The sequence below is a fragment of the Proteus sp. MB838 genome (assembly GCF_054767435.1).
This window is the reverse complement of the sequence record NZ_BAABMO010000022.1, coordinates 1-57,671: the sequence shown is the minus strand read 5'-3', so window position 1 is coordinate 57,671 and position 57,671 is coordinate 1. Positions and strand designations below refer to the sequence as shown.

60 protein-coding genes, 1 pseudogene and 1 other annotated feature (1 of these 62 running past the window's edge) are annotated in these 57,671 nt (G+C 37.3%); of the genes and pseudogenes, 20 read left to right on the top strand and 41 right to left on the bottom strand.

Going from position 1 to position 57,671, the window contains the following annotated elements; genetic code table 11:
• On the top strand, window positions 1-265 hold the 3' portion of the coding sequence (locus ACYUCW_RS11105) for a helix-turn-helix domain-containing protein (RefSeq protein WP_004242629.1). Its footprint begins 104 nt before the window's first position; only the last 265 of its 369 coding nucleotides appear in the window; the start codon falls outside the window, past its left edge; its stop codon occupies window positions 263-265.
• A gap of 116 nt (window positions 266-381) precedes the next feature.
• Here ACYUCW_RS11105 and ACYUCW_RS11100 read toward each other — a convergent pair whose 3' ends face one another.
• From ACYUCW_RS11100 to ACYUCW_RS10995, 22 genes are all read right to left on the bottom strand, one after another.
• Window positions 382-1,401 (bottom strand): lipoate--protein ligase A, encoded by a 1,020-nt coding sequence (locus ACYUCW_RS11100; RefSeq protein WP_017827232.1) that lies wholly within the window; start codon window positions 1,399-1,401, stop codon window positions 382-384.
• Window positions 1,402-1,478: 77 nt separating this feature from the next.
• Complete coding sequence (locus ACYUCW_RS11095; RefSeq protein WP_017628170.1) at window positions 1,479-1,970, bottom strand: NlpC/P60 family protein; 492 nt, start codon at window positions 1,968-1,970, stop codon at window positions 1,479-1,481.
• Window positions 1,971-2,117: 147 nt separating this feature from the next.
• Window positions 2,118-2,519, bottom strand: a complete 402-nt coding sequence (gene arnF, locus ACYUCW_RS11090; RefSeq protein ID WP_017628171.1) for a 4-amino-4-deoxy-L-arabinose-phosphoundecaprenol flippase subunit ArnF — start codon at window positions 2,517-2,519, stop codon at window positions 2,118-2,120.
• Window positions 2,516-2,857: a 4-amino-4-deoxy-L-arabinose-phosphoundecaprenol flippase subunit ArnE gene (gene arnE, locus ACYUCW_RS11085; RefSeq protein ID WP_004247948.1), complete on the bottom strand. Its 342-nt coding sequence runs from the start codon at window positions 2,855-2,857 to the stop codon at window positions 2,516-2,518. The genes arnF and arnE overlap by 4 nt, the downstream gene beginning before the upstream one ends.
• Entirely contained in the window at window positions 2,857-4,518 is a 1,662-nt protein-coding gene (gene arnT / locus ACYUCW_RS11080) for a lipid IV(A) 4-amino-4-deoxy-L-arabinosyltransferase (RefSeq protein ID WP_004247947.1), read from the bottom strand. Before arnT ends, arnE begins: the two co-directional genes overlap by 1 nt.
• A 7-nt stretch (window positions 4,519-4,525) precedes the next feature.
• Entirely contained in the window at window positions 4,526-5,419 is an 894-nt protein-coding gene (arnD, locus tag ACYUCW_RS11075; protein WP_004242622.1) for a 4-deoxy-4-formamido-L-arabinose-phosphoundecaprenol deformylase, read from the bottom strand.
• Window positions 5,419-7,401: a bifunctional UDP-4-amino-4-deoxy-L-arabinose formyltransferase/UDP-glucuronic acid oxidase ArnA gene (gene arnA, locus ACYUCW_RS11070; RefSeq protein WP_004242621.1), complete on the bottom strand. Its 1,983-nt coding sequence runs from the start codon at window positions 7,399-7,401 to the stop codon at window positions 5,419-5,421. Before arnA ends, arnD begins: the two co-directional genes overlap by 1 nt.
• Window positions 7,401-8,381 carry an undecaprenyl-phosphate 4-deoxy-4-formamido-L-arabinose transferase gene (gene arnC / locus ACYUCW_RS11065; protein WP_004242618.1) on the bottom strand — a complete coding sequence of 327 codons (981 nt, stop codon included), beginning with the start codon at window positions 8,379-8,381 and terminating at the stop codon, window positions 7,401-7,403. The genes arnA and arnC overlap by 1 nt, the downstream gene beginning before the upstream one ends.
• Complete coding sequence (arnB, locus tag ACYUCW_RS11060) at window positions 8,381-9,526, bottom strand: UDP-4-amino-4-deoxy-L-arabinose aminotransferase (protein WP_460408596.1); 1,146 nt, start codon at window positions 9,524-9,526, stop codon at window positions 8,381-8,383. Before arnB ends, arnC begins: the two co-directional genes overlap by 1 nt.
• A 134-nt stretch (window positions 9,527-9,660) precedes the next feature.
• Entirely contained in the window at window positions 9,661-10,410 is a 750-nt protein-coding gene (locus tag ACYUCW_RS11055) for a vitamin B12 ABC transporter ATP-binding protein BtuD (protein WP_004242614.1), read from the bottom strand.
• Window position 10,411: 1 nt separating this feature from the next.
• Window positions 10,412-11,446, bottom strand: a complete 1,035-nt coding sequence (gene btuC / locus ACYUCW_RS11050) for a vitamin B12 ABC transporter permease BtuC (protein ID WP_004242613.1) — start codon at window positions 11,444-11,446, stop codon at window positions 10,412-10,414.
• Window positions 11,447-11,728: 282 nt separating this feature from the next.
• Window positions 11,729-12,025 (bottom strand): integration host factor subunit alpha, encoded by a 297-nt coding sequence (ihfA, locus tag ACYUCW_RS11045; RefSeq protein ID WP_004242612.1) that lies wholly within the window; start codon window positions 12,023-12,025, stop codon window positions 11,729-11,731.
• Between the two features lie 4 nt (window positions 12,026-12,029).
• On the bottom strand, window positions 12,030-14,417 hold the full coding sequence (gene pheT / locus ACYUCW_RS11040) for a phenylalanine--tRNA ligase subunit beta (protein ID WP_163748528.1): 2,388 nt from the start codon (window positions 14,415-14,417) through the stop codon (window positions 12,030-12,032).
• A gap of 14 nt (window positions 14,418-14,431) precedes the next feature.
• A complete protein-coding gene (pheS, locus tag ACYUCW_RS11035; protein ID WP_460408593.1) occupies window positions 14,432-15,415 on the bottom strand; it encodes a phenylalanine--tRNA ligase subunit alpha in 984 nt (327 codons plus the stop codon).
• Between the two features lie 102 nt (window positions 15,416-15,517).
• Window positions 15,518-15,640 (bottom strand) — a sequence feature (Phe leader region).
• Window positions 15,592-15,639 carry a pheST operon leader peptide PheM gene (gene pheM, locus ACYUCW_RS11030; RefSeq protein ID WP_120655563.1) on the bottom strand — a complete coding sequence of 16 codons (48 nt, stop codon included), beginning with the start codon at window positions 15,637-15,639 and terminating at the stop codon, window positions 15,592-15,594. (Overlaps the previous feature by 48 nt.)
• A gap of 99 nt (window positions 15,641-15,739) precedes the next feature.
• Window positions 15,740-16,096 carry a 50S ribosomal protein L20 gene (gene rplT / locus ACYUCW_RS11025; RefSeq protein WP_004242609.1) on the bottom strand — a complete coding sequence of 119 codons (357 nt, stop codon included), beginning with the start codon at window positions 16,094-16,096 and terminating at the stop codon, window positions 15,740-15,742.
• Between the two features lie 43 nt (window positions 16,097-16,139).
• Window positions 16,140-16,337 carry a 50S ribosomal protein L35 gene (rpmI, locus tag ACYUCW_RS11020; protein WP_004242608.1) on the bottom strand — a complete coding sequence of 66 codons (198 nt, stop codon included), beginning with the start codon at window positions 16,335-16,337 and terminating at the stop codon, window positions 16,140-16,142.
• A 94-nt stretch (window positions 16,338-16,431) separates the two neighbouring features.
• Window positions 16,432-16,971 (bottom strand): translation initiation factor IF-3, encoded by a 540-nt coding sequence (infC, locus tag ACYUCW_RS11015; protein ID WP_012367833.1) that lies wholly within the window; start codon window positions 16,969-16,971, stop codon window positions 16,432-16,434.
• A 3-nt stretch (window positions 16,972-16,974) separates the two neighbouring features.
• Window positions 16,975-18,903 carry a threonine--tRNA ligase gene (thrS, locus tag ACYUCW_RS11010; protein WP_004242605.1) on the bottom strand — a complete coding sequence of 643 codons (1,929 nt, stop codon included), beginning with the start codon at window positions 18,901-18,903 and terminating at the stop codon, window positions 16,975-16,977.
• A 281-nt stretch (window positions 18,904-19,184) separates the two neighbouring features.
• A complete protein-coding gene (locus ACYUCW_RS11005) occupies window positions 19,185-20,096 on the bottom strand; it encodes a fimbrial protein (RefSeq protein WP_004251460.1) in 912 nt (303 codons plus the stop codon).
• 225 nt (window positions 20,097-20,321) lie between these two features.
• A complete protein-coding gene (locus ACYUCW_RS11000; RefSeq protein ID WP_012367831.1) occupies window positions 20,322-21,008 on the bottom strand; it encodes a helix-turn-helix transcriptional regulator in 687 nt (228 codons plus the stop codon).
• Between the two features lie 91 nt (window positions 21,009-21,099).
• Complete coding sequence (locus ACYUCW_RS10995) at window positions 21,100-21,447, bottom strand: tRNA-binding protein (RefSeq protein ID WP_004242601.1); 348 nt, start codon at window positions 21,445-21,447, stop codon at window positions 21,100-21,102.
• A 266-nt stretch (window positions 21,448-21,713) separates the two neighbouring features.
• On the opposite strand from ACYUCW_RS10995, the gene ACYUCW_RS10990 reads away from it, so the two are divergent.
• Window positions 21,714-22,310: a GNAT family N-acetyltransferase gene (locus tag ACYUCW_RS10990; protein ID WP_036971621.1), complete on the top strand. Its 597-nt coding sequence runs from the start codon at window positions 21,714-21,716 to the stop codon at window positions 22,308-22,310.
• Window positions 22,311-22,416: 106 nt separating this feature from the next.
• Window positions 22,417-23,151, top strand: coding sequence for a MarC family NAAT transporter (locus ACYUCW_RS10985; protein WP_460408589.1), 735 nt, complete (start codon window positions 22,417-22,419; stop codon window positions 23,149-23,151).
• Here ACYUCW_RS10985 and ACYUCW_RS10980 read toward each other — a convergent pair.
• A complete protein-coding gene (locus tag ACYUCW_RS10980; RefSeq protein ID WP_004242595.1) occupies window positions 23,103-23,804 on the bottom strand; it encodes a transglycosylase SLT domain-containing protein in 702 nt (233 codons plus the stop codon). The genes ACYUCW_RS10985 and ACYUCW_RS10980 overlap by 49 nt on opposite strands.
• Window positions 23,805-24,194: 390 nt before the next feature.
• On the opposite strand from ACYUCW_RS10980, the gene ACYUCW_RS10975 reads away from it, so the two are divergent.
• From ACYUCW_RS10975 to ACYUCW_RS10955, 5 genes are all read left to right on the top strand, one after another.
• Entirely contained in the window at window positions 24,195-25,103 is a 909-nt protein-coding gene (locus tag ACYUCW_RS10975) for a metal ABC transporter substrate-binding protein (protein WP_004242594.1), read from the top strand.
• On the top strand, window positions 25,100-25,987 hold the full coding sequence (locus ACYUCW_RS10970; protein WP_004251467.1) for a manganese/iron ABC transporter ATP-binding protein: 888 nt from the start codon (window positions 25,100-25,102) through the stop codon (window positions 25,985-25,987). Before ACYUCW_RS10975 ends, ACYUCW_RS10970 begins: the two co-directional genes overlap by 4 nt.
• Before the next feature lie 2 nt (window positions 25,988-25,989).
• Complete coding sequence (locus ACYUCW_RS10965; protein ID WP_004242585.1) at window positions 25,990-26,901, top strand: metal ABC transporter permease; 912 nt, start codon at window positions 25,990-25,992, stop codon at window positions 26,899-26,901.
• Entirely contained in the window at window positions 26,898-27,755 is an 858-nt protein-coding gene (locus ACYUCW_RS10960) for a metal ABC transporter permease (protein WP_004242584.1), read from the top strand. The genes ACYUCW_RS10965 and ACYUCW_RS10960 overlap by 4 nt, the downstream gene beginning before the upstream one ends.
• A 150-nt stretch (window positions 27,756-27,905) precedes the next feature.
• The gene (locus ACYUCW_RS10955; RefSeq protein ID WP_163748529.1) at window positions 27,906-28,778 is read left to right on the top strand and encodes a fructosamine kinase family protein; all 873 of its coding nucleotides are present in this window, start codon (window positions 27,906-27,908) and stop codon (window positions 28,776-28,778) included.
• Between the two features lie 93 nt (window positions 28,779-28,871).
• Here ACYUCW_RS10955 and ACYUCW_RS10950 read toward each other — a convergent pair whose 3' ends face one another.
• Entirely contained in the window at window positions 28,872-29,411 is a 540-nt protein-coding gene (locus tag ACYUCW_RS10950; RefSeq protein WP_460408586.1) for a YniB family protein, read from the bottom strand.
• Between the two features lie 200 nt (window positions 29,412-29,611).
• Here ACYUCW_RS10950 and hxpB point away from each other — a divergent pair, with 200 nt between their 5' ends.
• From hxpB to ACYUCW_RS10930, 4 genes are all read left to right on the top strand, one after another.
• The gene (gene hxpB / locus ACYUCW_RS10945; protein WP_004242581.1) at window positions 29,612-30,280 is read left to right on the top strand and encodes a hexitol phosphatase HxpB; all 669 of its coding nucleotides are present in this window, start codon (window positions 29,612-29,614) and stop codon (window positions 30,278-30,280) included.
• A 257-nt stretch (window positions 30,281-30,537) separates the two neighbouring features.
• Window positions 30,538-31,104, top strand: a complete 567-nt coding sequence (locus ACYUCW_RS10940; RefSeq protein WP_004242580.1) for a metal-dependent hydrolase — start codon at window positions 30,538-30,540, stop codon at window positions 31,102-31,104.
• 241 nt (window positions 31,105-31,345) lie between these two features.
• On the top strand, window positions 31,346-32,737 hold the full coding sequence (locus ACYUCW_RS10935) for an L-cystine transporter (protein ID WP_004242579.1): 1,392 nt from the start codon (window positions 31,346-31,348) through the stop codon (window positions 32,735-32,737).
• Window positions 32,738-33,012: 275 nt separating this feature from the next.
• Window positions 33,013-33,936, top strand: coding sequence for a hypothetical protein (locus ACYUCW_RS10930; protein ID WP_036918224.1), 924 nt, complete (start codon window positions 33,013-33,015; stop codon window positions 33,934-33,936).
• 102 nt (window positions 33,937-34,038) lie between these two features.
• Here the strand turns inward: ACYUCW_RS10930 and htpX are convergent, their stop codons facing one another.
• The 5 genes from htpX to ACYUCW_RS10905 all read right to left on the bottom strand — a co-directional run bounded on the left by htpX (window position 34,039) and on the right by ACYUCW_RS10905 (window position 40,919).
• A complete protein-coding gene (gene htpX, locus ACYUCW_RS10925) occupies window positions 34,039-34,917 on the bottom strand; it encodes a protease HtpX (RefSeq protein WP_004242578.1) in 879 nt (292 codons plus the stop codon).
• A 379-nt stretch (window positions 34,918-35,296) separates the two neighbouring features.
• The gene (locus ACYUCW_RS10920) at window positions 35,297-36,649 is read right to left on the bottom strand and encodes an OprD family outer membrane porin (protein WP_004242576.1); all 1,353 of its coding nucleotides are present in this window, start codon (window positions 36,647-36,649) and stop codon (window positions 35,297-35,299) included.
• Between the two features lie 904 nt (window positions 36,650-37,553).
• Window positions 37,554-39,614, bottom strand: coding sequence for a carboxy terminal-processing peptidase (gene prc, locus ACYUCW_RS10915; protein ID WP_004242574.1), 2,061 nt, complete (start codon window positions 39,612-39,614; stop codon window positions 37,554-37,556).
• 19 nt (window positions 39,615-39,633) lie between these two features.
• Window positions 39,634-40,326: an RNA chaperone ProQ gene (gene proQ / locus ACYUCW_RS10910; RefSeq protein WP_004242572.1), complete on the bottom strand. Its 693-nt coding sequence runs from the start codon at window positions 40,324-40,326 to the stop codon at window positions 39,634-39,636.
• Between the two features lie 95 nt (window positions 40,327-40,421).
• Window positions 40,422-40,919, bottom strand: coding sequence for a GAF domain-containing protein (locus tag ACYUCW_RS10905; RefSeq protein ID WP_004242571.1), 498 nt, complete (start codon window positions 40,917-40,919; stop codon window positions 40,422-40,424).
• A gap of 277 nt (window positions 40,920-41,196) precedes the next feature.
• Between ACYUCW_RS10905 and ACYUCW_RS10900 the strand changes: the two genes are divergently transcribed.
• The 3 genes and pseudogenes from ACYUCW_RS10900 to ACYUCW_RS10890 all read left to right on the top strand — a co-directional run bounded on the left by ACYUCW_RS10900 (window position 41,197) and on the right by ACYUCW_RS10890 (window position 45,168).
• Entirely contained in the window at window positions 41,197-42,453 is a 1,257-nt protein-coding gene (locus ACYUCW_RS10900) for a membrane integrity lipid transport subunit YebS (protein ID WP_004242569.1), read from the top strand.
• On the top strand, window positions 42,395-44,713 hold the full coding sequence (locus tag ACYUCW_RS10895; RefSeq protein WP_004242568.1) for a PqiB family protein: 2,319 nt from the start codon (window positions 42,395-42,397) through the stop codon (window positions 44,711-44,713). Before ACYUCW_RS10900 ends, ACYUCW_RS10895 begins: the two co-directional genes overlap by 59 nt.
• 212 nt (window positions 44,714-44,925) lie before the next feature.
• A pseudogene (locus ACYUCW_RS10890) lies at window positions 44,926-45,168 on the top strand (DUF1480 family protein).
• 300 nt (window positions 45,169-45,468) lie between these two features.
• On the opposite strand, the gene ACYUCW_RS10885 reads toward ACYUCW_RS10890, so the two are convergent.
• From ACYUCW_RS10885 to ftnA, 4 genes are all read right to left on the bottom strand, one after another.
• Complete coding sequence (locus ACYUCW_RS10885; protein ID WP_004242565.1) at window positions 45,469-45,810, bottom strand: YebY family protein; 342 nt, start codon at window positions 45,808-45,810, stop codon at window positions 45,469-45,471.
• Between the two features lie 47 nt (window positions 45,811-45,857).
• Window positions 45,858-46,757: a copper homeostasis membrane protein CopD gene (copD, locus tag ACYUCW_RS10880; protein WP_004251471.1), complete on the bottom strand. Its 900-nt coding sequence runs from the start codon at window positions 46,755-46,757 to the stop codon at window positions 45,858-45,860.
• Window positions 46,757-47,149: a copper homeostasis periplasmic binding protein CopC gene (copC, locus tag ACYUCW_RS10875; protein ID WP_004242563.1), complete on the bottom strand. Its 393-nt coding sequence runs from the start codon at window positions 47,147-47,149 to the stop codon at window positions 46,757-46,759. Before copC ends, copD begins: the two co-directional genes overlap by 1 nt.
• Before the next feature lie 532 nt (window positions 47,150-47,681).
• Complete coding sequence (ftnA, locus tag ACYUCW_RS10870) at window positions 47,682-48,185, bottom strand: non-heme ferritin (RefSeq protein WP_004242561.1); 504 nt, start codon at window positions 48,183-48,185, stop codon at window positions 47,682-47,684.
• A 638-nt stretch (window positions 48,186-48,823) separates the two neighbouring features.
• Between ftnA and ACYUCW_RS10865 the strand changes: the two genes are divergently transcribed.
• The 3 genes from ACYUCW_RS10865 (at window position 48,824) to cyaB (ending at window position 50,963) form a co-directional block, all read left to right on the top strand.
• A complete protein-coding gene (locus ACYUCW_RS10865; RefSeq protein ID WP_004242557.1) occupies window positions 48,824-49,258 on the top strand; it encodes a universal stress protein in 435 nt (144 codons plus the stop codon).
• Between the two features lie 309 nt (window positions 49,259-49,567).
• Complete coding sequence (locus ACYUCW_RS10860; protein ID WP_004242555.1) at window positions 49,568-49,963, top strand: DUF2628 domain-containing protein; 396 nt, start codon at window positions 49,568-49,570, stop codon at window positions 49,961-49,963.
• Between the two features lie 451 nt (window positions 49,964-50,414).
• Window positions 50,415-50,963 carry a class IV adenylate cyclase gene (cyaB, locus tag ACYUCW_RS10855; RefSeq protein ID WP_163748771.1) on the top strand — a complete coding sequence of 183 codons (549 nt, stop codon included), beginning with the start codon at window positions 50,415-50,417 and terminating at the stop codon, window positions 50,961-50,963.
• Between the two features lie 86 nt (window positions 50,964-51,049).
• Here cyaB and ACYUCW_RS10850 read toward each other — a convergent pair whose 3' ends face one another.
• Window positions 51,050-51,787: a phosphatase gene (locus tag ACYUCW_RS10850; RefSeq protein ID WP_004242553.1), complete on the bottom strand. Its 738-nt coding sequence runs from the start codon at window positions 51,785-51,787 to the stop codon at window positions 51,050-51,052.
• Between the two features lie 172 nt (window positions 51,788-51,959).
• Between ACYUCW_RS10850 and ACYUCW_RS10845 the strand changes: the two genes are divergently transcribed.
• The gene (locus tag ACYUCW_RS10845; protein ID WP_004247923.1) at window positions 51,960-52,391 is read left to right on the top strand and encodes a type II toxin-antitoxin system HicB family antitoxin; all 432 of its coding nucleotides are present in this window, start codon (window positions 51,960-51,962) and stop codon (window positions 52,389-52,391) included.
• Between the two features lie 125 nt (window positions 52,392-52,516).
• Here ACYUCW_RS10845 and ACYUCW_RS10840 read toward each other — a convergent pair whose 3' ends face one another.
• The 4 genes from ACYUCW_RS10840 to ACYUCW_RS10825 form a co-directional block, all read right to left on the bottom strand.
• The gene (locus ACYUCW_RS10840) at window positions 52,517-53,380 is read right to left on the bottom strand and encodes a lipase family alpha/beta hydrolase (protein WP_004247922.1); all 864 of its coding nucleotides are present in this window, start codon (window positions 53,378-53,380) and stop codon (window positions 52,517-52,519) included.
• A gap of 142 nt (window positions 53,381-53,522) precedes the next feature.
• The gene (locus ACYUCW_RS10835) at window positions 53,523-53,906 is read right to left on the bottom strand and encodes an antiterminator Q family protein (protein ID WP_004242548.1); all 384 of its coding nucleotides are present in this window, start codon (window positions 53,904-53,906) and stop codon (window positions 53,523-53,525) included.
• 233 nt (window positions 53,907-54,139) lie between these two features.
• On the bottom strand, window positions 54,140-54,916 hold the full coding sequence (gene map / locus ACYUCW_RS10830) for a type I methionyl aminopeptidase (RefSeq protein ID WP_004242544.1): 777 nt from the start codon (window positions 54,914-54,916) through the stop codon (window positions 54,140-54,142).
• 17 nt (window positions 54,917-54,933) lie between these two features.
• On the bottom strand, window positions 54,934-55,131 hold the full coding sequence (locus ACYUCW_RS10825) for a ParD-like family protein (RefSeq protein ID WP_004242542.1): 198 nt from the start codon (window positions 55,129-55,131) through the stop codon (window positions 54,934-54,936).
• A 375-nt stretch (window positions 55,132-55,506) separates the two neighbouring features.
• On the opposite strand from ACYUCW_RS10825, the gene ACYUCW_RS10820 reads away from it, so the two are divergent.
• Window positions 55,507-56,067: an AAA family ATPase gene (locus ACYUCW_RS10820; protein WP_004242541.1), complete on the top strand. Its 561-nt coding sequence runs from the start codon at window positions 55,507-55,509 to the stop codon at window positions 56,065-56,067.
• A 62-nt stretch (window positions 56,068-56,129) separates the two neighbouring features.
• On the opposite strand, the gene ACYUCW_RS10815 is transcribed toward ACYUCW_RS10820, so the two are convergent.
• From ACYUCW_RS10815 to ACYUCW_RS10805, 3 genes are all read right to left on the bottom strand, one after another.
• Complete coding sequence (locus ACYUCW_RS10815; RefSeq protein WP_004251481.1) at window positions 56,130-56,372, bottom strand: hypothetical protein; 243 nt, start codon at window positions 56,370-56,372, stop codon at window positions 56,130-56,132.
• A gap of 27 nt (window positions 56,373-56,399) precedes the next feature.
• The gene (locus tag ACYUCW_RS10810; RefSeq protein WP_004242537.1) at window positions 56,400-56,813 is read right to left on the bottom strand and encodes a hypothetical protein; all 414 of its coding nucleotides are present in this window, start codon (window positions 56,811-56,813) and stop codon (window positions 56,400-56,402) included.
• Between the two features lie 367 nt (window positions 56,814-57,180).
• Window positions 57,181-57,567 (bottom strand): DUF5339 domain-containing protein, encoded by a 387-nt coding sequence (locus ACYUCW_RS10805; protein WP_460408579.1) that lies wholly within the window; start codon window positions 57,565-57,567, stop codon window positions 57,181-57,183.
• Window positions 57,568-57,671: the final 104 nt, after the last annotated feature.

Sequence of the window (57,671 nt, the reverse complement as noted above, 5' to 3'; positions counted from 1 at the left end):
CAAGTGGCATTTGCAACGTATTTTTAAAGATTTTAAAGGTTGCACATTAGGCGAATATGTACGTAAACGTCGCTTATTGGAAGCAGCAAAGTCTTTACAAGAAAAAGACATGTCCATTTTAGATATTGCTTTGATGTATGGCTTTAGTTCCCAAGCAACATTTACTCGTATCTTTAAAAAACACTTCAACACTACACCAGCTAAATTTAGAGAACATGGTGAGTTACCAGATACACGTCGTTTTATGTCATGTGAAAATAGCTAATATAGCCAGAAGTATTGACTGACAAAACAAAGCGGGAAAACATCATGTTTTCCCGCTTTGTTTATTATATCAAACCATTTTATTGTCAGTCGTTTTCTTAAATAGATAATAATCAATTAAGAAAGCGCATGAACAAGCCACTGTTGCAGCTCTTCAAGCTCTGATTGGTTATTTGGGTACTGCTCTATTAATTGCGCTAATAGTCTTTTCATCGAACTAGAAGCATAACGCTGTCCAACTAACATCTGCGATAGCTTTTCTAATGGTGCGGGATCTAAACTGTCGGTATAAATTTGGCTTCTAATAATCGTACCGCGTTCAATATCAAAGTGCAGCTCAACACCACCCCATTTAAAGCGATTATCTAATAGATGTGAAAAAGCAGGCGCTTGACCAAAATTCCACTCCCAACTACTTTGTTTTGCAAATGTTTCTGCAAAACCCGGTAAATCAGGTAATTTTTGTGGTGAAATAATTTCAGCTTCAACACGCTCACCATAATAGTCAAAAAAACTGTCAGTAATCGCTTGGCATAACTTTTCATGAGTTATATCGGGTTTTAATTCCACTAAATTAGTGACACGAGAGCGCACCGAAGTGATCCCTTTCGCCTGTAGTTTTTTTGGATCTGGGTTTAAATAGTTAGCTAAACGAGATAAATCAGCATTAATTAATAAAGTACCATGATGAAAACCACGATCTTTTGTCTCTTTATAGGCTGAGCCAGAAATTTTTCTTTCACCATCAGCCAATGGTACGACTAAATCATTTCGTCCTGATGCCGTTGCTTGTATGCCGGCTTTCGATAACCCATCTAAAATAATTTGCGTCGAAATGGTTTTATTATATTCGGGTTTGCCTGCCATAAAGGTAAAACAGGTATTACCTAGATCATGAAATACTGCACCGCCACCACTTGAGCGACGCGCCAATTTCACACCATCTTCTTCCATTTTTCGGGTATTGCACTCTTTCCATGGGTTTTGTGCTCGACCAATCACCACAGTATTATCATTACGCCATAAAAAAAGGACTCGTTGATCAGCTGGCATCTGTTTAAAAATGCACTCTTCAACCGCGAGGTTAAACCATGGATCATAAGACTCAGAAAGAAGTAGACGCAATTTGCCTGACATAAGATATCCCTATATGAAAAAAGTTAGCTATAAGATAGCATAACACTCAGTAGGTTAGCGCCTTCAATGGCACAAAATTACAATCGACGAGCCTGCCAGAAAGTTTTTTTCCAATACGCATTATCTAATGATGAACGAATAACGCCTTTACTGGTAGAAGCATGAATAAAGGTATTGTCAGTATCATAAATACCAACATGAAGCCCGTTATCCCCTCCTCCGGTTTTGAAAAATACTAAATCACCAGGCATCAAATCACTTTTACTAATTTGTGTACCATATTTAGTTTGGTCGATAGTCATTCTTGGCAGTTGTATATCAAAACGATCACTATAAGTCCTATACACAAACCCTGAGCAATCAATACCGGATGGGCTCATGCCACCATAGCGATAAGGCGTACCATACCATTGCTCTAGCTGAGATTTTAATTGCACAATGACCATAATAGGATCAGAAAGTTGCGTTTTTAACGGGGGCGCGGGTGGGAAACGCTTAGAGGGACTCGATGAGCATCCAGCTAGCAGAATAATACAGAGTAAGAAAGAATAAAAAGTAGGCTTTCTCATTGCATCCACCCAATTATTGACAATAGATTTAAAATCTATCTGCTTTTTTACGTAAAAACAAGTGATTGAAGGTGAATACACAAGCATTGATAGTGTCAATCGCACAATAGCTCACTTTAAAGAGAGAATAACACTCTCTAAGTTAAGCTAATGCGATGTTGTTTGCTCCGTTTTTTGGCTTATTAACCAAACACCTAGCATAATAAAAATGATACCTATTGTTTTAGACCACGACAGCGTTTCTTGAAACCAAGGTAAAACCACCGCGAGAATATAAACAAAGACATAGCTAAGGCTGATGAGTGGATAAGCTTTGTTTAGGGGGATTGTACGTAAAGTCAATAACCAACAAACCATTGACAGTACGTAGCCAATCAGTCCCACGAAAACAACGCTGATAGGTATTATGTTTGCCCATAACCAATGAAGATCAAACCACTGTTTTTCTAATTGCAGATCAGGTAATTCTGACATACCTAGTTTTAACAGTAGTTGTGCAACTGTGACTAATAATGCGCTGGCGATAGCCCATAAGTAACCGGTTTTCATGACTGCATACTCATCAACACAATACCTAACATAATCGAGGCAATACCAATCCAATGTTTCACATTAACCGTCTCTTTATAGATAAATTGGCCTATCAAAGTGACGACAATAAAGTTAATACTCAACATCGGATAAGCAATACTAAGTGGGAGGATTTGCAGTAAACGTAACCAAAATAACATGCCAAAGCCTAGCATAGCGATGGCAGTAATAAGCCAGAAAATCGTCTTTCTGGCTTTAGTGGTTGAATTATTTTGCCAACTCACCACTGCTTGTTTCTGACAAACTTGGCCAATACAGGTTAGCAAACTAACAATAAGTAATAAAAAAAAGGCCATTACTTACGTTTCTCATAGGTCAAAATAGCCATACGACGATTCGTCACTAACTCTTCAGGTCGTGGCATCTGTGCCAGTTTCTTCGGATCTTTATAAGTGATCACCACAGAGACATTACCTTCTTTTCTGGCATTTTCTAACCATTGCTCAAAACTTTCAGGTTTTAGTAATCTATGTTGAGAATCTGGATATTCAATTCCATAGGTTAATTCCCCTGTTCTCTCATAAAGGTAGATATCGCTACGTTGCAATTCCCAAGCTAATCCAGCCCCCACACCAACGCTGTTACTGACTATATATTTGCTCGCATTGAGGGTATCGATATTTTGGCGAATAAACTCTTGCGGTAATTTGCCATCAATAGAGCTATTGGGAATGGCTTGCCCAATACATAAGCTTACCCCTAAAGAGCAAGAGGCTGCCCATAGCCAATGTTTACCATTTAATGTAGAGCAGAGATAACCAATGATGCCCCATAATGAGAAAGCGACAATCGCTAATACCCATTTGGACCATTCATAAGGCATATAGATAGGTTTAGAAGAAACCAATTGAATAATTAATATCGCAACAACAGCAGCAACACCAATAAAAATATTAATATAGCCATTAATGCGCAGTGCTTTCATTTTAAATTTTCTAGCACAGTCTACACCGTATTTGGCCATTAGCATCGCCAACGGTCCCATAAATGGCAACATGTAAGTAGGTAATTTACCTTTCGCGATACTAAAAAATAGGAAAGGTACTACAAACCAACATAGTAAGAAAAAGAGTTCAGGACGCTTACGGCGCTTCTTCCATGCACTAGTTAGTGCCCCTGGTAATAATCCAAGCCAAGGAATAACACCCAGTAAAATTATAGGGATGTAATACCAGAAAGGGGAACTATGCTGAGCATCATCACCAGAAAAACGCTGGATATGCTCAACCCAAAAGAAATAATGCCAATAATCAGGCTCAGCCTTCGCCACCGCTAAAACCCATGGCAAGCTAATTAACGCCGCACTTAAAACAGCAAGCACACCATAGAGTAACATCCGAGTGAACTGTTTTTGGTAAAGGGTTACAGGGATCATCACAATAACAGGGATAGCTAATGCCAAAAAGCCTTTGGTCATAAAGGCCATACCACAAGCTAAACCTAGCGTTATCCATGCCAATATACGCGTTTTTACCGTGGTTGCTTTCAACGCCCAAAAACAACACACCATACTTGCAGTAACCCAAAGCGCTAACATCGGATCAAGTACGCTATAAGTTCCGACGCTAAACACCAAAAACATGGATAAATAAATTAAGCTAGCCACAAAAGCGACTTGGCGATTACGCCACATCATTCGTGCTAATAAATAAATAAGTAACGCACTTAATAGGATAGAAATAACTGAACCAAAGCGTACGGCAAAATTAGTGTGGCCAAATATTAACTGGCTAATATTATTAATCCAGTAACCTGCTACTGGTTTTTCAAAATAGCGGATATCAAGCATATGGGGAACAATCCAGTTCCCGCTCACCACCATTTCACGGCTAATTTCCGCATAACGTGTTTCATCAGGTTGCCATAATAACCGGCTGTTCAATGGAAATAAGTAGGTAAGAACAAAAAAAAGAGCCAAGAGGATGGCCCCGATTTTACTCGCCCGGTTATTCAACATAGTTTTGTTAGACCTCTTGTTGGCACCCTAACCAGCCTTCTCGACCTGGAAAGTCAGATCGGACAACTTTACCCATCGGAAGCATGTCTATATCTTGTGGTAGTAGATGGCTTAATGGACAGAATTCGATGCCTTCGTTTGCAATCATTGCCAATAACTGCTCAAATTGAGCCGCTTTTGACATTCCCTCAACTTCGGTATGAATAGTATAAACAGGTATACCCTGATCTTTTTTGATTTCATCAATAATAAATTGATTAAAATCTTCGTCCTTTACCTTAGTACCGACCACTTCATCATAAGTTGGTAATGTTACTGGAATTTGCACTGTACCGATAGAACCATTTTCTAGAACTGGCCTAAATGGATGCGTTCCCCGACAATCACTATTGTAGTCAAATTGGAAAGCTTCTTTAACCATTAGAACACGTTCATCAGCACGCCACCCAGCAACCGCAGAACATTTTACAGGTTTTTCAAGTGCTTTTTCCAGTGCTTCTACACCTAAACGAACCTGTTGCATTAATTCTTCTGTTGACCAACGGCCTACTTTAGCTTGCCAACCTTGATGATCCCATGAGTGTAATCCGACTTCATGCCCCGCATCTTGGGTTTGTTTCATCAAATAGCCTAAATTTTTGGCAATTTTTTTACCCGGCCACGCCGTACCGGCTAATAGAATATCCAGTCCATATAATGAAGCGGCATTCGACCTTAGCATTTTCCACAGAAATTTCGGTTTTAAAAGGCGCCATAAATGGCGCCCCATATTATCTGGACCGACACTGAAGAAAAAGCTGGCCTGAATGTTATGCTTGTTAAAGACATCCAGCAATTGTGGAATACCTTCTTTTGTACCCCGATAAGTATCCACATCGACTCTCAAGCCAACTTTCTTCATTACTTATTACCTAACTCTTCAACTGCACCACGTAAGAAGAAGTCTAATGTCTCTTCTACCGTTTGGCGTGTTTCGATAGTTGGTTTCCAATCTAATAGACGCTCAGCATTTTTGATGCTTGGTTTGCGGTGTTCAACATCTTGATAGCCTTTACCGTAGTAACTGCTACTTTCGATTTTCTTGAAGCCAGCAAATGGAGGGAAGTGACCGCGTAACTCATGTTTTTCAAAGCAATCTAACAGCATTTCTGCTAGCTCACGAATACTTGCTTCGTTAGTTGGGTTACCGATATTGATGATCTGACCATCACATTTGTTATCACGATTTTCAATAATGCGGAATAATGCTTCAATACCATCATTAATATCAGTGAAACAACGTTTTTGCTCACCACCATCAACCAGTTTAATCGGTGAACCTTCCACTAGGTTCAAAATTAACTGAGTAATTGCACGAGAGCTACCAATACGCGCTGAATTTAAGTTATCAAGACGTGGCCCCATCCAGTTAAATGGACGGAATAAAGTGAATTTCAGCCCTTCTTTAGCACCATAAGCCCAAATAACTCGGTCTAATAACTGTTTAGAAACAGAGTAAATCCAACGTTGTTTATTAATAGGACCGACGATTAAGCGTGAATTATCTTCATCGAACTCTTTATCATCACACATACCGTATACTTCTGATGTGGATGGGAAAATAATACGTTTATTGTATTTAACACAATAACGAACAATTTTTAAGTTCTCTTCAAAATCTAATTCAAATACACGTAATGGATTACGGGTATATTCAATCGGTGTTGCAATCGCTACTAATGGCAAGATCACATCACATTTCTTGATGTGATATTCAATCCATTCTGTATGAATGCTGACATCACCTTCAATAAAGTGGAAACGAGGGTTACCAATAAAGCGTTCAATTGCTGATGAACCGATATCCATACCGTAGATATCATAGTTACCATCTTTTAATAAACGCTCGGTTAGGTGGTTACCAATAAAGCCATTGACACCTAAAATCAGTACACGTTGACGACGTTTCACTTGTGCTGTTGCTTTTGGTCCAACGCGTACATCTGTCACGATCCCCATTTCAGTGGCTAAACGGCTGCCTTGAACATAAAGACCATTTTCACTTTGACCTGTGATAACTTCAATTGCACCTTTCGCACATGCGATAACTAAAGGCTCAGTTGAAATAACAGTACCCGGACGTTTACCTTGGTTATCTGCCACTGGACGTGCACGCCAGATAATCATTTTGCGCTCACCTAAGAAAGTGAAAGCACCTGGGTATGGTTCAGTAACGGCGCGAACTAAATTATGAACCGTTTTAGCATCTGCATTCCAGTCAATTAAACCGTCATCAGCACAACGACGACCATAATAAGTTGCTTGGCTTTCATCTTGCGCTGTTGTTGAATAGTTACCTGAGGCGATATGCGGTAACGTATGAGCCATTAATTTCGCCGCAGCTTCTCTGACTTTTTCATGTAAAATTAATGAAGTATCAGTATCTTCAATCGTTACTTTTTCTTGTGCAACGATATCACCAGCATCTGCTTTAGCCGTCATTTTATGTAAAGTGACACCAGTTTCAGTTTCACCATTGACAATGGCCCAATTGATAGGTGCACGACCGCGATATTTAGGTAATAAAGAGCCATGTAAATTAAATGCACCTTTAGGTGCTAAATTCAGGATCTCATCGCTTAGCATATGGCGATAATAGAAAGAGAAAATGACATCTGGCTTCATCTCACGAATACGCTCAATCCATAATGGATGATTAACGTTTTCTGGAGCAAACACAGTTAATCCCATTTCTGCGCTAACACGCGCTACGGATGAGAAGAAATGATTTTCGTTAGGATCGTCAGTATGGGTAAATACAGCTTGAATATCGAAACCCGCTTTTTCAAGTGCTTTTAAACCAACACAGCCAATATCATGATAGGCAAATACTATTGCTTTCATTAGTCTTCTTCCTGATTTTTGTTGGGTTTTTTAACGCCAACCACTTTTTGGATAAAATACCGAGGACGCGCTCTTACATCATTATAAATTCGGCCTATATATTCACCTAATAGACCCATTGCAACGAACTGCGCACCGATAAACATGAATAAGATAGCAAAGAGTGTAAACACTCCGTCTGCCGCCCAAATTGCACCGAAAATAAGTCGTAGTACAATCAATAATACGGCAAGTAAAAAGCCGGCAACAGCAATCACACTACCTACGACACTTAATAAACGTAATGGTGCAGTTGTCAGACAGGTTAATAAGTCGTACATCAAATTGATGAGTTTTAAGAAACTGTATTTTGAATCACCATATTCACGCTCAGCGTGAGCAACTTCAATTTCAATCGTACGACGAGCGAAGGTATTCGCTAAAATTGGGATAAAAGTACTACGCTCATGGCATTGCAACATCGCATCAATAATATGACGACGATATGCTCTTAACATACAACCATAATCGCCCATTGAACGACCTGTTGCCTTGGTTATCATGGCATTAATCATTTTAGAGGCCGTTTTACGAAACCACGAATCTTGACGGTTACGGCGTCGAGTTCCGACAACATCATACCCCTCTTCTGCGGTTGCCACTAAACGGGGGATCTCCTCTGGTGGGTTTTGTAAATCAGCATCTAAGGTAATGACTAAATCCCCGTCAGCTTGGTTAAAACCCGCCATAATAGCGGAGTGTTGACCATAGTTGCGATTTAAAATAATCGCAATAACATGGTTATCTTCAATGTTGGCAGCTTCTTCTAGCATTTTTGCTGAATTATCGCTACTTCCGTCATCAACAAGGATCAGCTCATACTCTTGTTCTAACTGTTTACAGCTTTTGATTGTTCGCTCTAAAAGCTGTGGGAGACTCTCTTCCTCGTTATAAACGGGAATAACGACTGATACTTTATTGATTTTTTCAAATGTTGACACTAGATATGCTCCGAAAGAATTTCATTGATCGCATCGACAACGCGAATAACATCTTTATTGCTCATATCAGGAAACAGCGGCAGCGAGCATAACGTTGCAGAGTTCCATTCTGATTGAGGAAGGGATAACGAAGGGTAGCGCTCACGATAATATTTTTGTGTATGCGCAGCACGGAAATGAAGCCCTGTACCAATCTCTTTTTGTTTGAGTTTTTCCATAAATGTATCACGATCGATACCACAGGCATTTTTATCAACTCTGACCATAAAGAGATGGTTAGCATGTAAGTGTGGATATTCCGGCACACTTAACATTTCCAATGGTGAATCTTGAAGTTTTTCACGATAAAGGGCAACTAACTCAGCACGTTTAGCATTCATTTCTTCTAAGCGACTTAATTGCACTACCGCGATAGCAGCATGAATATCCGAGAGATTATATTTATAACCAGGCTCAACGACTTCCGCTTGAGGTTTACGTCCTTGGACTTGACGATCAAAAGCATCAACACCCAAACCATGAAATTTTAAGCAACGGACTCGATTGGCTAATTCATCATCGTCCGTAACAACTAATCCACCTTCGGCACAAGTGACATTTTTAATGGCATGAAAAGAAAAAATAGAAGTTCCCTTCTCACCTATCCATTCATCTTTATATCGAGTACCTATCGCATGTGCTGCATCTTCAATTAGAGGAATGCCCGCTTCATCAGCAACCGCTCTGAGTGCATCAAGATCACAAGGCGCTCCGGCATAATGCACAGGGATAATTGCTTTGGTTCTTGGGGTAATCGCTTTTTTTACCGATTCAGCGCTAACCATTAATGTGTCACGATCAATATCGACCATTACTGGCTCTGCGCCTAATAACGTAATGATATTGATAGTTGATACCCAAGTTTGGGAAGGTGTAATAACTTCATCACCAGGCCCTATTCCCATCGCCATCAAAACAACATGCATACCCGCTGTTGCAGAACAAACCGCAATAGCATGTTTGCTACCAAATTTTTCACAAAAATCTTGTTCTAGCTGATGATTTTGGGGACCTGTTGCGATCCAGCCGGAGCGTAAAACGCTTTCAACTGCTTTAATCTCTTCATCCCCGATAGCAGGACGGGAGAATGGAAGAAAGTGACTCATAAAGATGTAGCCTAATTAATGAATGAATAAAAACTAATTATATACAATTTGCTGTTTCACAGCACCCGTTGTTATTAAGAAAGCCTTAAAGAAGGCTTAATAATTTCCGATGCGCAGACTCTGACTCAATAACATCACTCTATTACTTGCCAAATTACACTATTTGCTGATCTATTACATCTAATCTTAGTATTAAATGTAGTAGATAATAAATTTTCATCCAACAAAAGTGCTGAGTCACCTGAGTTGATTATTTTTCCCTCTAACATAAACCATAACTTATCTGCTTTTAGATAAGAATGATTCAAATCATGAGTGCTCATAATAATACTGCCACCTTGTAGACAAAATTTATCTAGCCATTTATCCAATAAAGTAAGTTGTACAATATCTAAATTATTTGTCGGCTCATCAAGCATCATTAATTTTCCTGTTAAATCATCGCTTGACCATAATTGTATAAAAGTGGCAACAATCCGAACACGTTGCCATTCCCCACCAGATAAATGATGAATATTTTTTGACAATAATTTATTGATTTGAAAATCGCTTAATAGTGCATTCAATTCTTGAATATCCATTTTTGATAACTGATAGGATAAAGAAAGATAATGAAACACTGGCATAAATGGCAAAGCTAACGATTGTTGTCTAACAACGCTTTGTATTCTAGAAAGTTCGGCAATTTTATAATCTCTCATTGAAGTTTCGTTTAAAAATATATTTCCAACGTATGAAACTTCACCAGCAATGGCCATTAACAACGTACTTTTACCCGCCCCATTCGCACCAATTAAATGAATGCGTTCGCCATCATTAACTTGTTCAGTAATACCATATAGTCTTTTATTGACAGCTAATTTATATAGTTTTAATTGTGCCATATTATAAGCGCTCCATCTGTTTAGTGGCTAATAACCAAATAAAAAGAGGTGCGCCTAAGGTGGCAGTTATCACGCCAATAGGGACTTCTGCGCCATTTAACATCAGCCTTGATATTAAATCAGCGAATATCAGTAAACTCGCTCCCGTTAAAGCACAGCCCGGTAACAAGGTTTTATAATGTGTGATACCAGACAATCGTAATAAATGCGGTACAATCAACCCGACAAAACTAATTGCGCCGGCTAGAGCAACGCTAAAACCAATTAATAAACCAACGGTTAAAATAAACCAATTACGCCATATAATCACAGAAATGCCGAGTTTTTTGGCTTCAAAACTCCCCAGAGAAAGGTAATTTAAAATATCGGCTTGCCAAATAAGAAGTGTGATGATTGGAAGTAATGCCCAAAATAATATTTGGTGACGCCAGTCAATGCCACTAAAGCTCCCCATAAGCCAGTACATTAATTGTCTTAAATCTAACGCAGAGCTAAAATAGACCAGCCAAGTCATAACAGCACTTGCTAATACCCCTAATGCTACGCCTATTAATAATAATTGAGCATTAGATAGTTTTTTTATTTGTGAGAAAAACATTAATAAGCAGGTGATCCCCAAAGCCCCTAATATCGCGGCACTGCTTATTAACCAGTATGCAGTTCCTAATTGGAAAACAATCAGTAACACAACACAAACACCCGCACCACTACTTACACCTAAAAGTCCCGGCTCTGCTAACGGATTTTCAAAGATTGCCTGCATAATGGCACCAGCAATCGCTAAGCTTGCGCCAACCATCATCACAGCCAATATTCTTGGAAGCCTAATTTGCCAAATAAATAAACTAGCTTCTTCAGTGAGCCATTTATTGGGGAATAACCAAATTTCACCGGCTGAAAGTGAGATAACAATAAGAACAAATAAAACTAACACCAGCAAAGTGAGTTTTAGCTTATCACTAATTTGCTGTTTGTGTCGTAATTGATTAAGCGGATCATCATATTGATTATTCATATTGTTTAGTAAATAGCCCATAAATTACGCTATTTTTATAAATATATTGCTAATAAATGTAGGGCAACATAACACAGTCCCTTTCAATGAAGAAAATATAATTTTCTATCCTAAGGAAATAAACCTTCCAGTATGATTAATTTTAAACCAATGATTATTCCCCTCAAGCACATCTTATTTAAACAATAAAATGACTATTAGGCGCTTATCACAGATAAGCAAAAGAAAAATAGAAGGAGTAAATCGTAGAAGTAAGTCGAAAAAAAACGGCTTTCAATAGAAAGCCGTTTTGGTGTTTAAGTATTACTCTTTTGGTGTCGCATTTTCAACCCGGCTTTTTAACTTTTGTCCCGGGCGGAAAGTTACAACACGGCGGGCTGTAATAGGAATATCTTCCCCTGTTTTCGGGTTACGACCTGGGCGCTGATTTTTATCACGTAGGTCAAAGTTTCCGAATCCAGACAGCTTCACCTGTTCTCCATTTTCCAGAGAACGACGCACTTCCTCAAAAAAGGCTTCTACAAGGTCTTTTGCATCGCGTTTGCTAACGCCAAGTTTTTCAAACAGATTTTCTGCCATTTCAGCTTTTGTAAGCGCCATAGGTCTAGTCCCTCAAGGATGCTTGGAATCGCTGTTTCAATGCTGCAACACAGGTATTGACTGTGGCAGCAATCTCATCTTCTTCCAGAGTATGCTCGATATCCTGCAAGATTAAGCTAATAGCGAGGCTCTTATAACCCTCCGCTACTCCCTTACCACAATACACGTCAAATAAGTTTATGCCAACTATTTGATTTCCGCCAACTTTCTTACATTCAGCTAAAATATCTTCTGCAGCCACATCATTTGGAACAACTACAGCGATATCTCTACGATTCGAAGGGAAACGTGAAACAGCTTTCGCTTGCGGTAAATTGCGGTTTGCGATTGCGTCCCAACGTATTTCGAATACTACCGTACGGCCGTTTAAATCAAGTTTACGTTCAAGCTCTGGGTGAACAACACCAATACAGCCAATATATTCATTTCTCAGATAAATCTCAGCACTTTGTCCCGGATGGAGCGCTGAATGATTGGCTGGTTTAAATGTAATTTCATCTAACTGGCCTGTCAATTCCAGAATTGATTCAATATTACCTTTCAAATCAAAGAAATCAACAGTTTGCTTCTCTAAAGTCCAATGTTCTTCATAACGGTTGCCCGCGATCACACCAGCTAGCATAAGTTCCTGACGTATTCCATATTCTGCTTGATTATCAGGAACAAAACGCAGACCTGCTTCAAATAACCTAACTCTAGCCTGTTGACGGTTCTGATTGTAAACCACTGTGGTTAATAATCCGGTCAACAATGACAAACGCATGGCTGACATATCGGCAGAAATTGGGTTAGGTAAGATCAACGCTTCTTCATTAGGATGTAGTAAGCTTTGGATCTTCGGATCAACAAAGCTATAAGTGATAGCTTCTTGGAATCCATTATCAACCAGCATAGTTTTCACACGTTTTAATGGCAGATCCGCTTCACGGTGGTCTGTCATAATCAGATCGGCACGTAAAGGTACATCTGGAATATTGTTATACCCGTAAATACGTGCAACTTCTTCAATTAAGTCTTCTTCAATTTCAACATCAAAACGCCATGAAGGCACAGTGGCTAACCACCCGTCATTTTCAACGGTGACGCCAAAACCTAAACGTGTTAACGAATCAACAACTTGTTCATCATCAATAACATGACCTAATAAACGGTCTAATTTTGCACGTGTTAATTTGATAGGAGCGACATGGGGTAAATAGCTGTCATTGGTGACATCAATAATTTCACCCACTTCACCACCACAAATTTCGAGTAATAATTTCGTTGCTCGCTCAATGGCCTGATATTGCAGCGCTGAATCAACACCACGCTCAAAACGATGAGATGCATCGGTATGTAAACCATAACGACGTGCACGGCCGGTGATCGCTAATGGAGAGAAGAATGCGCACTCTAAAAATACGTTTTTAGTTTCTTCATTAACACCAGAAGATTCACCACCGAAAATACCTGCCATTCCTAATGCTTGTTTTTCATCAGCAATAACCAGTACATCATCTTTTAAGGTGATTTCATTACCATCAAGTAAAGTTAGTTTTTCACCCTCTTTGCCCATACGAACAACCACAGCCCCATCGACATGGTCAAGATCAAACGCATGTAATGGTTGTCCCATTTCAAGTAAGACAAAGTTAGTGATATCAACGATTGGATCGATAGAGCGAATACCACCACGACGTAATTTTTCTTGCATCCATAATGGTGTGTTCGCTTTCACATTCACATTAGTGAAAACACGACCTAAATAGCGAGGACAAGCTTGTGGTGCTTCAACTCGCACAGGAAATGTCGCTGAAGAAGTGGCTGCAATTGGTGACATATCAGGGATTTGGCATGTCATTTTATTAATGACCGCGATATCGCGAGCAACCCCCATAATACCTAAGCAATCTGCTCGGTTTGGTGTAATGCTGATTTCAATCGCATTATCATTTAATTTTAAGTATTCGCGAATATCGGTACCGATAGGTGCATCAGCAGGTAATTCGATAATGCCTTCATGGTTTTCTGAGATAGCTAATTCAGAAAAAGAGCACAGCATACCTTCTGAAGGCTCACCACGTAGTTTGGCTGCTTTAATTTTAAAGTTACCCGGTAATACCGCCCCAACCGTTGCTACAGCAACTTTTAAGCCTTGGCGACAATTTGGCGCACCACACACGATGTCCAATAAACGCTCACCACCGACATTGACTTTTGTCACTCGTAGTTTATCTGCATTTGGGTGTGGTCCACATTCAACCACTTCACCCACAACAACACCGTGAAAATCACCGGCAACAGGCTCTACACCATCAACTTCAAGGCCAGCCATGGTTAGCTGTTCAGAAAGCTCTTCGCTACTAATTGCTGGGTTTACCCACTCACGTAACCAAAGTTCACTGAATTTCATGAGATAATCCCACCTTATTTAAACTGTTTGAGGAAACGAAGATCATTTTCGAAGAATGAACGTAAATCGGTGACACCGTAACGTAACATAGTTAAGCGTTCCATACCCATCCCGAAAGCAAAACCAGAATAAACTTCGGGATCGATACCTACATTACGCAACACATTTGGATGCACCATACCGCAGCCCAAGACTTCTAACCATTTGCCATTTTTACCCATTACATCAACTTCGGCTGAAGGCTCTGTAAATGGAAAATAGGATGGGCGGAAGCGAATTTCCATATCTTCTTCAAAGAAGTTTTTCAGAAAATCGTGCAGTGTTCCTTTTAAATTAGTGAAGCTAATGTCTTTATCAACAATTAAGCCTTCAGCTTGATGGAACATTGGAGTATGTGTTTGGTCATAGTCATTACGATAAACACGGCCAGGTGCAATAATGCGGATCGGTGGCTGTTTATTTTGCATAGTGCGAATTTGTACACCAGAGGTTTGAGTACGCAATAAACGTTTAGCATCAAACCAGAAAGTGTCATGATCAGCTCTTGCAGGGTGATGAGCAGGAATATTTAACGCATCAAAGTTATGATAGTCATCTTCAATTTCAGGGCCTGATTCCACAGAGAACCCTAATTCGCCAAAGAAAGTTTCAATACGTTCAATTGTGCGAGTAACAGGGTGCAGACCACCATTTTCAATACGACGTCCAGGCAAAGAGACATCAATTTTCTCAGCCGCTAAACGTTCGTTTAATAGTGCTGATTCCATTTGTTCTTTACGAGCGTTCAGTGCTTGCTGAACCTCTTGTTTTGCCTGATTAATGACCGCTCCAGCAGCTGGACGCTCTTCAGCGGGTAAGTCGCGCAGCGTGGACATCTGGAGCGTTAAATGACCTTTTTTCCCCAAGTATTCAACACGAACCGAATCCAGCGCAGCAACATCCTGTGCCTCTTCGATAGCTGCTTTAGCTTGAGCAACGAGTTCAGCGAGATGTGGCATCGTTTCCTCTTCCTTTGACCTGATGAGGTCTATTAGTTGTTATCAATGATGACGATTAAAAAATTGCCCTTTTGATTTCTGAACTCAAGTTTGAGTACTGAAAACAAAAAAGCCTCCAAAATGGAGGCTCCGGCGCTACTTTTCGTTTCTTTTCTTACGCGCAAAAGCCCCCAAAATTAGGCGCTAAAGTAAAAAAAGAAGCGGAAAAAAGCGATATTTAACATTGAGACATTCTCATTATGTGTAACTTATTGAATTTTACCATTAAGCCACAAATTTAGACAAAATAAAAGAGGGAGTTAACTCCCTCTTCCATTGACTTAATTAAGCCAGAGCACCTTTCGCTTTTTCAACTAAAGCAGCAAATGCAGCTTTGTCGAATACAGCGATATCCGCCAGGATCTTACGGTCGATTTCAATAGATGCTTTTCTTAATCCATTGATGAAACGGCTGTAAGACATGCCGTTCTGACGAGCTGCTGCGTTGATACGCGCAATCCACAGCTGACGGAACTGACGTTTTTTCTGACGACGGTCACGGTACGCATATTGACCAGCTTTGATAACAGCCTGGAAAGCTACACGATATACACGAGAACGTGCACCGTAATAACCTTTAGCTTGCTTTAAAATTTTCTTGTGACGAGCACGGGCGATAACACCACGTTTAGCGCGAGCCATATAACACTCCTAATGTCTATAATTCTGTTAAAAAAACTGATACTTATGCGTATGGTAGGCAAGCTACGACCAGGCCTAAATCTCCTTTAGAGATCATACCTTTTGGACGTAAATGACGTTTACGCTTAGTTGATTTTTTAGTCAGAATGTGACGGAGGTTAGCGTGCTTACGCTTAAAACCACCACCTGCAGTCTTTTTAAAGCGTTTAGCTGCACCGCGTACTGTTTTAATCTTTGGCATTTCTATAATCCACTTCGCATTGTTAATAACATAAAATAATAAGGCGAATAGCAGTCAGTCAATAAAGACTGACGCTATTACTTGAATTGCCTAACTATTTCTTCTTCGGCGCTAGCACCATGATCATCTGACGACCTTCAATCTTATTAGGGAAAGATTCAACAGAAGCCAGTTCATCCAAATCTTCACGGATGCGATTAAGCATTTCCATACCGATTTGTTGGTGTGCCATTTCACGACCACGAAAACGTAGTGTGACTTTGGCTTTATCGCCATCTTCAAGAAAACGAATCAGGTTGCGTAGTTTGACCTGATAGTCGCCTTCATCTGTACCAGGACGGAATTTAACTTCCTTGACCTGAATAACCTTTTGTTTCTTTTTCTGTTCTTTGAGAGTCTTACTTTTCTCATAGAGGAATTTGCCGTAGTCCATAATACGACAAACTGGCGGCTCGGCATTAGGACTGATTTCAACTAAATCAGCACCTGCTTCCTCGGCTTTCTCAAGAGCCTCTTTCAGACTAACAACTCCAATCTGTTCGCCGTCTAAACCTGTTAAACGAACTTCATGAGCGCGAATCTCACCATTGATACGATTCTGACGCGTTGATTGAATTCTTTTTCCGCCTTTAATACCTTATTCCTCCAACTGATGAAGACTTCTGCTTCTGATTTCTTGCAGAAGTTTTTCTTTAAAATCGTTAACGTCGATACTGCCAAGGTCTTTACCTCGACGAGTACGAACCGCTACTTTGCCTGATTCGACTTCTTTATCACCGCAAACAAGCATGTACGGAACACGACGTAAAGTATGTTCACGAATTTTAAAGCCAATCTTCTCATTTCTCAAGTCTGCTTTTGCACGAATTCCGGCATCTTGCAATTCTTTGACGAGTTTTTGTACATAATCAGCCTGTCCATCCGTGATATTCATCACGACAACCTGCTGTGGTGCTAACCAAGTCGGGAAGAATCCTGCGTATTCTTCAGTTAGAATACCGATAAAACGTTCTAATGATCCTAACACCGCTCGGTGAAGCATAACAGGTACTTTACGCTCATTATTTTCAGCAACATAAGAAGCGCCTAATCGACCTGGCAATGAGAAGTCCAGCTGTACTGTACCACACTGCCATGCACGATCTAAACAGTCGTAAAGTGTAAATTCAATTTTAGGGCCATAAAACGCCCCTTCACCCGGCTGATATTCAAATTCAATATTGTTATCAGTCAAGGCTTTTGCTAAGTCTGTTTCTGCAATATCCCATAACGCATCTTCACCGATGCGTTTTTCTGGACGAGTAGACAGCTTAACAACGATTTTTTCAAATCCGAAAGTAGAATATACATCATAAATCAATTTGATGCAGTTATTTACTTCACTTAAAATTTGTTCTTCTGTACAGAAGATATGTGCGTCATCTTGTGTAAAGCCACGAACACGCATTAAACCGTGTAATGCACCAGAGGGTTCATTACGATGACAGCTACCAAATTCAGCCATACGTAATGGTAAATCACGGTAAGAACGTAGACCTTGTTTAAAAATCTGCACGTGGCCTGGGCAGTTCATGGGTTTGATACAATATTCACGGTTTTCCGAAGAAGTAGTGAACATATTCTCTTTGTAGTTTTCCCAGTGACCTGTTTTTTCCCAAAGAACACGATCCATCATAAATGGACCTTTTACTTCCTGATAATCATATTCTTTTAATTTGCAACGTACAAATGTTTCTAACTCACGGAAAATAGTCCAACCATCATTATGCCAAAAAGCCATACCCGGCGCTTCTTCTTGCATATGATATAAATCAAGTTGTTTACCTATTTTACGGTGATCACGTTTAGCGGCTTCTTCTAAACGTTCTAAATAAGCTTTTAACTGTTTCTTATCAGCCCAAGCGGTACCGTAAATGCGTTGTAGCATTTTGTTATCGCTATTACCGCGCCAGTATGCACCTGCGATTTTCTGTAATTTAAAGTGATGGCAGAAACGCATGTTTGGCACATGGGGGCCACGGCACATATCAATATATTCTTGGTGATGATAAAGTGCTGGGTGTGCATCTTGACTGATATTTTCATCAAGGATAGCGACTTTATAATCTTCACCACGAGCAACAAAAGTTTCCCGTGCTTGTGCCCAAGTTACGCGTTTTTTAATGACATCGTAATCTGTTTTCGCCAACTCTAGCATACGTTTTTCTAACGTTTCTAAATCTTCCTGCGTCAGAGAATGATCTAAATCCACATCATAGTAGAAACCATTTTCGATAACAGGACCAATCGCCATTTTGGTTTGTGGCCATAACTGTTTAATTGCGTGTCCTAATAAGTGGGCACAAGAGTGACGAATAATTTCAAGACCTTCATCGTCTTTTGCGGTAATAATCGCCAGTTGTGAATCTTGCTCGATTAATTCGCAAGCGTCCACCAGCTCACCATTAACGCGCCCTGCAATGCAGGCTTTGGCAAGTCCAGGACCGATATCTGCAGCGACATCCATGACAGAGACTGCATTTTCAAATTGACGTTGGCTCCCGTCAGGAAGAGTAATAATTGGCATTTAAAATCCTTAGTTACAGTGGTGACCCATACGCAAGATCACATGCATTCTTAATTTTACTTTAAAATTTAATACGTTATTAGCAGTTACTTGCTTCACTCTGCAAGTTATGTACACCAAAGTGTTTAGGATAATAAAAGTGCTTTGGCATACTGCTATAACTCAAGCGTGATATTATCATAGCAACAACAAATTATATATGCTTTTAATTGCGCGAGTATATCTGTCTCCATTTGCTATTTACGCTAATTAAAATCATAGATATTAAATTAATAAATAATTCACTCATATATAAAGTTAACATCTATAATTGATTTTACTTTTCCAGCAGTTACACGCTCGCCAGTCATACCATACCTCGCCTTTAAACCTAATGAAGTCGACGAATTAACTCTACCTAAAGATATTGCTTTATTAGCAGGGATTACATATCCATTACGCATTAATTGAACCCCCATACCTTTAGAGACTTCCCCTGCAGAGCCTGCTAAATTAATAAAGGTTGTATCATCATCAGTGGTTTGTCCGGAAAGATAAAATGATATATTTTGTGGTTGCGCGCAGTGAATATTTAAATTGACCGGTGCTTCGCCTGGGTAAGGAGGTAAATTAACATTGACATTTCGGCTACTAACGTCGCATCCACTAATTGGCATTGTAACATCATATTTAGACACTATTTCCCACGTAAAATATTTAGGATTACCACCATCCCAATCCGCTATTTTATACATATTAATAGTTGCAATAGTTTCACCCGATCTAATGAGTACTCCTCCTGCTGGTGAGTTATTTATAGGCGTTAAATACAACATCATCGGCATCGGCATAGGGGTAAGATCACCGATATGTAAAACTTTAGTCGCACTATTTAAAGGTAATGAATATGTATTTCCATACCAATATACTGAACCACTAAAATTAAATAGTGGCCCAGATAAGCCCGTCCCTGGTTCTAAATTGATATGGTCAACATCTTGCCATCCACCATAACTATTCCAACATTTTAAATGCCTAGAGAGATCAACAATTAAATTCTGATAAGGTTGCACCTCAGCCTCTAATTGCACATAAATATTATAATTACCAGACTCAATATCATATCCATTATCAACACTGCACCCAAAAGATAATGCATATGCTGAAAAGAAAACAAAAAAAGGATAAAGAAGCCCCTTTATTATTAAATTCATTTACATATCCAATTTAAAAATATTAGTTAATATTATTTTAGCAATACATATAGATTTTGACAAAAAATATTAATAATCAATGAAATACATTCAAAAAAAGACTATACAAATAATATAACCTTGTTATTCTCTATTTATCCACAATAAATAGAGAATAAAAAATAAATTAATAAAATTAATTAATAAATCACATATCAAAAGTCAGCATTTTTATCAGTAAGTCGTTTACTGTCGATATTCACTGGGGGTTTTATGAAAGTATTGACGAAAAGCTTGGCTAAAAGCCGAATGTGAATCATACCCTACCGCTAAAGCAATATTTTCAATCGTTAATGATGTGTATTTGAGCAACTCTGCGGATTTAGCGAGTCGCTTTTGCATCACATACTGCATAATAGATATGCCTAATTCCGCTTTTACTTTGCGCTGTAGCGTACTGATTGATATGTTTAATGCACCAGCAATATCAGAAGCTGTTAATGGCATATGCAGTTTATCTTCTAGCCAGAGATCTAATTTATCCCCCCAGCTTGGTTGTACTTTCATTTGGGCTAATAGCAGACGTGCGAGAGTGGAATGATGTTCTGGCGCTTGAGGGTATTGATGTACCCACGCTAATAATCCTATTGCTGCGGGTGATAAGGCAAACATTCCCCCTCTTTCATTCAGTCGCCACTGTGATGTGACAGGAAGTTCTAAAATAAGATTTTTATTATTGAGATGACCAGCAAAAGCATGATCGATGGTAGGTGGGATAATTAAATAGTTTTGTTGAGAAATAAGAAAATCTTGCCGATTGAAATTAACTTCCATCGTTCCGGTTAAGCCAAAGATGATCTGCCAGATATTCTCATGCTGATGTGATACCGTATCTTGTGTATAACATCGCAAATGTAATTCAGGTAATAACAAAACATCCCCTTACACATTAACGCTCACAGTGAAATAAATACTACAACAAAATCGCTGTGAGCGTTAAAAGAAAAGGACAATTAGCTATAGATCATGCTAAACGAGCCCCATCAGGCACAGGTAAATTAAATTCTGCGAGAACGATAGCACCGTTTTCATCAGCAGCCCCGGTAATCAACACCTCAGACTTGATCCCTGCAATCCGCTTAATAGGAAAATTGCAAACACATAAAACTCGGCGACCAATTAGTTCTTCAGGGGTATAATTCACGGTAATTTGCGCACTAGAGCGTTTAGTCCCTAGCTCTCCCAAGCTGACTTCCATTACATAAGCGGGTTTCTTAGCTTTTTTATTTATTTCAGCACTTATAATTGTGCCAACCCGCATTTCTACCCGTAAAAAGTCATCCCATTCGATGGTGTTGGTGGTGTCTGTCATATTGCTACCTATTATTTTATTGCTATATCTTCATTAAGATTATCGAATAAGTATAGATTAGCATGACATCGGTATCCTGCCCTGTTGCTAAGCTGTCATTCTCTGTTGTTAAACACTCATGACGTTATTTTTCTCTTTATACAAAAACAAATTCTTAAGCTATTTTTAATCACCGTTAAAATAAGCGTACCAATTAATAAATTTGTTATGTATAAAAAGTATTCTTGCCTTGAAACTATTTAATACACCGACTTAGAGAATCGCCTATGAGAAAGATAACAGACTGGACTACCTTAGAAGGTAATTTAGTACGTTTAGTACCATTAAGCATGGAGCATGCATCACCATTACGTGAACTGATTGCTAAAGATAGGCCTGATGAACTTTGGTTTACCACAGTTCCTTCTGTCACTACATTAAAACAAGATATTGAGCATAAAAGACAATTACAAAAACAAGGAGTAATGCTTCCTTTTGCCGTTATTGATAAACGCCGTGAGCGTGTGGTGGGAGTGACGACCTATATGAACGTAGATAACCATACACCTCGAGTAGAGATTGGTTCAACATGGTATGCAAAAGAGGTACAAAGAACGGGTATTAATACCGAGGCGAAATATCTATTACTTAAATATGCATTAGAAGATCTGCAATGTATTGCTGTTGAATTCCGCACTCATATCTTAAATCAAACCAGTCGTAGAGCAATTGAGCGTTTAGGTGCAAAACTCGATGGCATATTACGTAATCATCGTTTAACCACCAACGGTCAACGCAGAGATACCTGTGTCTATAGTATTACCGATTATGATTGGCAAGCGGTGAAAACACATCTTGAGTGGTTAATGAAAAAATACCTATAACCTTCTTATAAATATAAAAATATTTCTTGATATCAACACTATTATTACTATTTATTTGCTATGATCGGTAGCCTTAATTACCTGTTGTTAGGAGCCTTTACACTCTATGTACTCTGTTTACCAGTTTTTTCAGGCTATCGGTCTTGGTCTTATTTTACTTCTACCGCTAACTAACCCACTCACCACGGTCGCGCTTTGGCTTGGTCTGTCGGGGAATATGACCAAGGAACAGCGTAATCAACAATCCTTTATGGCATGTGTCTATATTTTTATTATTATGACCATCGCTTTTTATGCGGGTCGTGTAATAATGACGACCTTTGGTATCTCTATTCCAGGCCCTCGTATTGCTGGGGGGATGATCGTTGCTTTTATTGGTTTTAGTATGTTATTTCCCCATACTCCCAATGTGGACGATCCGCTTTCAGAAGAAAAAAATCCGCATCGAAATCCTCAGGCGCCCAATATTGCTTTTGTGCCCTTAGCCATGCCAAGTACCGCAGGGCCGGGGACAATTGCGATGATCATCAGTACAGCAGCATCAATTCCTTCACGTACAGATATTGCGCAATGGGTATTGTACGTTGCACCTATTACCACTTTCTTTTTAATTAGCCTGATTGTTTGGCTTTCACTGCGCGGTTCAACCGGTATTATGCGCTATCTCGGTCACAGTGGTATTGATGCCATTTCTCGTGTTATGGGATTTTTATTAATTTGCATGGGAGTTCAGTTTATGATTAATGGTGTACTTGAAATCATTGCTGATCTCCCCGCTTTATTACAACAAGCTCAATCAGCGGCTGCTGCCAGCTTATCAGAAAAGTTATCCGCTAAATGATAAGCTGCTTTGACCTTCGCTAAATAGCGTGGTGCTTGAGATGCTGGATGATTTTTTTCAACGTAACGATAAAAATCATCCGCGCTCATGGCATTAATTTTGGCAATCGCCGCATCTCTATTTTTATCAAAAGTTCTGAGTAATGCACCCGCCCCATTCACATAAGCCAAAATAGTCGCGTAATAGAGTGTTTCAGGATTGGAGATCCCAGATAAATGGCGCTCTCTTAATAATTGAATATAAGCAGTACCTAAATCAATATTAGTAGCCGGATCTTTTAGCTGAGCGGTGGTTGGTTGCCCTGCTTTTCCTCTATTTTGATAAATATCTCTCCCCGCTGTGGATGCCTTTATTTGCATTAATCCAACCGCATTCGATTTACTTATCACTTCTGGCCTAAAATTAGATTCTACCTGAATAATGGCTTTAATTAAGGTTTCATCAACACCATAACGGGCTGAAGCTTGTTTAATATGCTCATCAAAAGGGGTGTTTTTCCATTGAGCAGTAGAAATTGAGGCATTATTAACTCTGTGCTCTACAGGCTGGCTATTTAAAAATCGCGGTGTCTCTTTTTTCGCCGTTTGGTGATTGGGATCTGCACACCCTGCCAGCAGTAAAATTGCCAAAGGAAATATTATGTTGGTCTTCACACGTTATCCTCATTATTTCGCCCTATGCTTTATAGGAGATTATTAAAAAACACAAACCTAACGCTGTCCATTAAAAAAATGGACTAAGGATAAGCTTCTCTCATAAAAACAGATACCTTAACCAGCAGTAAGCCATGATTTGGCTGTAAATTTCATCAATTGTGAGTATTAAACAACCTTTCACACCAATAGTTACCATCGATTGTTAATTTTTATAAAGAAAGACGACAATTTACTTAACATTTATTGAAATACATGCTGTTATCTTAGTATCAGCTGTTATCAAATAGCTATTTTCACTTTCACACAGAGATAACTTGACTTTTTTGAAACGATATTGATAATCATTATCAGTTAGAGAATTCCACGAAAATTATAAGGCTATATAATATGGATATGTTCCGCTCTGTAAATAAAATTTCGCTTACGGCATTATGCTTAGTTGCCTCAATCTTCTTTATAACCCCTGCACAGGCAAAAGATAAGCTAAAAGTTGTCACGACTTTTACTATTATCCAAGATATCGCACAAAATGTTGCTGGCGATGCTGCCGTTGTTGAATCTATCACCAAACCCGGTGCAGAAATTCATGATTATCAACCAACACCAAAAGATATTGTCAAAGCGCAAAAAGCTGATCTTATTTTATGGAATGGGTTAAACCTTGAGCGTTGGTTTGAACGTTTTTTCAATGAATTACGTAATGTGCCTGCGGTCGTTGTCACTGAAGGTATTACCCCTATGCCTATTCGTGAAGGGGCTTATAAAAACAACCCAAACCCACATGCATGGATGTCGCCTAATAATGCATTAATTTATATCGAAAATATTCGTAAAGCGCTCGTTGAACACGATCCAGATAATGCCGCAATTTATAACCAAAATGCCGCGCGTTACGCTGAACAAATTAAACAACTTGATGCGCCATTAAGAGCAAGATTAGCGCGTATTCCTGAAGAAAAACGCTGGTTAGTAACGAGTGAAGGTGCCTTTAGCTATTTAACCAATGATTATGGTTTTAAAGAAGTGTATTTATGGCCAATTAATGCAGAAGAGCAAGGCACCCCACAACAAGTAAAATACGTGATTGATACCGTAAGAGAACATCATATTCCTGTCGTGTTTAGCGAAAGTACGATTTCCGATAAACCTGCTAAACAAGTGAGTAAAGAGACTGGTGCAAAATATGGTGGCGTTCTTTATGTAGACTCACTTTCTGCCCCAGGTGGAGAAGTCCCTACTTATATTGATCTACTTAATATTACTGTCGATACCATTGCGAAAGGATTTGGACAATGAATGATAAAAAAATAAATCCTACTCTTACTGTTGATAATGCAACGGTAACCTATAACAACGGTCACACTGCTATTTATGATGCAAGTTTCTCTATCACTGGTGGCACAATTTGTGCCCTAGTGGGCATCAACGGTAGTGGTAAATCCACACTTTTTAAAACCATTATGGGATTAGTCAAACCCTCAAAAGGTACCGTAACATTAAATAATCAACCTATTCAGCAAGCACTTAAACAGAATATGATTGCTTATGTGCCACAAACAGAGGAAGTTGACTGGAACTTTCCTGTACTGGTTTCTGATGTGGTGATGATGGGACGTTATGGAAAAATGGGTTTTTTTCGTATTCCATCGAAACAAGATCATGAAGTGGTTGAAGCTTGTTTAGAGCGTGTCGGTTTATCAGGCCTTGGACATCGCCAAATTGGTGAGCTATCTGGTGGGCAGAAAAAACGGGTATTCTTAGCACGAGCAATGGCACAAGAAGGCACCGTACTGCTATTAGATGAACCTTTTACTGGCGTGGACGTAAAAACAGAAAATGCCATTATTGAATTATTACGTAACTTGCGTAAAGAAGGTCACCTAGTATTAGTATCAACTCATAACTTAGGTAGTGTACCCGAATTTTGTGATCACGTTATTTTAATTAATAGAACAGTGCTTGATAGCGGGCCAACAGAAACCACCTTTACCCAAAAGAATTTAGAGCATGCTTTTGGTGGCGTATTGCGTCATATCAGCTTATCAGGCCCTGATCTTCACGACGACGACGATCCACGTTCACTTACCGTTATTACCGATGATGAACGCGCTGCCGTTTTCTATGGTCACCATGAACAACATACTCCCGCTCATCAAAGTAAGCGTAAACAAGGAGATTAGCGATGCTAGAATTACTCCTACAACCTTTTGAGTATAACTATATGGTAAAGGCTATCTGGGTAAGTGCCTTAGTTGGTGCTGTCTGTGCCTTTTTATCTTCTTACCTTATTCTTAAAGGTTGGTCATTAATGGGAGATGCCCTCTCCCACTCCGTCGTTCCCGGCGTTGCCGGTGCTTATATTTTAGGGTTGCCATACGCAGTGGGTGCTTTTTTTACGGGTCTACTTGCTGCTTTATCAATGACTTTTATTCGTCACATCACACGATTACGTGAAGATGCGGTGATTGGCTTTATTTTTTCTACTTTTTTTGCTTTTGGTCTGTTGCTGGTTTCATTAAACCCTACTGCCGTCAACGTTCAGACCATTATTTTAGGGAATATTCTCGGCATTGCTGATGAAGATGTCTGGCAAGTCGTTATCATTACTGGTGTCTCTTTTCTTATTCTATTTTGTATGTGGAAAGATTTATTAGTTGTATTTTTTGATGAAGTACATGCTCGCTCTATTGGTTTATCCCCTTTAAAACTAAAAATCATCTTCTTTACCTTGCTCAGTGCATGTACCGTTGCTGCGCTACAAACGGTCGGCGCTATCTTAGTTATTGCTATGGTAGTTACGCCTGGCGCTACCGCTTATTTACTCACTGACCAATTTAAACGACTCGCTATTATCGCTATTTGTATTGGTACAGTAACCAGTGCTGTTGGTGCTTATCTAAGTTATTTCTTTAATGGTGCTACGGGGGGCGTTATCGTCACAATGCAAACCGCCCTTTTCTTATTAGCCTTCTTATTTGCGCCTAAACATGGCATGTTGGCAGCCCGTCGCCGCGCACGTCAAAGTTCACAAGCACTTATTTCACAATCCCAGCATCCAAAAGACGTTACTCAACAAGAAGAGGTGCAACTATGAATGAATTAATGGAATTTTTCATTGAACCTTTTCAATATCCTTTTATGCAACGTGCAATTATTGCCGCGGTTATCATTGGTATCGCCTGCGCTATTTTATCTTGCTATATGGTGTTAAAAGGTTGGTCACTAATGGGAGATGCTATTTCTCACGCTGTTTTACCTGGCGTGGTATTAGCTTATGTCACTGCAATTCCTTTAACGATAGGGGCTTTTCTTTCGGGCCTATTTTGCTCATTTGCAACAGGTTATTTAAAAGAGCATAGCCGAATAAAAGAAGATACGGTAATGGGAATTGTCTTTTCTGGTATGTTTGCTGTTGGTTTGGTGATCTTCGCTAGTGTAGATACTGACCAACATTTAATGCATATATTATTTGGTAATATCTTAGGTATCACCCCAGATGTGCTTATACAGATTAGTGCTATTTGTTTAATTACTATTACTATTATGCTGGTTAAACAAAAAGACTTTATGTTGTATTGTTTCGATCCTAATCAAGCAAGAATTGTCGGTCTCCCGGTCGCTTTATTACATTATGGCTTACTCTCTATTTTGGCGTTAACGATTGTCGCCTCGATGCAAGCCGTTGGGATTATTTTAGTGGTCGCCATGCTGATTTCTCCGGGGATCACCGCTTATCTATTAACGCGAAGCTTCTCTCGAATGATCACACTCGCTATCCTTTTTTCTGTTATATCGAGTGTTATTGGTACATTTATCAGTTTTCATATTGACGGTGCCACAGGCCCTTCTATTGTACTCACGCAAGCGGTGTTCTTTATTATTGCATTACTCTGTAATCAGATTAAATTGGCAAAAATAAAACGGCAAACTAAACCCGCCAATGCCTAATGAAAATCTTTATTACTATAAAAACGGGATAATCATCCCGTTTTTTAGTTTTATACTGTATTGATTTAATTAAAGTGTTATTGTCATAGTATAAACATCGCTCGTTACTATTTGGGTCTACTAAGTAAACAACTTTGCGAGGTGTAATCTATGTGGCAGAATATTGGTCGTTTGCTTGAATCAAATTTAGGATTTTCAGCAAAGATCAGCGAAAAACACCACCTTTCAAGCGGTGATATACACCACACTTGGAAAATTCACTATGGTGAGATCCCTGTCTTTGTAAAATCTAACCTACGGGAATTTTTGCCCACCTTTAAAAATGAAGCAGAACAGCTTGAAATGTTGGCAAAAAGCCAAACGATCCGTATTCCTCGCGTATTAGGCATTGGCAATAGTAAAGATACTAGCTTCTTACTGTTAGAATTTCTGCCTGTGCAACCTTTTACACCTCACAGCGCGTATTGTTTTGGTCAACAGTTAGCTAAATTGCATCAATGGGAAGAACAACCCCGTTATGGTTTTGATTTCGATACCCATATAGATACCACTCCTCAAGCAAATGGTTGGGAGAAGCGCTGGAATTACTTCTATTCGGAAAAGCGTATCGGTATCCAGTTGCAACTCGCTTCAGAGAAAGGGATGGTTTTCGGTGATATAGAAGAAATCATTCAAATCATTAATCACCGTTTAGCCGATCATCATCCACAACCCTCGCTATTACATGGCAACTTATGGCCTAAAAATTGTGCTGCTATAGGTCAATCTGAAGGAACGATGTTCGATCCTGCTTGTTATTGGGGTGATCGCGAATGTGATATTGCCATGTTACCGCTATGCTCTTCTGTGCCGGCCAATATTTTTGATGGTTACCAAAGCATCTGGCCTTTATCTGAAAAATTCCTATCACGCCAGCCTATCTACCAACTCTACTATTTCCTTAATCGCTGTCATTTATTCGGTGAAGAAAAAGATTACCTAGCAGCCAGAAAAATCATTGATGATTTGCTCGGCACACACTAAAACAATCTGATTTTATTTACCCATAGATAAAAATAAACCTCGCAAAATGTTACCCAGCGAGGTTTATTTTAATTAAGTCAATGTGATAGATAACTACCAGCCTAAAAATTTCAGCAGAAAATAACCAATTGCGATCACAATAATAGGTGAAATATACAGCACCATGACTTGAGTAAATAGTGTATGTCTTGGCAATTTTATATTCTGCTCTAGCTCTTGCGCTGTAATACCACTTTTTAGTGCTCGTTCAATAATTAGTTGATCTTGAATATTTTCTTTTAAATATTTCACTTGGCGATACATTCTTAACCCTGATGCACTCAGTGCTAAGCCAATAAACATTAAAAAGAAGATCACAAAGAAGATAATATTCTGTTGGCTAAAACCTATTTGAGTGTTGGGTACTGGAGAATGACGCCAAAAAAAGTCTAGCCACGGGGTGTTAAATTTTACCATTTCTGCTAATACTCGAAAAAAATCATTAATTACAGCATTAACACCCTCGCCATTTGCTCTTGGGATCGCAGCTAACTCAATCAACGAAACTGTCGTTGAAATAAAGGCAGGAATAAAAATAAGCCAACCAATAACACGTTTTACAATGGCATATATTCCTGCATGTTGATAACTCATTTTGTCCTCACTCATAGAATTCGGCAATATGCACCTAAATATCCTAATCTAATTAACGGCTAATATGTCAATAATTTAATAGCTATCATTTTCTCTATTTATTTTTTAAAAGAAATAAGAAACTGATTAAAAAAGATTTTCCAATCAACTCTTGCTACAATCATTTTTCATCAACATAGACCTTATTATGGAGAGTAAACATGTCTTTTAAATTGCCCATTGAAGCCGCTATTTTTGATATGGATGGTTTGCTAATCGACTCAGAGCCGTTTTGGGCACAAGCAGAACATGAGGTCTTTGCACAATTAGGTGTCGATTTATCACTTGCTGACAGCATGCCCGACACCGTCGGCTTAAGAATAGATCAAGTTATCGAACTTTGGTATCAAGTATCACCTTGGCAAGGCGTAACACAACAAGAAGCTAAAGAGAGAATGATTGCTCGCGTTGTACAACTTATTGAAGATAAAAAACCGTTGCTCCCTGGTGTTGAACATGCCCTATCTTTATGTCAATCATTAGGTTTAAAGATAGCCTTAGCCTCAGCATCACCGCATTTTATGCTAGAGCGTGTACTTGAGTTATTTAATATTCGTCATTACTTCTCTGCTGTTGTCTCTGCAGCTGATTTAGCGCACAGTAAACCTCACCCAGAAGTCTATCTCAATGCTGCTAAGGCACTTAATGTCGCACCCATTAATTGTGTCTCTTTAGAGGACTCACGCAATGGTATGATTGCTTGCAAAGCTGCAAGAATGCGCTCAATTGTTGTGCCTGCAGCGGAGCAGTTTAATGACAAATGTTGGGGATTAGCCGATGTTAAAATTGCCTCTCTCAACGAATTAACCAAATCTCAATTATTAGGCTAACGACTTTAGTTATAGCCTATAAAAATTTATAAAAGGGTATCATTTATTGTCGATATCCTTTTTCTATATTAATTCTCATCCCTTATCTAAAATTTGGTTATTTTTAACACATCCGAATAAAATATTTCTGTTATTGCTTAATAATTAAGGCAATTTTTATCTTTTATGTCTGTTAGTTGCTGTAAAAACCTTTTATACTTAAGCACTGTATAAATGAACAGCAAGCGGTAAAAACCGCGTATAGGCATAGATAAGGAATGACAGCCGAAGGACATTTACTTTTTTCTGTTGCAACACTCGTCTTAGCACAGAAATTAGAAATAACCCCCGTTCTTGCTCAAGGTGATTGGTTTCACATGATCCCTGCTGTCTTATTAGGTTCACTACTACCAGATTTAGATCATCCAGGCTCTATATTAGGACGCCTCTTTCGGATAATCTCATTACCGCTATCAAAACTCTGTGGTCATCGTGGCTTCACACATAGCCTACTCGCCTTTTGTGGTTTAGCCATTTTATGGGAAACACAAGTTGCGCCTTATATCACGATTTCGGCTGATTTTTTTCACGCCCTTTTGCTAGGTTACTTAAGTCACCTACTGGCAGATATGCTAACACCATCAGGTGTACCTTTTTTATGGCCACTAAAAATGCGTTTTGCCTTACCGATTTTAGCGAAAAAAAATAGCAAAAAAGGAGAACGATTTATTTCTGTCATCATCTTAGTTGGTGCACTATTTCTGCCCCCACACCTAACTTTTTCTCTTCCCACACAAATAAATCACTGGTTACAAATGTACCACGATAAACGTACACCTTTTTAACTCTCCTTGACAGTTCTCTACTTTCCTCTATCTATTTATAGTTAATTAGTCTTTTTTATACCAATCTTCCTTGTTTTTATAACTAAACGACTATATAAAAGAATAATTGATTATAAAAAGTTATTAACAATACTGTTACCATATAGCGAGTTGATGCTGTTATATCCTTTCTTATTACCTAAGAACTCATATCGCATACAATCGCCAAATTTATATATAAAAATCTCGTTGGAGAGTTAAGATGAATTTTCCGTTAATTATTAACGTACTCGTCTTTGTTGTGCTATTACTCATCTTGGCTAAATTAAGCCAACGTCAGTGGAGCCTGTCAAAGAAAGTTCTTGTCGGTTTGGTCTTTGGGGTGGTGTTTGGGCTGGCGTTACATGCATTCTATGACGCACACGATCCTATTATTAAAGAATCTATCCTTTGGTTTAACATCGTTGGTAACGGTTATGTACAACTATTACAAATGATCATTATGCCATTGGTATTTGCTTCTATTTTAAGTGCAGTATCACGTTTACACCAAGCATCATCATTGGGAAAAATTAGTGCACTAACCATTGGTACACTTCTATTTACAACGGCAATTGCTGCTCTTATCGGTATTGTTATAGCCAATATCTTTGGTTTAACAGCTGAAGGTCTTGTTCAAGGGGAACAGGAAGCGCAGCGTTTAGCCGCTATTCAACATAATTATATAGGTAAAGTGTCTGACTTAACTGTACCTCAATTAATTTTATCTTTTATTCCTAAAAATCCATTTGCCGATTTAACTGGTGCAAGCTCAACCTCGATTATTAGTGTAGTTATCTTTGCGGTATTCCTAGGAATGGCTGCAATAAAACTGCTTAAAGAAGATAAACCTCGCGGTGAAAAAGTATTAGCAGCGATTGATAGCTTACAAGCGTGGATCATGAAGTTAGTCCGTATCGTTATGGCATTAACACCTTACGGTGTAATGGCACTGATGACTAAAGTTGTGGCAAGCTCCAATCTGCATGACATTATTCAACTCGGTAGCTTCGTTGTTGCCTCTTATGTTGCGCTGGGCTTAATGTTTGTCGTTCATGGTTTATTAGTTGGATTTACTGGCTTAAGCCCAATTAAATTCTTCAAAAAAGCAGGACCATTATTAGCATTTGCATTTACAAGTCGTTCGAGTGCAGCCAGTATTCCATTAAATATCGAAACACAAACTCGTCGCATTGGTGTTCCTGAATCGATTGCCAGTTTCTCATCGTCTTTTGGTGCGACAATTGGTCAGAATGGTTGTGCCGGTATTTATCCTGCTATGTTAGCCGTTATGGTGGCACCAACAGTCGGTATTAATCCTTTCGATCCTCTTTGGATTGCCACTTTGGTAGGTATCGTAACCATTAGCTCAGCAGGTGTTGCGGGTGTCGGTGGTGGTGCAACCTTTGCAGCCCTGATCGTTTTACCAGCAATGGGATTACCTGTAACACTGGTTGCCCTACTGATTTCTGTGGAGCCTCTTATCGATATGGGTCGTACTGCATTAAATGTCAGTGGCTCTATGACCGCAGGTACTATTACTAGCCAAATGATGCGCCAAACAGATAAAGAGATCTTTAATCAGGAAGAAGAAGCTGAACTTAATGTTAAATAAATGATTAACAAATCAAAGTCCTCAGCAAAAAGTGAGGACTTTGTCAGCAATCTAAAAAGGATAGCCTAGCTATCCTTTTTGTTTATAAGCTCTATTAAAATTAAGTAATACCAGCTATAACTTAATCATCAACTAAATGAACATATTTATGATTTGATATTAGGTATAACCACTAATCTTAAGATATTTAACTACTTTATTCCTTGACCTTCCCCTAAGGTAATAGCTAATCATTTTTATAGTTAATGATTTCTAAGATAGTTAAGGGCTTTGATATGCAACATGTTACATTGACTCGACGCCAATCGATATATTCTTATTCAGGGGCATTTATTTTTATTCTGGCAATGATAGCTATCGCGAGTTTAGGCAATGATCGCGAAATTGTATTGCCTGAAATAGCGGCAATGGCTATTGCATTATGGGTCTACCGTGAACAAGACTGGATGTTGCACCCTGAAAAGGTATTTTTATGGCCAACCGTTACCGCACTGCTAGGTTTTGGTATTAATTTATTAACTTTACCCTTTATTGCTAAACTTGTTTTAGTACTTATGGGTATGCTGCTATTTTTTAGTATATTCAAATATAGCTTGGCACCCGCATTAGCAACTGGCTTTTTACCTATCGTAACAAATGCGACAGAGTTTTCTTTTATTTTTTCGATTGTTATCACAACGTTTATTTTAATGGCTGTTGTGATATTTGCTAAATTAAAAACTAATTCTAATCGTGAAGCGCAAATTAAACCTAATTTAATGGCAATATATGCAGTAATTATTGGCTTAAGTATTATTGTTGCTTCTTTAGCTAATTATCCACATTTGGCAGTTTTGCCCCCCGTTGCTGTTGTTATTTATGAATCACTGCATATGAAAATGTATTCTTGGCGTATGGTTATCAAACAATCAATAGTGCTCACATTATCTGCAACTATTGGCGTTACCTTATACCTGATAATAAATCATTGGGTTGTTGTCGCATTACTGAGTATGCCATTAATGTGGGGACTATTGTCTATATTTAAGATGAGAGTGCCTGCTGTTTATGCTTTCCCACTATTAGCATACGTTTTTCCTAGAGATGCATTGCCTTTACTGCCGATTGCTTCATTGTTCGTTTCGTTTGGCTCTTTAGGAATGGTATTTCTTTATCGGGCGGTAACGGGCACCTTGATGCCAATGGAGCATAAAATTTAATCTCTAACTGATTATTTTTATACATAAAAAATGCCAGAAACATTTCTGTCTCTGGCATTTGTAAACTGATAATTAAAAATTATTTATCGCTAATAGTTTCTTTTATTTGAGATATTCGCCACTACGTAGTGCTTCAATACGCTTATCTAATGGCGGGTGTGATAAAAATAACTCACTAAATGACTTATTACGGCCATTAATACAGAAAGCCATCATACTGCTTTCTTCTTGTGGCTCATAGCTGGTTTTTAAGCGTTGTAATGCCGCTATCATCTTCTCACGGCCAACCAGTTTTGCAGAGCCTGCATCCGCATGGAATTCACGGTAGCGAGAGAACCACATCGTAATGATACTTGCCAAAATGCCAAAGACAATTTCAAGCACCATAGAAACGCCCATGTATACCCATGGGTTTCCGTTACTGTTTTCACTCTCTTCATCGCTCGAAATAAAATTCGCCACAAATTGAGCAATGATACGGGAGATAAAGATCACGAAAGTATTCACAACACCTTGTAACAAGGTCATCGTTACCATATCACCGTTGGCAACATGGCTAATTTCGTGTGCAATAACAGCTTCCGCTTCGTCACGGCTCATACTGGCTAATAATCCGGTACTCACCGCCACCAGCGAAGCATCACGACGAGCTCCTGTTGCAAACGCATTAATATCTGGTGCATCGTAGATTGCAACTTGAGGCATTTTAATCCCCACTTGCTCAGACTGACGTCTTACAGTATCAAGTAACCAACGTTCTACTTCAGAGGTTGGATTTTCAATCACTTGACCACCAACGGATCGTAATGCCATCCATTTTGACATAAGTAAAGAAACAAATGCACCACCAAAACCAAATAGGCCAGCCATGATCATTAAACCCTGAACACTGCGGCCTTGAATACCTGTTAAAGATAAGATGATCCCGAACACAAACATGACAGCTAAGTTTGTTAACAGGAATAAGGCAATCCTCATCATATTGATACTGTTCCTATTTTATCTAATTACCACATTGCAAAAACTATCTTATAAATAAGGTTTTTTTTTATTTTATCAAGTCTTTTAACTTGTTTGCTACTAAAAACGATATAACTTTACATTTTAATAAAAGAAAATGTAATTAATAGCTAAATTATGGAAGATTATTTTCACATAGAGGAGGAATAACAGTCTAGGCAAGATAGGCCCGAAAATAAATGCCTAGTGATGAAATTTTAACAAAATAAATTAATTGAAGACGTTTTGTTAGATTAAAGGTTAGGATGCCAGCTTTATCTATTTTTGTACATGGCTTACCATCAGGCAAGCCATGCACCTATACAGGGATGAATTCTGTTATCCCTTATCCTATAAACAATTACATTTTAAAACGATATGTCGTTGTCATAGAGCCTGATAATGAGTGAGCACGTCGTGAGTGACCATCATACAGTTTTGGTGTGGTGTAATCATTTTCTTGTTGATGGTGCCAACCAATACCGCCACTTAACGAAATAGAAAGATTAGCCGTTGGCTTCCAGTAGCTAAATAAGCCAAACTGCCCTTGTTTTAATCTTTCGCCGGAGTAACTAAATTCACTATAGTTAGTCCTTGCACCAACAGACAACTCATTGTTAACTTTGTATGCAGCTTCTAATGCACCCATCACTTCACCATCACGCACATAGTCAATATCTGCATAAGCTGGTGAGTTAAAGCGTCCACGAGTATTCCCAATTGGGTTACGCGCAAATTGACCAACACCATTGGCTTTTTTCGCATCGGTATAAGTCACACCCGTACGAATGGTCCACGCTGATTCAGGAATACGCCATTCCATAGTACCAGCAAAGTGCCATGCATCCTTATCAAAGTTACGTTTACCTGCATTAGCATTGGTTAATGTGCGTTTTCCTTCACTGCCATAATCGTGGTAATAAACAACACCACCTAGAGTAACGTCTGATGTTAACTTATATTTTGTTTCTAAACCGTGTTGACGGAATACATCATCCGCCTGACCATAGAAATAATAGACTTTTAATGGTTTGGAATTATAGTTAACTCCACCAGTAATAACATGGTCAATATTATGTCTAACACCATTACCATCACTGAAATACATTCTATCGATATTTGGGCTATCACGACGCATAACTTTTCCGTCGAGATACAGCAAATCTAAACTCCAATCACCCATCGCCGTATTAGTGTAATAGCCGTTATAACTGTTTAATGATAAGCGCTGTGAGTTAGTAAAAATACCTGTATTCTTCAAGGTAAACCAACCCGCTTTACCATTAATTAAAACAGGATCTAAATCGAATCTCACTTTTGCAAAACGTTGACCAATTTTGTTATAGCCTTTTGCTTCACCATCATCATTATATAATATGGCACGAGAAGCGAAGTCTTTACTTGCTCCTAATTTAATACCACCATAATAAGAAACATCGAATCCTAGAATGCCACCTAAATAGCCAGATCTGAAATCAGCTTGGAAGTTTTGACCCCAAGCATTAGCAACTTGTTTTCTATAACGTTGCTCTTGTTTATCAAAACGGTTTTCTGTTTTTAGGTATTTCCACATATTAATGGTAGTCAGCTCAAGTTCAGAATCAGAAATAAATGAGCTTTCTTTAATTGTATTTTCCCAATTCCCAGCATTAGCAGCGCTCACAGCTAAAAAACAAGGGGAAAACATAAACAACACCATTCTTTTTAGTTTCATTTTAAATTCAACCTGGTTAATAACTATTTAAATTTATTTATATTCAATAAGTTAAACAAAGTACTATTTTTATATTTAGCTAAAAGTAACGCTCGCTTAAATTGTATAAACTTAAGCCAAATCGCTATTTTTTTAGCATCAATAATGCTAGGTAGTCATCTCACCACATTGTTATTTACTTTTTTGAGCAATAAAATGCTTAAGCAAATTATAAATAACTTACCTTCTAGTCATTAATCCTTAATGAGAAAATCTATTCTAAAATTAGCGCATCTAGCGTTTATATAACTGCGCCGATGAGAAGAGATTTTGCACTTAGCATTTGGGTGAGATTTTTAATCTGTTACTATTACCTTAGTATGTCAGAATGATACAAAATTTTATGATCTGTATGCTATCGTAATTTTATGTCAACTAGAGCGATCATTGTCACAACATGTTACATTTATTGCAATAAGTAAACCATTAAATGTGAATTTAATCACATTTAATAAGGCATTTATTTTTTTATCTTATTTAATAGATAAAAATCTAGTTTTTATTTACCTTATAAAAGATTTTTTATCTAAACCCCCTTGTATTCCATTTGGTTATATTTTTCAAAGCTAGCATCAAATAGATTTTAAATAAAAACTTAGATTACATGATATTAAGAATATTTTTATATAAAAGCAGTTAAATATCTTAATGAATTCTTATGTTACTGGTAACTAAATATGACTACTAAGAAAAATAGCGAAATAATAGTATGAGATGATTTTCTCACTAAAGATATAACTAAGATTATTATAAAGTATTAGATACCAGATACTTTTTCAGACAAATATAGGGAAATAAAAACCCCCAATAATTGATTAATCAACTATTGGGGGTAAATTTGAATCACTTTCTTAAGTAGAAAAACTTAATTTAATAACTTCTTAGGTTTTAATACCTTTGCAAGATCATCCGCAATATTAGCCGTTTCATCTAAGTAAGGATCAGGGCCTTCATAATCCTTCGGTAAATCATCAAGTGATTTTAGTGGTGGCTTACCCTCTAACTTAAGACGTTGGTTAATACGCTGTAATTTTATGGCTTCTAGCTCTTTATTCTCTTTTTCGCGCTCTGCAAAATTAAGAATAATAAACTTATCTTCACCTTTGGCTTTAGCTTCATTGTAGCGCTTGATATCATCAAAAATATATGAAAACTCTCTATCATTCGCGATACGTTTAGCATGTTGATCCGTCAATGTAGGTAGTGCTTGTTTTATTTTCTCTGAATACTCAGACAGCTTATAATTAGCCGGTGGAATACTGTCCCAAGGTAAAGCATTATCTTCATTGCTTTCCCCCATTTCTGAATTATCAAAGCTTGGTAATAACAAGTCTGGTGTCACCCCTTTTAATTGGGTACTTCCACCATTAATACGATAGAATTTTTGGATAGTGTACTGAACTGAACCTAAACTAGGCCAATCAGGACTTAACATCTGATCATAAACTCGTGTCAATGAACGATATTGTTGCACCGTTCCTTTACCAAAGGTTTGCTCACCGACAATTAATGCGCGCCCATAATCTTGCATTGCAGCAGCAAAAATTTCAGAAGCAGAAGCACTAAAGCGGTTAACGATAACCACTAGTGGCCCTTTATAATAGACAACATCATCACGATCATAATCTTGGCGTACTCGACCATTATTATCACGGACTTGAACGACGGGACCACTTGGAATAAATAAACCTGATAATGCAATAGCTTCCGTTAATGCACCGCCCCCATTTCCACGTAAATCAATAACTAAAGCAGATACATTGTCTTTAGCCACTTTTTGTAGTTGGGTTTTAACATCATTAGTTAAGCCGACATAGAAACTAGGAATATCTAAAATAGCGATTTTATCACCATTAATCACTTTTTCGGTTAACTTGACCGCTCTATCTTCTAGGCGGATCTGTTCTCTTGTTAAAGTGATAGTTCTTGGCTTCGCTCCTTTTTCATCAGAGATAACTTCTAGTTTAACCTGACTACCTTTAGGACCTTTGATTAACGCGACAACGTCATCTAAGCGCCAACCAACCACATCAACCATGGGTTTATTATGTTGACCGACAGCGATAATTTTATCACCTACTTTTAGCGCTTTACTTTTAGCAGCCGGTCCACCCGTTACCATGGAATTAATCATCGGATAATCATCATCCATTTGTAATACGGCACCAATCCCTTCTAATGAAAGGCTCATTTCTGAATCAAAGGCTTCCGTATTTCTTGGTGATAAATAACTGGTATGGGGATCAATTTCACGCGCAAAAGCCGTCATGATAATTTGGAATACGTCTTCACTTTGGCTTTGTGTTTGGCGACGTAATGCAGCTTTATAACGTTTTGTCAGTGTTTCTTTGATTTCACTGTCTGTTTTGTCAGAGAGTTTAAGTGTTAGCCAGTCGTATTTTACTTTTTCATCCCAAAGCTTATCTAATTCAGCTTGCGTTTTCGGCCATGGCGCTTTGGTTCTATCTAACTGAAATTTATCTTGTCCAGTGAGATCGATAGGTTGATTTAATCGATTTAAAGCATATTGAAAGCGCTCAAAACGTCTTTTTTGCGCAAGGTTAAACAGATCATATAAAGGACCTAATTCACCTGTTTTTAAATATTCACCCACTTTAGTTTTATCTTTATCAAACTGGGCAATATCTGACGCTAATAATACGTTATGGCTATAATCCAATAAATTAAGATAACGATTAAAAATCTTTTCGGAAAAACTCGCGTCTAACGAGAATTGACGATAGTGGGAACGTTCAAAACGAGCGGTGACACGTTCACTCACTGTGGAATGTTGTGGCTCTTGCTTTAATGTCGGTAATTGATTAATAGTCACCATGGCTGGCGTGGCTGGTTTATCAGCCATGACAGCAGAAGTGCCTGTTAACGCTAATCCGATAGCAAAAGCCACATTTAAAAGTTTGTTCATGCTCTGGTTGGCCTCCGTATCAGAACTTTAAATGTTCCGTGCGTACATTCATTGCCAAACCGTTAGGCAATTGTACACGTACACCCTCTTTCGCTATTTCTAGCACTGTCGCATCCATCACGCTACTTCCAACGTTAACTTTCAGCGATTGACCTACAGTAAGCACTGAGATGTCTTTGACTGGGGTTAACTTTTCAGTATTTTGGCGTGGCGCTTTGCGAGGCGCTTGATTAGCTTGCTTTTGAGGGCGAGGCTGTCGTTTTTCACCGTCTTTAGGTGCTTGACGACGAGGATTTGGCTTTTTCGCTGCCGGACGTTTACTGGTCTCCTTATCACCTTCAGCTTCGCGCTTTTTAGCACGTTGCTCAGCTCGTTGAGCTTGAACGCGCGCTTTCGCTTCGGCTAATTGTGTACGAGCATGTGCAATATGCTCTGCTTCCAGCTCTCCGCAGTCGTTACCATTCAAGTCGACACGTTTAGCCCCTTCTTTTACACCATAAAGGTAGCGCCAACTTGAGGTATACAAGCGTAAGGCAGAACGTAACTGTGTCTTACTCAGCTGAGTTTCATCTTTTAGATGCTCAACGAGATCTTGAAAAATACCGACTTTCAAAGGGCGTGCTTCACCCTCAGCGATAAAACACTTAGGGAAACGTTCCGCTAAAAAAGCGATGATTTCTTTACTACTGTTCAACTTAGGTTGATTTTCCATGAAATTTCCTGATTACAACGGTTTTGCCAACCAGCGCAGGCATGAACAAGCGACATTATAATAGTGTTGTCAACAATTTCTACGGCAAACGCCTGTTATCTTACACAAAATTCACAATATTTTGCGGTATGACACGTTTTTAAATGCTCGCAGAGCACGTCACACAACGCTTTAAGCCCATTTTCATCTTTTTTATCAAAACGACCAAAAATAGGGCTATCGATATCGAGAACGCCGATAATTTGTCCATTTACCTCTAAAGGTAGAACAATTTCAGACTGACTTGCACTATCACATGCAATGTGTCCACTAAATTGGTGCACATCATTAACTCTTAGAATTTTGTTTTCTGAGAATGCCGTTCCGCAGACTCCTTTTCCAAAACCAATCCTGACACAAGCCACTTTACCTTGGAAAGGACCAAGAACTAATGAGTTACCATCATTAAGATAAAATCCGACCCAATTTATCTTGTCTAACTTCTCGTAAATCAATGCACTGGTATTAGCAAGTGATGCGATAAAGTCATTTTCACCAGACAACAAGGCTGACAAATTATCAGTGAGTTCCTGATAAAAATTTAATTGTGGCATCAGAAGATCCTATTTGCATAACGAAAGCATAACTAAAATAGATAACATATCTTGTAATTTAGCTTATTTTATCTTGAGGTTGAATACAGACTTTTCAATAAGTCTACAAAAAAACGATAATACACACTAAAAGCGCACAAAAAAAATCAGATACTTATTATTGTAAAATGAAAAGCGTAAATATAATAAAAATGGTAATTTGTGACCCACTGAGTATAGAGGTTTTTTTTGGGCTTAAGCTAGGATAAGCGAGAAGAAAGACCAAATAGGCGGATAAATGAGCGATTTAGTCACCAAAGAAAGCAAATCAATACATTGTCAGGAGTGTGACCACCTCGTATCACTTCCTACAGACCTCAAGCGCGGCGAAGACGCCTATTGCCCACAATGTCAAGCCAAGTTAGCGACCTATCGTGATTGGTCATTAACTCGGCTATTAATTCTTTCTATCACCATGCTGATATTCGCGTCTATCGCTTTTACTCAACCTCTTATCAAGATCCATTTATTAGGGACCATGATATCAGCCAATGTTCTTGACGGTATTCGCTTAATGTCACAACAAGGCTCTCCATTAACGGCAACAATGGTTGCCTTTTGTGCCGTTGCCGCTCCTCTTAGTCTACCCATTGCCATTTTATATCTCCATTTAGGGGCTCGTTTACATCTAAATTTACGTCCCGTGCTATTAATGTTAGGTAAGCTAAAAGAATGGGTAATGCTGGATGTTTATTTAATTGGCCTTGGTGTTGCCACCATAAAACTAGGCGATTATGCCACAATCTATATTGGTCATGGCTTAGTTGCTTTTTCAGCTTTAATGGTTTTAAGTCTATTAATGCTTATTAACATTAATATGGATCAACTATGGCAACAGTTTTATCCGCAAAAAGAGATAAAAACGAGTCCAGCAACCTGTCATGCATGTCATTACCATTTTAAAAAGCCACCTTCGAGCCATTGCCCAAGATGTAAATCTTGCTATAGTGCTCGTCAACCAATGAGTTTGCAAAAAACCTGGGCAGCACTCATTACAGCGATGATCTTGCTATTACCGGCAAATTTATTACCTATCTCAATCTTTTATTTAAATGGCCAGCGTAATGAAGACACTATTTTTTCTGGTGTTCTCTCTTTAATTAATTCAGGTAATACACCTATTGCAATTATTGTGTTTATTGCCAGTATCTTTGTGCCTTTCTTTAAGATAATCATTATGCTGGGGTTACTATTGAGCATTCATTTTAACTCACGTATTCACCCTCTATTGCGCATGAAACTTTATCGATTTGTCTCTTGGATCGGCCGATGGTCAATGCTCGACCTGTTTGTGATTGCGCTGATGATGTCATTAATTAATCGAGATCAGTTAATGACATTCACTATGGGACCTGCAGCTTTTTATTTTGGTACAGCTGTCATTCTCACTATCCTTGCCGTTGAATGGTTTGATAGTCGTTTATTATGGGATACTTATGCAACAAGAAGAAAACAACACACAGGCAACCCAAGCCGAAATACGTCGCAAACGTAAAATTTCGACTTTTTGGTTACTCCCTGTTATCGCTATTTTTATTGCGAGTTGGTTGCTTTTCCAACACTGGCAAGAAAAAGGCGTACAAATCACCATCGATTTTCAATCAGCCTCTGGTATTGTTTCAGGGAGAACACCTATCCGTTACCAAGGTGTTGATGTAGGTATTGTACAGGACGTGACGCTCAGTAATGATTTACGCCGAGTCATTGTTACCGCTGATATTCGAAAAAACCTTGCTAATGCATTACGTAAAAATACGCAATTTTGGCTTGTTACCCCAAAGGCCAGTCTTTCTGGTGTTTCGGGATTAGATGCCTTAGTGGGAGGCAACTATATCAGTATGCTTCCTGGAGATGGGGAAAAGCAGTTTCAATTTGTTGCTCAAGAGGTTCGTCCTAAAGCCAACATTGATAAAAACCAACAAATTATCACCTTAACGGCGGATAATTTAGGCTCTCTTAATGTCGACTCTCAAGTTTATTATCGCAAAGTTCCGGTCGGTAAAGTTTACAGCTATGCCATACGTCCAGATAATCAAGGTATTTTTATCGAGCTGAGTATCGATAAACAATATGCTCATCTGATCCGCCAAGATAGTCATTTTTGGAATGTATCCGGCTTTCAGGGCAACTTTAATCTAAAGAGTGGTGCTTCTATTAAAATGGAAAGTGTTTCTGCTTTAATTAATGGTGCTATTGCCTTTGATTCTCCGGAAAATAGTCCCCCAGCCCAAGAAAATCAACAATTTGTGCTACAGTCTGCCACTTCCGTGGATGCAGGCAAAGCCTTATATGGTGAAGATGGATTAATTATCTCATTAACCAGTGAAGAGAGCTGGGGTGTAGATGCCGGGCAACCTATTCTATTTAGAGGCATTACGATAGGACAAATTATTCAGCGCAACATCAGTGATGATGGGGTTATTTTCGATGCCATCATTGCACCTGAATATAAACACTATATTTACGAAAACAGCAAATTTGTCGCTAATAGCCGAATTAACGTCAATATGGGCTTAAATGGTATTGAGATCCAAGGAGCCACACCTCAAGAGTGGCTTGAAGGCGGTATCCACCTTATTCCGGGTAGCCAAGGCGCCCCTAAAGAACAATATCGCCTTTATCGCAATGATTTTTATGCTAAAGCAAGTATTGAGGGCAATGAGTTACCTGTCACTTTGACACTTAAAGCAGCTAGTCTACCGGGGATTCAAAAAGGTTCCGTGGTGCTTTACCACCAATTCCAAGTTGGAGAAATCGTCGATGTACGGCCTTTAATGGATGAATTTGATATTGATGTCCATATTTCTAAGCAATATCGTCACCTGCTTACTGAAAAGAGTGTGTTCTGGACTGAAGGTGCTGCGAAGGTTTCATTAAATGGTGCGGGATTAACGGTAGAAGCAACGCCGCTAAACCGTGCCTTAAAAGGCGCGATAAGCTTTGATAACTTTGAAAATATTAATAACAATGTTTCAAGATATAAACTTTATCCTAGCGAAACGAGTGCTAGAGCCATTGGTGCTCAAATTACTTTAAAAACCTACGATGCCAGTAAACTTTCTGAAGGAATGCCTATTCGTTATCTAGGTATTGATATCGGTCAGGTGGAAACGCTAACCCTTTCTGCAGATAAAAAAGCGGTGAGTGTATCAGCGGTACTCTACCCTGAATATGTGAAAACTTTTGCACGCTCAGGAAGCCGATTTGCGGTAGTCACCCCTGAGTTAACCGCTTCAGGCCTCGATAATTTAGATTCTCTTATTCAGCCTTATATCAAGGCAGAGCCAGGCAATGGTGGCGTATACCGCATATTTGAATTACAAACGGCAAATATTACCGACTCTCGGTATCTAGACGGCCTTAACCTTGTATTGAATGCGACTGAAGCAGGATCTGTGCAAATTGGCACACCTATCTATTATCGTGGTTTAGAAGTGGGTGCGGTAACCGGACTAGAATTAGGTAATATGTCTGACAGAGTATTGATCCACATTAGAATTAGTCAGAAATATCAATATCTGGTACGTAATAACACAGAGTTTTGGCTTTCATCAGGTTATAACTTCTCATTTGGTTTAACTGGTGGAGTATTCCGCAGCGGTACATTTAAGCAGTTTATACGTGGTGGCATTACATTTGCTACACCGCCATCAACCCCACTCCAGGCTAAAGCAAAACAAGAGCAGAATTTCATTCTCAATGCTAAAGAGCCAAAAGAGTGGAATGAATGGGGTACTGCGATACCTAAGCCATAAACGGTAATATCATCAACTTTATTTAACACATTTATTTAAAACGGATCACAAAATTTGATCCGTTTTTTTTATTGCTAAAAAATACTTTGGAAATGACTTCCATTTATACTATGCTTAAAACTGTCCGATTAAAAAGTGCTCACCATGCTGTTCACTTTTAAGCTTAAACTATGAAAGCACAACACAACATCGCATAACCTTGGAGCTATAACATGAATAAAACAACCTTAAAAATTGCTTGTTATGAAATTGAAGATGTTACTTTGAAACACTCTTCCGATAACCAACTCACTTATGTTCATATTCCATGTGATTATGATAAAGAGTTTTGTATGCAATTAGATGGATGAGATGAAAACACCAGCATTCCTGCGCAACTGAAAGATAAAAATATTCTGCTTTATCGTCATGCCTATGACAAAGAAAACCACCATTGGATTTTAAAAGTAGCCTAATCGCATGTTAAAGCATCGTAAAAAAAGCCAGGTAAATCATTTACCTGGCTTAGGGAAAAGGCTCATTGCGAGCCGTGCGCTAAAAAGTGATACTGAATGAGAAAATAGCGTGTAAAAAACTGCTTATGCCACATCTATTTCACAACCTTATTGTTAAATAATAGCTAACAATATGTAAAGATCCAGTAAACACTCCTACCACACTTCATATTCTTTATAAAAAATCAAATAACTCATTTTTTATCTTTTAAATCAAACAAATAACAAATGTGTTTTTTTTATTGCAACTCAATCAAATGATTAGTTTTTTTCACAAAGAGACAAAAATGCACTTTCTATAGCTTCCAGTGATTTTTTCTTATCAGGTGTATTGGGATCAGGAAGTAGAATACTATCAATCAGTTGAGCATTAACTTTGCCACTTTTCATTTGTTCCATGGCAATATTATTAAGTGGATATTGAGCTAAAGTTGCGGGATTAATCACAAACCAAGCACCATCTGCACGACAATTTAGCATGACTTCTTCACGGGTGAATGGCCAAGCATCACCAAACTGAAGCTTACTGACTGTTGATATTGGTGCACTGAAAGTTTGAAAAGAAAAAAGCATCAATATGCCCGCAAATAAAAAACGTTTCATGGTTATCTTCCACTTAAAAAAATAGATTAATACAAGTATATATCAATCTATACAGGTGAGTTAATCGCAAAAATGGCCACTGTCAAAATAACCATGCTACCAAGTAATAACTCAAACCAACTATTAATAAGCAACCATTGAAAGTTATTCTTCTTACGGATATGAGGCACTAATACATACCTATTCACTAATGCCAATCCTAACATCAAGGCAACAAAGGCTATTTTTAGCCATAACATACTTTGGTACTCTGAGGAAAGTTGTGTTGTCGCAGGCCAACCGGGGAGTAACATAATGGCACTCACAATCCCACTAGCTATAACCAATAAAACAGCGAAGTGACCAAATAATGAGAAGCGTTTCATGGTGGCAATAATAGGCTTGATCATGCCATCAGCTAACTCATCTTTATTACGTAAAAACTGTAGGCACACAACAAAAGGCCATAAACCACCAAACCAATACGCTCCACTAATAAGATGGATACTCTGATTTAGTTTATAAATTACGGCTTCACTACCTGTAAACATGGCACTATGGCCAATAAAAGCATGTAGCACAAGCATCAATGTTGAGATAAGTAACAGACTAATATTTCTAATGCTACGTTGATGAATAAAGAGAGCGATTAATGCGAGAGAGGATAAAACTAATTGCCATTGCCAAATTTGTCCAAAAGAGGTTCCCAATACGGCTTGCCATATTGTTAGTGACCAAGCGTCTTGCCAGCCATCTCCCATAATGCCTGATTGCACTATCATCCATAAATAAGTGGAAACAAATACAGTGATAGTGCTAATCGCCAATGCTGGACGTAAGCGTACTTGAATAAGAGGAACAAACTTTTCTTTAGCGAGAATGGCAGCCGAACAGCTCAGTCCGAACATGAACATGACTGCCACAAAATGAAAAATTCGGCATAAAATATAAACGTCTTCAGGAGTCATTATTTTACACTAAATTGATAAGAACCTTTTGTTTTGTGCCCATCGACAGAAACAACACTCCAATCTACAGAGTAGTTCCCTTCTGCTAATTCACCTTCTAATGGCAATAACAATTTTGTATTGTTAACGGGATCAAGACTTAATTTACCGACAGTAATTTCTTTACCCTCTTTATCAGTGACTTTTACTTTACTAAAGGCCAACTCAATCCCTTCAGAGAAATCGAGTGTAATCACTTTTGGTGCTTGCGCTTGTTCAATAGCCGCACCCTCTGCAGGTAATTGTGATTTTAGATGTGCGTGTGCTAAGGCTTGTTGGCATGACATGCCTAAAAATAAAACAGCGATGGCGGATAATTTGCCCCATGATGTCTTAAGTGTGTTTAATGACATAATAACCTCTTAAATTACAGGTGATTTTTCTATTTATGATAAAGAAGATTTTATAGCAAATTGACTTTAATATCTGCGCTTCTTTATCGTTGAAATAAAAGGTTGTGAACTAGCACTCAAAATATAACTTATTTAGCGCCATTTTTGTTTCAAATATCACCCTTTTTACACTTAACAAAAATATAATACTTTAATTGACACACTACACAGTTCAATACATAACCAAATAATCTAAAAGCCAAACTAAAATAGGCTATAAATCGACGACTCAAACTAGAGAATAGAAAGAACAGAAAATAGACAAAATAATAATCAGCAAAGCTTAAGAAATGATTAAATTAAAGGAGTAGAAAAATAAAAAATCGATTACGTCTATATAAAATAGTTATATGGATATGCAATATTGCACTAACTGGGTCGATAAAAAAAGCTCTACTGTGCGATTACAGTAGAGCTTATTATGTTAATCTGAGCAATGCTTATATGCACTTAACCAACCAGGTTAAAACAGCAGTATAGTTATTCTTATTATTTAAATATGCGCGGATGTAGAAAGAGCACTTAAGTCTTTATCTAACAAGAACAATGCCTTACCACCATCACCGACCATAGCAAGTTTATCCAGAATAGATTTAAATAACTTCTCTTCTTCATGTTGTTCAGCAACATACCATTGTAAGAAGTTAAATGTTGAGTAATCTTGTGTTGTCATTGCTAGGTGAGCAAGTTTATTAATTTCAGCTGTAATAAACTTCTCGTGCTCATAAGTTTTAGTAAATAAATCAGATAAAGATAAAAATTCAGCGGGTGGTGCTTCAATAGTCCCTAACAAAGGCATAGCACCTGTATCACTTAAATAATCAAATAAGCGTTGCATATGCTCCATTTCTTCACGGGAATGTGCTTTTAAAAATTTGGCAGCGCCATCAAATCCTTTATCATCGCACCAAGCGCTCATCTGCAGGTAAAGGTTAGCTGAATAAAACTCAAGATTCAGCTGTTCATTGAGTTTATTGATCATATCTTGATGTAACATATTTTACTTCCTAACCATGAAAATTAACATTATGGATATTATGCACAGCTAAAAATAAAAATATAGTAAATTTAAATATACTTTTTATATATTTTATACTTTTAGAGAGAATAAAAATAAAAACCAATCTCATTTATGATGACTTAAAAACAAATAATAATTAATGGAATTGATTATCATTAACCATTATGGCCAAAATAAATATTAACCACACACAACCAATTGTATGTAAAGGATATTTTTAGTTACACTCATTTCTTCAAAAATAAATTTTATTAAAAACAAATAAATTCACTTTTTATAGTCTTCTATTAAATTTAGTAACGCTCTAAAACTGCACACTCTAATTTATATTAAATATAATTTGTCATATGGAATATCGATATTTACTAAAAACATCAAGATATTTTCCTTTATTATTATCTTTTTTATTACGTTTTCTACCATCAATAGCAATCTTATGATAGATCAACCTTTTTACATAAAATAAATATGAATATCTCAAAAATAAAAATATTTCTATTTTTTTATACCGTTTTCTATTTGTACTGATAATATTAAGAGGTGACTGATTTTTGGTGCATATAATAACAACCCGCTAAACCCCCCAACATATAAAAGGTTAATGAGGAGCCACTATGACAAAAACTGTATTAGTTCCCATCGATTTTACTGAGCTTGGTTTATTGGATAAAGTTGTCACTCATCTCAAAGCATTAGCGATGGCCGATAAACTAAATATCCACTTTTTATCTGTTATTCCTAGCTATGAGTCCTTTGTCGGATTTGCTTTTGGCAACCAAGACCGTCTTGCCAATGATAAGCAGCGTATTGAAATTGCATTATCTACGTTAAATGATAGTTTATCTCATATTGAAATTCCCAATAGCACATCCCAATCTTATATTTCCGTAGGTAACCCACGCGACCGTATTTTAGAGACCGCAAAAAAAATCCAAGCTGATCTGATTGTGATAGGCTCACGCAACCCTGGAATGAAAACCTACTTACTAGGCTCGACAGCTTCTTCTGTTGTTAGCTATGCAGAATCTTCTGTATTAGTTGTTCGATAACTCAACTCCAAGATTTTTCCTATCAGAAGTCAGGTTACGCCAATAACCTGATTTCTTATTTTTTATCTAAATAATCGCTTTAGAATAAAATTTTATTGTCTCAAAATCTTATTCTTCCTATAAAAAAGAAATAAACATTTTAACAATAAGAATTTTATGAAAACAAACTCATATCGAGCGTAAGATAATATTTATTATACAAAACAATATATTAATAAAATGTTAATAAATTTATATTGTTTGCAAAGTTACTTTATGTAAAAATGCGTTTTTTTATGACTACAATTAAATGACCCTCTAACAGGAATTATGATGAATAAAGAATATTCTGCCAAATGGGAAGAGCGTTTTGATTTCTTCGAAAAATATGGTTCTCCTAAATCTCCAGAATACAAGGCTGCATATAAAGCACTGACTTTCGGTAAGCGTATTCTAATTGGGATGAATATCTGGGCTTTCTTCTTTGGTTTTATTTATTTTCTTATCCTTGGTTTATGGCGTAAAGCATTAACTTTATTCGGGATTAATGTTGCTATTATCATTGTGGTAAGTTTTATCGTGGAAGGACTTTCCCTAAGCCCTTCAATTCTCAATGTAGTCAGTATTGTGCTCAACTTCTTATGGGCGGCGACAGCTAATTATGCTTACTACTTAAAAGAAAAGAAAAATGATCAAGGTTGGAACCCGTTCACCGGTGTATTCTGAAAATAGATCAATAAGTTAAGTTAAATTAACATTAATCAAATTAGCAGAAAATCAGTGTTTTTTGCTACCTAAAAGGGCTCATCAGTAGCCCTTTTTTTATGGCTTAATCCTCATTTTTCACCTTTTCCCTCGCCCTTCTCACATATGAAAAATTTACCCAGCGATTTGTGATCATTTAATGAGTTAAGAATTTCACTTTAATATTAAATAAAATACAAGATTTGGCCCTAAATCAAAAACATAAATTATTTTTATAAAATAAATAATTTCACTAAAAAATAACACATAAAAAACACTTATCACTATTTATACAATATTCAATTTATCATTTGCTATATTTTAAATTTAATAACAATATTTATAACCCAGTTAAATCTTAGGGTTATTCTTTAATATGAACAACCAACAATAAATAATGCTATATTGAATAATAAATTGATAAGGAAAAGAGATGTCTGAACACTTTCAAGGTAAATTTGAAGCAGAATTGAAATACCACTTAAAACGACCTCAAGATTTTATTGATGCATTACAACTCGCTGGAGCAACTTTATTTATATCGAAAAATGATGAAACAGATTGGTATTTAGAACATCCCAATACACCTTTCCCTGCTCCCTCTATAAGTTTGTGCGTAAGAAAAATGGTCCCCTCTGGTATCAATTTATTAATTGTAAAAGGCCCAGAACAAGCCCAATGTGAAGCAGTAAAAATAGAAGATGCAGAAAAAACGGTTTCGCTGTTTAAAACATTAGGTTATCACTGTATTTTAAACTATACAAAATCCCGTCAAATCTACTTTCTAGAGCAATTTCATATCACTATCGATAAATTAGACAATCTTGGTTACTTTGCTGAATTTGCTATTATGACTGATGATGAGAGTAAACTTGCTGACTATAAATTACAGTTACATAACTTAGCATATCAATTTGGCTTTAATGATAGTGAGCAAGAGCATCATAACTATAAAACAATACTTTTAAGTAAGTTAGCTTAACTAACACGATGCACAATCTCGAGCAAATAAGATACTTGAAAAAAGCTAACATTTAATAATGCTAGCTTTTAAGCTTTTTCACTATCTCAAAAATGTTGAAACGCTGTGATCTCTTTTTTGCCATGAGCTTGTAAAAAATCAAGCACCTTTCTTGGTGATGTATTCAATATCTTCTGTTGTGGAAATTGGATCTCCGCCAATACTTCTAATACTCGCTCAAAATTCCCCAAAGATGATGCAATATGTGAATCGGAGCCAAGCGCAATTAAACCTCCGGCATCAAGCACCGCTTTCGCTATTTCAATGCAGTTTTTCTCACTTCCTACTCGAGAATGTATAAAAGAAGAATTATTCATTTCTAATGCAACATTGAACTCAGCAGCAACCTTTGCGACTTCCTTAATATCTATAGGATATTTAGGGTTTCCCGGATGGGTGATCACCTGTACTAAACCACTACTTATTGTTGCAATAAGCGCTTTAGTATTATCAACCATACCTAGTGATCCCATAACAGGATCATGAAAACCAGCGAGTACAATATCTAATTTTTTACTCATCTTCTCAGTACAGTCGATTTCACCTTTTATATTTTTGATATTTGCTTCGATGCCATAAAGAATACCAACACCATCGACCATTCTGGGGATCACCGGCAAATTTGAAAAATGCCATTCATGAGGAGCGTCATCCATATCGGGACCATGATCTGTAATCGCAAATAGCTTAATCCCTTTCTTTTTAGCTTGTTGAAAATATTCGCTAACCGTACTATAAGCATGTGTACTCGCAATGGTATGTGCATGTAAATCAACTGGATACATAAAGCTCCCCTTTTTCTGGCATACTATAACAACTGACACAATAGCCTTTTTTTTCTAAAGATAAAACCCGTTTGAGATCTTGCTATTTTGATGGTGCGTAAAGAATTACAGATAAAAACCGCTAAATATGCTTTAATCATGAGCATAAATTTTAAAATTAATTAGGCAATTTATGTTCAATTATCCAGCAACATCCCATTTTGACGAAGAAAGTGAAACTTACGAGATTACTTATCGTGATTTTGACAATATACATGCAGTGGCATATACAGAAGATGATATTGAACTAGAAGCCTCAGATATTTTACATGTAGGACTTGAAGAGTTTATTTCGAGTAAAATGCCGATCCCTATGCCTTCTGAGCCTCAATCAGGGGATTTTATTGTTTATCTTCCCCCTATTAGTTGCTTAAAAATCGCATTACATAATGCCATGTTAACAACAAAAACTAAAAAGGCAGATCTGGCAAGAAAAATGAATCTAAATAGCGCCCAAATTGAGCGTTTACTCGATATCAATCAAACTTCAAAAATCGATAGCCTAGAGCAAGCGCTTTACCTATTGGGTTATCACATTGCTATATCTGTGCATAAACAGCGCTAGTTCGATATTTTCATCTAATAAAAAGGTGGCCATAATAATTTACGCCACCTTACTATCATATAACTATCTATCATATAACTATAGAGTATACAAAATAGTATACAAAGTATGACTACTTATCATGATTAAAGTTGCTTACTCGCTAAGTATTTAGCGTGCTGAGTATAAATAGCAACGATATCTTCATTATAACCCACTAACCCTGCAACTTGGTTAACCATATCAATATGATCTTGCGCATAATCATCTTTTATCAATTTGCCTAATCGCATACTCGAGCGACCAACTAAGCCGTCATTTTGTTTTTCAGTAAAGAATGTATTTAACACACGCATTGCCGCATGAGTAGGATCCAGTAGATTCCCCTTTTCCCCAGCAATTAATCCCTGAATATAGCTACCAAAACAGTAGTAATGAACCCCATTGACGATTTCATCACCTTCACCACCAGGGGTTTTAGGTAATGCCTGTGGGTATTTGTTATTAAATTCTGTGACTTGCTCTGTTGTTAAAGACTCTAATGCGGCAATAGCATCTTGAGGATCGCCTCTATGACCAGAAAATGTTGAGATAATAGTACCAAATGCATTTAATACTTTTTCGACAATATATTCTGGGATACTGTCTTTACGCATAATGCGTCGATATAAGTCGGCTATTTCTGAACCATGATTTACACCATTAATTGAAGTTACCGAAGCAACACTATCAGGATAATTAGCCGCAACGTAACGACAAGCTAATGGCCCTTGGCTATGACCTATAAAATTCACTTTTTTCGCTTGTGTCTCTTGTAAGAGAGTCTGGACAAATTGCCACAACTGCTTGCCACGCACTTCATTTGAATTAAAGGCAGAAAGAGAAGCGGTAAAAACTTGATGCCCATCTTGCCTTAAGGCATCTGCAATACCATAAAAGTAGGGAAAACCAACAATTTCATTAAAACCAGCTAAACCATGAACTAAAACGATAGGATATTTCGTTGACATACATCCACTCCTTGGGGTTAAAAACACTTAATTAAATTGCTAACATCCTATTAGCAAATGTTGAACTCATTAGATAAATTGCAATAAACAATATTATTGCAATTCTTTATTTGCTATCAGTTTGTTTAGAATAAGCCTTAAATTACGATCGTAAAGTACTATTTTCATTTTTCTCAATAATAAATATCAATTCGGCCATAATTAACATCCCTTCCACAATGCCTTCTGCTTTTTTGAGTTTTTTTCCGATATAAGTATCAGAGCATCGATGCGCTTGTGCTAATTGAATAAATGTTTGTCCAAATACATAGTAATCGACTAGTAATTCATAATCTTTTTTATGATTTTTTAGTAGTTTACTCATACATACCGAGACTATGATGCCTTGGCGATCAGTACAGGCTTTTCTTAATTTAACACGTATTGGCACATTTTCACGTTTATTTATTGTTAATGTATTGATATATAAATTATTATTTACAACCCATGAGCCCCAGGCTTCCATCAGTTTTGATATTTTTTGCATATAAACATCCTGTTTATCTTTCTAAAATACACTATATGATCACACTGTTTTTTTATACAGTCTTTGTAATGTATAAATATAGTTATTTATCTAAAAAATACAATAGAAATAATAAAATTAAATATCAATATATAAATAGAAAAATAGCTAAAAATAATATTTCTAGCTATTAAAATAATATAAATTATATCATAATTTTTGCATCAAAAATTAGATAGATATAAATTAATTTATTATGGAAGTGTTTCTTCTGGACGCAAAGTGAGTACTTCATACCCATCAGCAGTAACTAAAATAGTATGTTCTGATTGTGCCGATAATTTTTTATCACGGGTGACTACAGTCCAACCATCTTTTTTGGTTTTTATTTTGTGTCCACCTTGGTTAATCATCGGTTCAATGGTAAAGGTCATCCCTTCTTTTAGTACAACACCTTGTCCTCGAATACCATAATGTAATACTTGAGGGGCTTCGTGCATTTCTCGACCAATCCCGTGTCCACAATACTCTCTTACAACACTATACCCATGACTTTGTGCAAAGCTTTGGATTGCATGACCGATATCACCGAGTGTTGCACCAGGTTTAACTTCTTTGATACCTTCCCACATCGCTTGGTAAGTTGTTTTGACTAATCTTCTTGCTATAGGTGAGGCATCTGGCATCACATACATCTTGCTAGAATCAGCAATAAAACCATTTTTTTCTAGTGTAATATCGACATTAATAATATCTTTACTTTTTAATAGCTCATCGGCTTTAGGAACACCATGGCATACTACCTCATTAATTGAAGTATTAAGTACATATTCATAGCCATATTGCCCTTTGCTTGCAGGTCTCGATTGCAGATCATGAGTAATAAAATCATCTACTTTATCGTTAATTTCTAATGTGGAAACACCTGGCACAATAAAATCATCAAGCATTGTAAAAACTTGGGCTAATAAACGACCTGATTCACGCATTAATTCAATTTCCTCAGGGGTTTTAATCGTAATTTTATCCATATTAATCTCCTTTATATTTACTTATGCTCTTGTTTTATTGCTTCTTTTTCTAACATTTCATTAATAATCATTGGAAACGTTTTTTCTGGATTTAATTCTGCTTGAATACCAATTTTTATCCAAAACTCTGCTTGTGCATTAACTGATCGAGACATCACATTACTTGCTTTACGAAGATACTCATGTAGCTCATCAGAAATTTTTACAATACCCACACTTAACCCTTATATACGAATTATAATAAAACATATATATTATATAATAAAAGTAATCTATTTAGCTTGCAATGACCAGATAGTGCTTCTATTTGGATTTATGTGCTTAAATCTGCATAAATGCGTATCAGTTATTAAAATAGCAACACAAAGTAACCTGATAAGTTATAAAAGAGGTCGATAGATATTGATTGATCTTTGATGCGGCTTTATTTTGATGTTTTCTCTTTTCGATTATAATTGTAATATCTTGTCCTCCTTTACTTGTTCTCTTTCTTTGCTAGCACTGCTTATTTTTCGCCTTTCTCCCTCTGAAAATTTCTGCATTCAGCCCTCAATCATTTAAAGTCAAAATATATTATTTAAGGAATTACTATGTCCCAAAAACCTTGCCGTATTATTTTAACCGGAGGTCCAGGCTCTGGTAAAAGCACTATTATCAATAAGTTAAGAAGAAATGGCTACTCTTGCTCAATAGAAGCAGGTAGAGCCATTATTCAAGATCAAAGTCATATTGGTGGTTCAGCCCTTCCTTGGATTGATCCGCTCGCTTTTGCTGAGTTAATGTTAAGCTGGGAGCTACGATCATGGCATGATGCATCCAATATAGATGATAACAGCAAACCTTATTTTTATGACCGAGGCATACCGGATATAGCAGGTTATTTACACTTTTGTGAGCGTCCTATTCCCCAACATCTTGAAAACGCAATAAGGCTATATAGATATTCTACAACCGTGTTTATTGCTCCACCATGGAAAGAAATTTACTTACAAGATAAAGAGCGCCAACAGACATTTGATGAAGCCGTAGCAACTTATCAAGCGATGCTGGCGATATATAGACAGTATAATTATACCTTAATTGAATTACCCAAAGCCGATGTTAACCAAAGAGTAAAATTTATTATAAACAACATAACATCGCTATCTTAGCTTAGCGCTTATATTGACTATACCATCAAGGACAAAAAATAGACTCTCCTTGATGGTATTATTTAATATGAGGCAATAATTTTTAAATCTGGTTTTTCTCCTCGCATAATAGCTCTTTGCTGTTCATGCACCGCTTCATTAATTGCCTTTTGTTCTTCAACTGTTCGCGTATTCTTTCCACAAACTAATGTTGAACAAACCGGATATCCTATATTATGCGTTCTAGAAGTGCCAATTCCGACACTCATTTGCTCGGTACAGCCAATTAAAAACATAAATGGTATTAACAAAAAAATTGGGCGCATAGTCTTCCTAAAACATAAAGGTTAAATTTAATATGCATCAAAAACATATTTTGGTCTGTAGCTCCACTTAACTTCAACTTCTTGTTTATCTTTATTCCATACAGGTATCGCTTCTGGCAGAATAATCATTGACTGATCATTCTTTCTTATACGTTGTTCCTTTTTATAGGAATATTCGCTATTAGTAGATGTGGTTGGCTCTTCAAATCCAAATTTAAATAATTGATTGAATTTCTGTTTTTCCTCCTTGGCTTGCATTTCAAAACGAGATTGTTTTGATAACATAAATGTGGGATAACGACTTTCATCGTGGTGATATTGAACAGTAGGAGTCGCTATCTCTGTTGCCACCTTTTCTATAGAGCCAGATGTATTCCTCTCTTTATCAACACAACCAACAACTACAAATAGAGCTAAAATTAGAATAAAAGACCAATTCATATCTTAAATAGGAGCAATAAATAGATGTAAATAATTATTCCATAAAATTTATAGACGACAAAATGAATTACAATTATTTCATATAAAAAGCATTCTTTATTCAAGTAACAAGAATATATAAAATAATAATATAAATAGATGGGTTATGGCGGGATAATTATCTTGATTAGAGATTGTAATATTAAGTAAAAAAGAAATATTTCCACAAAAAACAAGAAAGAAATAGTTTATATTAAAATAATATTAAGATGACCATATAATAACACTGGTTATTATATGGTCATTGTTACATTGGAAAATTTTAAATTTGAAATAAAAATAAAGCCTTATTATTTTCTAAACATAAGACTTTAATTAAATCTATTTTTTATTGACCAGCAGACATTTTTTTCATTTGCTCTAAAGAATCTAAAGCTTGTTTACAGGTGCTTTCTTGAACATCTTTAGGTAATGCAGCAAATTGTTCTTTTGATTGAGCATATTGCGCTTTCATTGTTTCTGCTTGTGCTTTAGTTGCATCATTTTGTTCCATTAATGCGACATAGGCATCAGTTTCTTTAAAATAATCTTCGCAAGATTTTGTTAATTCAGCCGAAACAGCAACAGAAGATAATGATAATAAACCTAGTGCTAAAATAATATTTTTCATAAATATCCTATATTTTGTAATTAATAAAAAAATGACACCTGCGTCTTGAATTTTCATTATCGCAAAGAAAATTAAAATTAGGATAAGGATAATCTTAATTGCCATTATATTTCTGTATGAATATCAGATAAAAAAATAATAATTAACAACTAAAACTGGTATATTTATAAAAAAACATCTCTTTATAAAAACCTAAATAAAATTTAACT

What these genes read in the sequence shown, in the direction of transcription:
- ACYUCW_RS10845 (WP_004247923.1), top strand. Translation starts at nt 51,960, where the DNA reads ATGTTCAATTATCCAGCAACATCCCATTTTGACGAAGAAAGTGAAACT.
- copD (WP_004251471.1), bottom strand. Translation starts at nt 46,757, where the DNA reads ATGACTCCTGAAGACGTTTATATTTTATGCCGAATTTTTCATTTTGTG.
- ACYUCW_RS10810 (WP_004242537.1), bottom strand. Translation starts at nt 56,813, where the DNA reads ATGAATTGGTCTTTTATTCTAATTTTAGCTCTATTTGTAGTTGTTGGT.
- ftnA (WP_004242561.1), bottom strand. Translation starts at nt 48,185, where the DNA reads ATGTTACATCAAGATATGATCAATAAACTCAATGAACAGCTGAATCTT.
- ACYUCW_RS10850 (WP_004242553.1), bottom strand. Translation starts at nt 51,787, where the DNA reads ATGTATCCAGTTGATTTACATGCACATACCATTGCGAGTACACATGCT.
- ACYUCW_RS11100 (WP_017827232.1), bottom strand. Translation starts at nt 1,401, where the DNA reads ATGTCAGGCAAATTGCGTCTACTTCTTTCTGAGTCTTATGATCCATGG.
- ACYUCW_RS10970 (WP_004251467.1), top strand. Translation starts at nt 25,100, where the DNA reads ATGAATGATAAAAAAATAAATCCTACTCTTACTGTTGATAATGCAACG.
- ACYUCW_RS10960 (WP_004242584.1), top strand. Translation starts at nt 26,898, where the DNA reads ATGAATGAATTAATGGAATTTTTCATTGAACCTTTTCAATATCCTTTT.
- ACYUCW_RS10905 (WP_004242571.1), bottom strand. Translation starts at nt 40,919, where the DNA reads ATGCCACAATTAAATTTTTATCAGGAACTCACTGATAATTTGTCAGCC.
- thrS (WP_004242605.1), bottom strand. Translation starts at nt 18,903, where the DNA reads ATGCCAATTATTACTCTTCCTGACGGGAGCCAACGTCAATTTGAAAAT.
- ACYUCW_RS10805 (WP_460408579.1), bottom strand. Translation starts at nt 57,567, where the DNA reads ATGGCAATTAAGATTATCCTTATCCTAATTTTAATTTTCTTTGCGATA.
- ACYUCW_RS10815 (WP_004251481.1), bottom strand. Translation starts at nt 56,372, where the DNA reads ATGCGCCCAATTTTTTTGTTAATACCATTTATGTTTTTAATTGGCTGT.
- pheT (WP_163748528.1), bottom strand. Translation starts at nt 14,417, where the DNA reads ATGAAATTCAGTGAACTTTGGTTACGTGAGTGGGTAAACCCAGCAATT.
- ACYUCW_RS10840 (WP_004247922.1), bottom strand. Translation starts at nt 53,380, where the DNA reads ATGTCAACGAAATATCCTATCGTTTTAGTTCATGGTTTAGCTGGTTTT.
- rpmI (WP_004242608.1), bottom strand. Translation starts at nt 16,337, where the DNA reads ATGCCAAAGATTAAAACAGTACGCGGTGCAGCTAAACGCTTTAAAAAG.
- ACYUCW_RS10965 (WP_004242585.1), top strand. Translation starts at nt 25,990, where the DNA reads ATGCTAGAATTACTCCTACAACCTTTTGAGTATAACTATATGGTAAAG.
- ACYUCW_RS10900 (WP_004242569.1), top strand. Translation starts at nt 41,197, where the DNA reads ATGAGCGATTTAGTCACCAAAGAAAGCAAATCAATACATTGTCAGGAG.
- ACYUCW_RS10865 (WP_004242557.1), top strand. Translation starts at nt 48,824, where the DNA reads ATGACAAAAACTGTATTAGTTCCCATCGATTTTACTGAGCTTGGTTTA.
- ACYUCW_RS11005 (WP_004251460.1), bottom strand. Translation starts at nt 20,096, where the DNA reads ATGAATTTAATAATAAAGGGGCTTCTTTATCCTTTTTTTGTTTTCTTT.
- ACYUCW_RS11055 (WP_004242614.1), bottom strand. Translation starts at nt 10,410, where the DNA reads ATGGCACAATTAAAACTATATAAATTAGCTGTCAATAAAAGACTATAT.
- prc (WP_004242574.1), bottom strand. Translation starts at nt 39,614, where the DNA reads ATGAACAAACTTTTAAATGTGGCTTTTGCTATCGGATTAGCGTTAACA.
- ACYUCW_RS10955 (WP_163748529.1), top strand. Translation starts at nt 27,906, where the DNA reads ATGTGGCAGAATATTGGTCGTTTGCTTGAATCAAATTTAGGATTTTCA.
- ACYUCW_RS10985 (WP_460408589.1), top strand. Translation starts at nt 22,417, where the DNA reads ATGTACTCTGTTTACCAGTTTTTTCAGGCTATCGGTCTTGGTCTTATT.
- ACYUCW_RS10990 (WP_036971621.1), top strand. Translation starts at nt 21,714, where the DNA reads ATGAGAAAGATAACAGACTGGACTACCTTAGAAGGTAATTTAGTACGT.
- arnB (WP_460408596.1), bottom strand. Translation starts at nt 9,526, where the DNA reads ATGAGTCACTTTCTTCCATTCTCCCGTCCTGCTATCGGGGATGAAGAG.
- ACYUCW_RS10935 (WP_004242579.1), top strand. Translation starts at nt 31,346, where the DNA reads ATGAATTTTCCGTTAATTATTAACGTACTCGTCTTTGTTGTGCTATTA.
- arnF (WP_017628171.1), bottom strand. Translation starts at nt 2,519, where the DNA reads ATGAAAACCGGTTACTTATGGGCTATCGCCAGCGCATTATTAGTCACA.
- arnA (WP_004242621.1), bottom strand. Translation starts at nt 7,401, where the DNA reads ATGAAAGCAATAGTATTTGCCTATCATGATATTGGCTGTGTTGGTTTA.
- ACYUCW_RS11095 (WP_017628170.1), bottom strand. Translation starts at nt 1,970, where the DNA reads ATGAGAAAGCCTACTTTTTATTCTTTCTTACTCTGTATTATTCTGCTA.
- ACYUCW_RS10895 (WP_004242568.1), top strand. Translation starts at nt 42,395, where the DNA reads ATGCAACAAGAAGAAAACAACACACAGGCAACCCAAGCCGAAATACGT.
- arnD (WP_004242622.1), bottom strand. Translation starts at nt 5,419, where the DNA reads ATGAAGAAAGTTGGCTTGAGAGTCGATGTGGATACTTATCGGGGTACA.
- cyaB (WP_163748771.1), top strand. Translation starts at nt 50,415, where the DNA reads ATGTCTGAACACTTTCAAGGTAAATTTGAAGCAGAATTGAAATACCAC.
- ACYUCW_RS10975 (WP_004242594.1), top strand. Translation starts at nt 24,195, where the DNA reads ATGGATATGTTCCGCTCTGTAAATAAAATTTCGCTTACGGCATTATGC.
- arnT (WP_004247947.1), bottom strand. Translation starts at nt 4,518, where the DNA reads ATGTTGAATAACCGGGCGAGTAAAATCGGGGCCATCCTCTTGGCTCTT.
- hxpB (WP_004242581.1), top strand. Translation starts at nt 29,612, where the DNA reads ATGTCTTTTAAATTGCCCATTGAAGCCGCTATTTTTGATATGGATGGT.
- arnE (WP_004247948.1), bottom strand. Translation starts at nt 2,857, where the DNA reads ATGGCCTTTTTTTTATTACTTATTGTTAGTTTGCTAACCTGTATTGGC.
- ACYUCW_RS10940 (WP_004242580.1), top strand. Translation starts at nt 30,538, where the DNA reads ATGACAGCCGAAGGACATTTACTTTTTTCTGTTGCAACACTCGTCTTA.
- ihfA (WP_004242612.1), bottom strand. Translation starts at nt 12,025, where the DNA reads ATGGCGCTTACAAAAGCTGAAATGGCAGAAAATCTGTTTGAAAAACTT.
- ACYUCW_RS10835 (WP_004242548.1), bottom strand. Translation starts at nt 53,906, where the DNA reads ATGCAAAAAATATCAAAACTGATGGAAGCCTGGGGCTCATGGGTTGTA.
- ACYUCW_RS10920 (WP_004242576.1), bottom strand. Translation starts at nt 36,649, where the DNA reads ATGAAACTAAAAAGAATGGTGTTGTTTATGTTTTCCCCTTGTTTTTTA.
- proQ (WP_004242572.1), bottom strand. Translation starts at nt 40,326, where the DNA reads ATGGAAAATCAACCTAAGTTGAACAGTAGTAAAGAAATCATCGCTTTT.
- ACYUCW_RS10930 (WP_036918224.1), top strand. Translation starts at nt 33,013, where the DNA reads ATGCAACATGTTACATTGACTCGACGCCAATCGATATATTCTTATTCA.
- btuC (WP_004242613.1), bottom strand. Translation starts at nt 11,446, where the DNA reads ATGGGCTATTTACTAAACAATATGAATAATCAATATGATGATCCGCTT.
- map (WP_004242544.1), bottom strand. Translation starts at nt 54,916, where the DNA reads ATGGATAAAATTACGATTAAAACCCCTGAGGAAATTGAATTAATGCGT.
- ACYUCW_RS10860 (WP_004242555.1), top strand. Translation starts at nt 49,568, where the DNA reads ATGATGAATAAAGAATATTCTGCCAAATGGGAAGAGCGTTTTGATTTC.
- copC (WP_004242563.1), bottom strand. Translation starts at nt 47,149, where the DNA reads ATGTCATTAAACACACTTAAGACATCATGGGGCAAATTATCCGCCATC.
- rplT (WP_004242609.1), bottom strand. Translation starts at nt 16,096, where the DNA reads ATGGCTCGCGCTAAACGTGGTGTTATCGCCCGTGCTCGTCACAAGAAA.
- ACYUCW_RS10950 (WP_460408586.1), bottom strand. Translation starts at nt 29,411, where the DNA reads ATGAGTTATCAACATGCAGGAATATATGCCATTGTAAAACGTGTTATT.
- ACYUCW_RS10885 (WP_004242565.1), bottom strand. Translation starts at nt 45,810, where the DNA reads ATGAAACGTTTTTTATTTGCGGGCATATTGATGCTTTTTTCTTTTCAA.
- pheS (WP_460408593.1), bottom strand. Translation starts at nt 15,415, where the DNA reads ATGCCACATCTCGCTGAACTCGTTGCTCAAGCTAAAGCAGCTATCGAA.
- ACYUCW_RS10820 (WP_004242541.1), top strand. Translation starts at nt 55,507, where the DNA reads ATGTCCCAAAAACCTTGCCGTATTATTTTAACCGGAGGTCCAGGCTCT.
- htpX (WP_004242578.1), bottom strand. Translation starts at nt 34,917, where the DNA reads ATGATGAGGATTGCCTTATTCCTGTTAACAAACTTAGCTGTCATGTTT.
- ACYUCW_RS10995 (WP_004242601.1), bottom strand. Translation starts at nt 21,447, where the DNA reads ATGACAGACACCACCAACACCATCGAATGGGATGACTTTTTACGGGTA.